This window comes from Azospirillum formosense (genome assembly GCF_040500525.1).
GTDB lineage: Bacteria > Pseudomonadota > Alphaproteobacteria > Azospirillales > Azospirillaceae > Azospirillum > Azospirillum formosense_A.
Window position 1 is genome coordinate 1,157,505 of sequence record NZ_CP159403.1, and the last position, 55,605, is coordinate 1,213,109.

General features: G+C 68.3%; 53 protein-coding genes and 1 tRNA gene (2 of these 54 running past the window's edge). 28 read left to right on the top strand and 26 right to left on the bottom strand.

Features of this window, described 5'->3' with window-relative positions; translation table 11 throughout:
* On the top strand, positions 1-194 hold the end of the coding sequence (locus ABVN73_RS18425) for a sigma-54 dependent transcriptional regulator (RefSeq protein ID WP_353859717.1). It extends 1,186 nt beyond the left edge of the window; 194 of the gene's 1,380 nt are visible here — the last part of the coding sequence; its start codon lies beyond the left edge, outside the window; its stop codon occupies positions 192-194.
* A 7-nt stretch (positions 195-201) separates the two neighbouring features.
* Here ABVN73_RS18425 and ABVN73_RS18430 read toward each other — a convergent pair whose 3' ends face one another.
* The 6 genes from ABVN73_RS18430 to ABVN73_RS18455 all read right to left on the bottom strand — a co-directional run bounded on the left by ABVN73_RS18430 (position 202) and on the right by ABVN73_RS18455 (position 7,668).
* A complete protein-coding gene (locus tag ABVN73_RS18430) occupies positions 202-894 on the bottom strand; it encodes a DUF2161 family putative PD-(D/E)XK-type phosphodiesterase (protein WP_353859718.1) in 693 nt (230 codons plus the stop codon).
* 73 nt (positions 895-967) lie between these two features.
* Complete coding sequence (locus tag ABVN73_RS18435; protein WP_353859719.1) at positions 968-1,078, bottom strand: type II toxin-antitoxin system CcdA family antitoxin; 111 nt, start codon at positions 1,076-1,078, stop codon at positions 968-970.
* 71 nt (positions 1,079-1,149) lie between these two features.
* The gene (gene scpA, locus ABVN73_RS18440; protein WP_353859720.1) at positions 1,150-3,303 is read right to left on the bottom strand and encodes a methylmalonyl-CoA mutase; all 2,154 of its coding nucleotides are present in this window, start codon (positions 3,301-3,303) and stop codon (positions 1,150-1,152) included.
* 176 nt (positions 3,304-3,479) lie between these two features.
* Complete coding sequence (locus ABVN73_RS18445) at positions 3,480-4,073, bottom strand: biotin transporter BioY (protein ID WP_353859721.1); 594 nt, start codon at positions 4,071-4,073, stop codon at positions 3,480-3,482.
* A 38-nt stretch (positions 4,074-4,111) separates the two neighbouring features.
* Complete coding sequence (locus ABVN73_RS18450; protein ID WP_353860822.1) at positions 4,112-6,112, bottom strand: acetyl/propionyl/methylcrotonyl-CoA carboxylase subunit alpha; 2,001 nt, start codon at positions 6,110-6,112, stop codon at positions 4,112-4,114.
* Positions 6,113-6,135: 23 nt separating this feature from the next.
* Positions 6,136-7,668, bottom strand: coding sequence for an acyl-CoA carboxylase subunit beta (locus ABVN73_RS18455; protein ID WP_353859722.1), 1,533 nt, complete (start codon positions 7,666-7,668; stop codon positions 6,136-6,138).
* A gap of 219 nt (positions 7,669-7,887) precedes the next feature.
* On the opposite strand from ABVN73_RS18455, the gene ABVN73_RS18460 reads away from it, so the two are divergent.
* The 3 genes from ABVN73_RS18460 (at position 7,888) to ABVN73_RS18470 (ending at position 10,996) form a co-directional block, all read left to right on the top strand.
* On the top strand, positions 7,888-9,336 hold the full coding sequence (locus ABVN73_RS18460) for a short-chain fatty acyl-CoA regulator family protein (protein WP_137116513.1): 1,449 nt from the start codon (positions 7,888-7,890) through the stop codon (positions 9,334-9,336).
* Between the two features lie 60 nt (positions 9,337-9,396).
* On the top strand, positions 9,397-10,125 hold the full coding sequence (locus ABVN73_RS18465) for an amino acid racemase (protein ID WP_353859723.1): 729 nt from the start codon (positions 9,397-9,399) through the stop codon (positions 10,123-10,125).
* Between the two features lie 508 nt (positions 10,126-10,633).
* Complete coding sequence (locus tag ABVN73_RS18470; protein WP_353859724.1) at positions 10,634-10,996, top strand: hypothetical protein; 363 nt, start codon at positions 10,634-10,636, stop codon at positions 10,994-10,996.
* Positions 10,997-11,043: 47 nt separating this feature from the next.
* On the opposite strand, the gene ABVN73_RS18475 is transcribed toward ABVN73_RS18470, so the two are convergent.
* A complete protein-coding gene (locus ABVN73_RS18475) occupies positions 11,044-11,481 on the bottom strand; it encodes a helix-turn-helix domain-containing protein (RefSeq protein WP_353859725.1) in 438 nt (145 codons plus the stop codon).
* A 54-nt stretch (positions 11,482-11,535) separates the two neighbouring features.
* On the opposite strand from ABVN73_RS18475, the gene ABVN73_RS18480 reads away from it, so the two are divergent.
* The 7 genes from ABVN73_RS18480 (at position 11,536) to ABVN73_RS18510 (ending at position 19,519) form a co-directional block, all read left to right on the top strand.
* Positions 11,536-11,862 (top strand): nuclear transport factor 2 family protein, encoded by a 327-nt coding sequence (locus tag ABVN73_RS18480; RefSeq protein WP_353859726.1) that lies wholly within the window; start codon positions 11,536-11,538, stop codon positions 11,860-11,862.
* Entirely contained in the window at positions 11,862-12,650 is a 789-nt protein-coding gene (locus ABVN73_RS18485) for an SDR family oxidoreductase (protein ID WP_353859727.1), read from the top strand. The genes ABVN73_RS18480 and ABVN73_RS18485 overlap by 1 nt, the downstream gene beginning before the upstream one ends.
* A 125-nt stretch (positions 12,651-12,775) precedes the next feature.
* Positions 12,776-13,084: a hypothetical protein gene (locus ABVN73_RS18490; protein WP_353859728.1), complete on the top strand. Its 309-nt coding sequence runs from the start codon at positions 12,776-12,778 to the stop codon at positions 13,082-13,084.
* 62 nt (positions 13,085-13,146) lie between these two features.
* A complete protein-coding gene (locus ABVN73_RS18495; protein WP_353859729.1) occupies positions 13,147-13,395 on the top strand; it encodes a DUF4167 domain-containing protein in 249 nt (82 codons plus the stop codon).
* A gap of 351 nt (positions 13,396-13,746) precedes the next feature.
* Complete coding sequence (locus tag ABVN73_RS18500; protein WP_353859730.1) at positions 13,747-15,381, top strand: ABC transporter substrate-binding protein; 1,635 nt, start codon at positions 13,747-13,749, stop codon at positions 15,379-15,381.
* A gap of 13 nt (positions 15,382-15,394) precedes the next feature.
* The gene (locus ABVN73_RS18505) at positions 15,395-19,069 is read left to right on the top strand and encodes an ATP-binding protein (protein ID WP_353859731.1); all 3,675 of its coding nucleotides are present in this window, start codon (positions 15,395-15,397) and stop codon (positions 19,067-19,069) included.
* A gap of 30 nt (positions 19,070-19,099) precedes the next feature.
* A complete protein-coding gene (locus ABVN73_RS18510) occupies positions 19,100-19,519 on the top strand; it encodes a response regulator (protein WP_353859732.1) in 420 nt (139 codons plus the stop codon).
* 79 nt (positions 19,520-19,598) lie between these two features.
* On the opposite strand, the gene ABVN73_RS18515 is transcribed toward ABVN73_RS18510, so the two are convergent.
* Positions 19,599-20,270: a GntR family transcriptional regulator gene (locus ABVN73_RS18515; RefSeq protein ID WP_353859733.1), complete on the bottom strand. Its 672-nt coding sequence runs from the start codon at positions 20,268-20,270 to the stop codon at positions 19,599-19,601.
* Positions 20,271-20,648: 378 nt separating this feature from the next.
* Between ABVN73_RS18515 and ABVN73_RS18520 the strand changes: the two genes are divergently transcribed.
* From ABVN73_RS18520 to ABVN73_RS18545, 6 genes are all read left to right on the top strand, one after another.
* On the top strand, positions 20,649-21,443 hold the full coding sequence (locus ABVN73_RS18520) for an enoyl-CoA hydratase/isomerase family protein (RefSeq protein WP_353859734.1): 795 nt from the start codon (positions 20,649-20,651) through the stop codon (positions 21,441-21,443).
* Positions 21,444-21,516: 73 nt separating this feature from the next.
* A complete protein-coding gene (locus ABVN73_RS18525) occupies positions 21,517-23,016 on the top strand; it encodes an aldehyde dehydrogenase family protein (RefSeq protein WP_353859735.1) in 1,500 nt (499 codons plus the stop codon).
* A gap of 33 nt (positions 23,017-23,049) precedes the next feature.
* Positions 23,050-24,249, top strand: a complete 1,200-nt coding sequence (locus ABVN73_RS18530; protein WP_353859736.1) for an ABC transporter substrate-binding protein — start codon at positions 23,050-23,052, stop codon at positions 24,247-24,249.
* 30 nt (positions 24,250-24,279) lie between these two features.
* Positions 24,280-25,179 carry a 3-hydroxyisobutyrate dehydrogenase gene (gene mmsB, locus ABVN73_RS18535; RefSeq protein ID WP_353859737.1) on the top strand — a complete coding sequence of 300 codons (900 nt, stop codon included), beginning with the start codon at positions 24,280-24,282 and terminating at the stop codon, positions 25,177-25,179.
* 14 nt (positions 25,180-25,193) lie between these two features.
* A complete protein-coding gene (locus ABVN73_RS18540; protein ID WP_353859738.1) occupies positions 25,194-26,174 on the top strand; it encodes a quinone oxidoreductase in 981 nt (326 codons plus the stop codon).
* 60 nt (positions 26,175-26,234) lie between these two features.
* Positions 26,235-27,758 (top strand): AMP-binding protein, encoded by a 1,524-nt coding sequence (locus ABVN73_RS18545; RefSeq protein WP_353859739.1) that lies wholly within the window; start codon positions 26,235-26,237, stop codon positions 27,756-27,758.
* A 73-nt stretch (positions 27,759-27,831) separates the two neighbouring features.
* On the opposite strand, the gene ABVN73_RS18550 is transcribed toward ABVN73_RS18545, so the two are convergent.
* The 7 genes from ABVN73_RS18550 to ABVN73_RS18580 form a co-directional block, all read right to left on the bottom strand.
* Complete coding sequence (locus ABVN73_RS18550; protein ID WP_353859740.1) at positions 27,832-28,569, bottom strand: TlyA family RNA methyltransferase; 738 nt, start codon at positions 28,567-28,569, stop codon at positions 27,832-27,834.
* 89 nt (positions 28,570-28,658) lie between these two features.
* Positions 28,659-29,567, bottom strand: coding sequence for a histidine kinase dimerization/phosphoacceptor domain -containing protein (locus ABVN73_RS18555; RefSeq protein ID WP_353859741.1), 909 nt, complete (start codon positions 29,565-29,567; stop codon positions 28,659-28,661).
* Positions 29,568-29,814: 247 nt separating this feature from the next.
* Positions 29,815-31,731: a 1-deoxy-D-xylulose-5-phosphate synthase gene (gene dxs, locus ABVN73_RS18560; RefSeq protein WP_353859742.1), complete on the bottom strand. Its 1,917-nt coding sequence runs from the start codon at positions 31,729-31,731 to the stop codon at positions 29,815-29,817.
* An 18-nt stretch (positions 31,732-31,749) separates the two neighbouring features.
* The gene (locus tag ABVN73_RS18565; protein WP_353860823.1) at positions 31,750-32,616 is read right to left on the bottom strand and encodes a polyprenyl synthetase family protein; all 867 of its coding nucleotides are present in this window, start codon (positions 32,614-32,616) and stop codon (positions 31,750-31,752) included.
* 25 nt (positions 32,617-32,641) lie between these two features.
* The gene (locus ABVN73_RS18570; protein WP_040134280.1) at positions 32,642-32,896 is read right to left on the bottom strand and encodes an exodeoxyribonuclease VII small subunit; all 255 of its coding nucleotides are present in this window, start codon (positions 32,894-32,896) and stop codon (positions 32,642-32,644) included.
* A gap of 156 nt (positions 32,897-33,052) precedes the next feature.
* Complete coding sequence (locus ABVN73_RS18575; protein ID WP_353859743.1) at positions 33,053-33,982, bottom strand: histone deacetylase family protein; 930 nt, start codon at positions 33,980-33,982, stop codon at positions 33,053-33,055.
* 167 nt (positions 33,983-34,149) lie between these two features.
* Positions 34,150-34,377: a sulfurtransferase TusA family protein gene (locus ABVN73_RS18580; RefSeq protein WP_137105360.1), complete on the bottom strand. Its 228-nt coding sequence runs from the start codon at positions 34,375-34,377 to the stop codon at positions 34,150-34,152.
* A 257-nt stretch (positions 34,378-34,634) separates the two neighbouring features.
* Here ABVN73_RS18580 and ABVN73_RS18585 point away from each other — a divergent pair, with 257 nt between their 5' ends.
* Positions 34,635-34,994 (top strand): metalloregulator ArsR/SmtB family transcription factor, encoded by a 360-nt coding sequence (locus ABVN73_RS18585; protein WP_353859744.1) that lies wholly within the window; start codon positions 34,635-34,637, stop codon positions 34,992-34,994.
* A gap of 31 nt (positions 34,995-35,025) precedes the next feature.
* Here the strand turns inward: ABVN73_RS18585 and ABVN73_RS18590 are convergent, their stop codons facing one another.
* A complete protein-coding gene (locus tag ABVN73_RS18590; RefSeq protein ID WP_353859745.1) occupies positions 35,026-35,430 on the bottom strand; it encodes a DUF423 domain-containing protein in 405 nt (134 codons plus the stop codon).
* 185 nt (positions 35,431-35,615) lie between these two features.
* Here ABVN73_RS18590 and ABVN73_RS18595 point away from each other — a divergent pair, with 185 nt between their 5' ends.
* Positions 35,616-36,170 carry a response regulator gene (locus tag ABVN73_RS18595; protein WP_353859746.1) on the top strand — a complete coding sequence of 185 codons (555 nt, stop codon included), beginning with the start codon at positions 35,616-35,618 and terminating at the stop codon, positions 36,168-36,170.
* On the opposite strand, the gene ABVN73_RS18600 is transcribed toward ABVN73_RS18595, so the two are convergent.
* The 4 genes from ABVN73_RS18600 to petA all read right to left on the bottom strand — a co-directional run bounded on the left by ABVN73_RS18600 (position 36,145) and on the right by petA (position 39,447).
* Positions 36,145-36,696, bottom strand: coding sequence for a DUF924 family protein (locus ABVN73_RS18600; protein WP_353859747.1), 552 nt, complete (start codon positions 36,694-36,696; stop codon positions 36,145-36,147). The two genes, ABVN73_RS18595 and ABVN73_RS18600, sit on opposite strands and share 26 nt — an antisense overlap.
* A gap of 119 nt (positions 36,697-36,815) precedes the next feature.
* Positions 36,816-37,580, bottom strand: a complete 765-nt coding sequence (locus tag ABVN73_RS18605; protein WP_353859748.1) for a cytochrome c1 — start codon at positions 37,578-37,580, stop codon at positions 36,816-36,818.
* Positions 37,580-38,848: a cytochrome b/b6 gene (locus ABVN73_RS18610; RefSeq protein ID WP_353859749.1), complete on the bottom strand. Its 1,269-nt coding sequence runs from the start codon at positions 38,846-38,848 to the stop codon at positions 37,580-37,582. The genes ABVN73_RS18605 and ABVN73_RS18610 overlap by 1 nt, the downstream gene beginning before the upstream one ends.
* A gap of 29 nt (positions 38,849-38,877) precedes the next feature.
* On the bottom strand, positions 38,878-39,447 hold the full coding sequence (gene petA / locus ABVN73_RS18615) for a ubiquinol-cytochrome c reductase iron-sulfur subunit (RefSeq protein WP_114860465.1): 570 nt from the start codon (positions 39,445-39,447) through the stop codon (positions 38,878-38,880).
* Positions 39,448-39,703: 256 nt separating this feature from the next.
* Here petA and ABVN73_RS18620 point away from each other — a divergent pair, with 256 nt between their 5' ends.
* Entirely contained in the window at positions 39,704-40,177 is a 474-nt protein-coding gene (locus ABVN73_RS18620; RefSeq protein ID WP_353859750.1) for a tRNA (cytidine(34)-2'-O)-methyltransferase, read from the top strand.
* Between the two features lie 20 nt (positions 40,178-40,197).
* Entirely contained in the window at positions 40,198-41,085 is an 888-nt protein-coding gene (hemF, locus tag ABVN73_RS18625) for an oxygen-dependent coproporphyrinogen oxidase (protein WP_353859751.1), read from the top strand.
* Between the two features lie 10 nt (positions 41,086-41,095).
* Here the strand turns inward: hemF and ABVN73_RS18630 are convergent, their stop codons facing one another.
* The 4 genes from ABVN73_RS18630 to ABVN73_RS18645 are packed head-to-tail and all read right to left on the bottom strand — an operon-like array spanning position 41,096 to position 44,093.
* Positions 41,096-42,334 carry a CCA tRNA nucleotidyltransferase gene (locus ABVN73_RS18630; protein ID WP_353859752.1) on the bottom strand — a complete coding sequence of 413 codons (1,239 nt, stop codon included), beginning with the start codon at positions 42,332-42,334 and terminating at the stop codon, positions 41,096-41,098.
* A gap of 25 nt (positions 42,335-42,359) precedes the next feature.
* A complete protein-coding gene (locus ABVN73_RS18635; protein WP_353859753.1) occupies positions 42,360-42,650 on the bottom strand; it encodes a DUF6111 family protein in 291 nt (96 codons plus the stop codon).
* Positions 42,651-42,660: 10 nt separating this feature from the next.
* Positions 42,661-43,380 carry a CoA pyrophosphatase gene (locus ABVN73_RS18640; RefSeq protein ID WP_353859754.1) on the bottom strand — a complete coding sequence of 240 codons (720 nt, stop codon included), beginning with the start codon at positions 43,378-43,380 and terminating at the stop codon, positions 42,661-42,663.
* Positions 43,332-44,093, bottom strand: a complete 762-nt coding sequence (locus ABVN73_RS18645; protein WP_353859755.1) for a DUF1285 domain-containing protein — start codon at positions 44,091-44,093, stop codon at positions 43,332-43,334. Before ABVN73_RS18645 ends, ABVN73_RS18640 begins: the two co-directional genes overlap by 49 nt.
* A 106-nt stretch (positions 44,094-44,199) precedes the next feature.
* On the opposite strand from ABVN73_RS18645, the gene ABVN73_RS18650 reads away from it, so the two are divergent.
* The 6 genes from ABVN73_RS18650 (at position 44,200) to ABVN73_RS18675 (ending at position 53,064) form a co-directional block, all read left to right on the top strand.
* Positions 44,200-45,165 (top strand): MoxR family ATPase, encoded by a 966-nt coding sequence (locus ABVN73_RS18650; protein ID WP_353860824.1) that lies wholly within the window; start codon positions 44,200-44,202, stop codon positions 45,163-45,165.
* 10 nt (positions 45,166-45,175) lie between these two features.
* A complete protein-coding gene (locus ABVN73_RS18655; protein WP_094305375.1) occupies positions 45,176-46,075 on the top strand; it encodes a DUF58 domain-containing protein in 900 nt (299 codons plus the stop codon).
* A 168-nt stretch (positions 46,076-46,243) separates the two neighbouring features.
* On the top strand, positions 46,244-48,979 hold the full coding sequence (locus ABVN73_RS18660) for a DUF4159 domain-containing protein (RefSeq protein WP_353859756.1): 2,736 nt from the start codon (positions 46,244-46,246) through the stop codon (positions 48,977-48,979).
* Positions 48,976-51,075 carry a hypothetical protein gene (locus ABVN73_RS18665; RefSeq protein ID WP_353859757.1) on the top strand — a complete coding sequence of 700 codons (2,100 nt, stop codon included), beginning with the start codon at positions 48,976-48,978 and terminating at the stop codon, positions 51,073-51,075. The genes ABVN73_RS18660 and ABVN73_RS18665 overlap by 4 nt, the downstream gene beginning before the upstream one ends.
* Positions 51,076-51,154: 79 nt before the next feature.
* Positions 51,155-51,229: transfer RNA gene (locus ABVN73_RS18670), tRNA-Gln, on the top strand.
* Between the two features lie 113 nt (positions 51,230-51,342).
* On the top strand, positions 51,343-53,064 hold the full coding sequence (locus ABVN73_RS18675; RefSeq protein ID WP_353859758.1) for a site-specific integrase: 1,722 nt from the start codon (positions 51,343-51,345) through the stop codon (positions 53,062-53,064).
* 50 nt (positions 53,065-53,114) lie between these two features.
* Here ABVN73_RS18675 and ABVN73_RS18680 read toward each other — a convergent pair whose 3' ends face one another.
* Complete coding sequence (locus ABVN73_RS18680; RefSeq protein ID WP_353859759.1) at positions 53,115-53,729, bottom strand: hypothetical protein; 615 nt, start codon at positions 53,727-53,729, stop codon at positions 53,115-53,117.
* Between the two features lie 190 nt (positions 53,730-53,919).
* Between ABVN73_RS18680 and ABVN73_RS18685 the strand changes: the two genes are divergently transcribed.
* The gene (locus ABVN73_RS18685; RefSeq protein WP_353859760.1) at positions 53,920-54,582 is read left to right on the top strand and encodes a recombinase family protein; all 663 of its coding nucleotides are present in this window, start codon (positions 53,920-53,922) and stop codon (positions 54,580-54,582) included.
* Between the two features lie 660 nt (positions 54,583-55,242).
* On the opposite strand, the gene ABVN73_RS18690 is transcribed toward ABVN73_RS18685, so the two are convergent.
* A protein-coding gene (locus tag ABVN73_RS18690; RefSeq protein ID WP_353859761.1) for a hypothetical protein crosses the window boundary here: on the bottom strand, positions 55,243-55,605 show its 3' portion. Its footprint extends 99 nt past the window's final position; 363 of the gene's 462 nt are visible here — the last part of the coding sequence; its start codon lies beyond the right edge, outside the window; the stop codon is at positions 55,243-55,245.

The window sequence follows — 55,605 nt, forward strand, 5'->3', positions numbered from 1 at the left end:
CGATGGCCGCGGGTGGCGGCGGCCTGTCGCTGGCGGAGCAGGTGGACCTGTTCGAGAAGAGCCTGATCGAAAGCGAGCTGGCCCGTTGCAAAGGCAGCGTGAAGGCCGCCATCGAGGCGCTGAACATCCCCCGCAAGACCTTCTACGACAAGCTGAAGCGCTATGGCCTCAGCCGCGAGGACTTCGTGGAGTGACGGGCCGTCATTCCGCGGCCAGAGCGTGGGCGAAGGTCTCCACCCCCTGCACGCCGGCCGCGCTCAGCCCGTAGGTGCCCTTGGCGATGCGCTCGAACCAGCCATAGACGTTGCGCTGGAGAATGGCCGCGGCGTCCTTCGGCGCCCCGGCGGCGCGCAGCGCCTTCAGCGACAGCGGCCCGGCGGCCAGCAGCCGGGCGCAGCGCAGCGCGTCCTGGCGGTAGGCGGTAACGATGGGCACGCGGGTGGAGCCGCCGCGGTTGGGGTCGCCGCGGCGCCGCGCGTGCTCCCCCAGCAGGCGGGCGGTGCGCGTTTTGTCCTTGCGCGGGCTGTAGGGAACGGGGTCGAGCAGAACCTCCACCTCATGCCCCGCCGCCCGGCCGGTGTCGACGATCAGCAAGCCGACGCCCAGCCGTCGGCACAGCTTGCGCACCCCGCTGTCGTGGGGAGACGCGCCGCTGGCCTTGCGCCCCGGCTGCGGCACGGCGAGGTAGACGGTGTCGGTCAGGGCGAGCCGGTCCACCCCCTGAAGCAGCAGCTCCAGAGTGAAGCGCTTCTTCAACTCGACGATCAGCGGCGGCTCGGCCCCACGCACCGCGACGAGGTCGCAGCCGTGAATCTCGGCCTTCACGTCGTAGCCCTGGGCTTCGAGGAACGCCTTGACGGGGGCGTAGAGGTCGGTTTCGGCGGTGATGGGCAAAGCAAGAAACCTTCGCTGCGAGCCTCCACCCCACCCCCTTTCTCCACAGAACGGAGAAAGACGGTAAGGCCTTTCAGAATAGCCGCTTGCCTTCGCTGAACACACCATGCTTCGCAACGAACTCATCATAAGCAATCAGCGCCGGGCGGTTTTCCTCAGCCCAGCGCCGCTGCTCATCGGTCAAATCCCGGACTCCAAGGGCCACATCGGCCCCTGGCTGGGGAGCGCGAGGGAGCGACAGCCCCTCGCTCGACATCACGCCGCGGCCTTCTGCTTGCGCAGGATGGCCAGGATGTCGGAGGCGGCCTTCGGGATGTTGGTGCCGGGGCCGTAGATGGCGGCGGCCCCCGCCTTGTAGAGGTAGTCGTAGTCCTGGGGCGGGATCACGCCGCCGCAGACGACGAGGATGTCGCCGGCGCCCTGTTTGCGCAGCTCCTCGACCAGTTGCGGGACCAGCGTCTTGTGACCGGCGGCCTGGGACGACACGCCGATGACGTGCACGTCGTTCTCCACGGCCTGACGGGCGGCCTCGTCCGGGGTCTGGAACAGCGGCCCGATGTCCACGTCGAAGCCGATGTCGGCGAAGCTGGTGGCGATCACCTTGGCGCCGCGGTCGTGGCCGTCCTGGCCCATCTTCACGACGAGGATGCGCGGGCGGCGGCCCTCCTCGGCGGCGAAGGCGGACACCTCCTCCTGGATCTTCTTGAAGCCCTCGTCGCCCTCATACGCGGCGCCGTAGACGCCGGAGACGGAGCGGATGACCGCCACATGGCGGGTGAAGGCCTTCTCCAGAGCGTCGGAGATCTCGCCGACCGTGGCGCGGGCGCGGGTCGCCTCGACCGCCAGGGCCAACAGGTTGCCGGACTTCTCGACGGCGGCCTTGGTCAGGGCCTCCAGCGCGGCGCGGCACTTGGCGTCGTCGCGGCTGGCGCGGACCTGGTTGAGGCGGGCGATCTGGGATTCGCGCACCGCCGTGTTGTCGATGTCCAGCACGTCGACCATCTCGGGGTTCTCCGGACGGTACTTGTTGACGCCGACAATCACCTCCTCGCCGCGGTCGACGCGGGCCTGCCGGCGGGCGGCGGCCTCCTCGATCAGCAGCTTGGGCATGCCGCTGTCCACCGCCTTGGTCATGCCGCCCAGATCCTCGACCTTGTTGATGAGGTCGAGCGCGGCATTGGCGAGGCTGTGGGTCAGATTCTCGATGTAGTAGGAGCCGCCCAGCGGATCGACCACGTTGGTGACGCCCGACTCCTCGGCGATGATGAGCTGGGTGTTGCGGGCGATGCGGGCGGAGAATTTGGTCGGCAGGCCCAGCGCCTCGTCGAAGGCGTTGGTGTGCAGCGACTGGGTGCCGCCCAGCACCGCGGCCATCGCCTCGATGGTGGTGCGGATGACGTTGTTGTAGGGGTCCTGCTCGGTCAGGCTGACGCCGGAGGTCTGGCAATGGGTGCGCAGCGCCAGCGAGCGGGCGTCCTTCGGGTCGAACTTCTGCTTCATCAGCGTCGACCACAGCAGGCGCGCGGCGCGCAGCTTGGCGATCTCCATGAAGAAGTTCATGCCGATGGAGAAGAAGAAGGACAGGCGTGGCGCGAACTTGTCGACCGGCAGCCCCTTGGACATGGCGGCGCGGACGTATTCGAGACCGTCAGCGATGGTGAAGGCCAGCTCCTGCACCGCGGTCGCCCCGGCTTCCTGCATATGGTAGCCGGAAATCGAGATCGAGTTGAACTTCGGCATGTTCAGCGCCGTGTACTCGATGATGTCCGCGATGATCCGCATCGAGGGTTCGGGCGGATAGATGTAGGTGTTGCGGACCATGAACTCCTTGAGGATGTCGTTCTGGATGGTCCCGCTCAGCTTGTCCTGGCTGACCCCCTGCTCCTCCGCGGCGACGATGTAGCTGGCGAGGATCGGCAGCACCGCGCCGTTCATGGTCATCGACACCGACATCTTGTCGAGCGGGATGCCGTCGAAGAGGATCTTCATGTCCTCGACGCTGTCGATGGCGACGCCGGCCTTGCCCACGTCGCCGACCACGCGCGGGTGGTCGCTGTCGTAGCCGCGGTGGGTGGCGAGGTCGAAGGCGACCGACAGGCCCATCTGACCGGCCTTCAGGTTCGCCTTGTAGAAGGCGTTGGATTCCTCGGCGGTCGAGAAGCCGGCGTACTGGCGGATGGTCCAGGGCTTCACCGCGTACATCGTGGCGCGCGGGCCGCGGGTGAAGGGCGGGAAGCCGGGCAGGCTGTCCAGCTCCAGGCCTTCCAGATCGTCGGCGGTGTAGAGGGCCTTGACGTCCAGCCCCTCCGGAGTCTTCCAGACGAGGTCATCGAGCGTCCCGTTGGCGCCCAGGTCCTTGGCGGCCAGGCTCTGCCAGTCGGCCTGGGTCTTCTTCGGGAACTCGCTCATGGGACGTCTCCTCGACACGGCTTCTTGGTTCGAATGATTTGCAACGATCAATGAATTGGATAGGGCGCTTGCCCCCACCCCGACCCTCCCCCGCTTTCGCAAGGGAGGGAGATCACTCCCCTCCCCCGCGAAAGCGGGGGAGGGTTAGGGAGGGGGCAAGCGCGAGCCCCCTGCCCTCAGCCCTGCGACCGGCGGGCGACCACCTTCCAGGCGGCCTGCATGATCGCGGCCCCCAGCGCGGTCTTCAGGACCGTGGCGGCCAGGAACGGCGTCAGGCCCAGCGCGACGGCCTTCTCGCCGCCGAACAGGACAGCCATCCAGGCGACGCCCGGAACGAACAGCAGGGCGTGACCGATCGCCAAGGCGCCGACGGCCTTGAGCGGGCTGCGGTCCCAGCCGCGCTCGGCCAGCCAGCCGGTGACGCCGGCGGCCAGGACGAAGCCCAGCAGGTAGCCGGCGGTCGGGCCGGCCATGTAGGCCGGGCCGGCGGCCGGGCCGGCGAAGACCGGCAGACCGGCGAGGCCTTCCAGCAGGTACAGCAGGACCGTCGCCGTGGCGAGGCGGCTGCCGTAGGCCATGCCGAGCAGGATGACGACCATGCTCTGCATCGTCATCGGCACCGGCCAGAACGGGACCTGGACCTTGGCCGAAGCGGCCAGCAGCAGGCTGCCCAGAACCGCCGCGGTGGCGGCGGTGATCAGGCCGCCCCGCGGGGCGACCGTCTCGAGAAGCGAAGCGGCACGCTGCGAAAGCGTGTTTGCGAAAGCCATCGTCCTTACCTTTCCCTATATGTCGGAGCCCGCTTGGCTCACGCGAACTCCAGGATCTTCTGATCGACCGCCAGGCTGGAGCCGGGCGTCGCGTGCACCTTGGACACCGTGCCATCCTGCGCCGCGCGCAGGATGTTTTCCATCTTCATCGCCTCGACCACGGCCAGCACCTCGCCGGCCTTGACCTCCTGCCCCTCGGTCACGGCGACCGAGACGAGCAGGCCGGGCATCGGCGACAGCAGGAACTTCGACATGTCCGGCGGCGCCTTCACCGGCATCAGCGCGTCGAGCCGCGCCGCGTTCGGCGTCAGCACCTTGACCAGCGCTTGGGCGCCGGAGTGGGACAGGCGGTAGCCGACGCCGACGCGGTCCACCTGCACGCAGACATGCGCGCCGTTCACCGTGCCGCGGAACAGCGGCTGGCCGAGCGTCCAGTCGCTCCACACCACATGGTGCCTGCCCTCGAAATCGACGGTGTAGCCGATGCGCTGCGGGCTGCCGTCCGTCGGGCGGACATGGACCGGATGCTGCGCGCCGTCCATCACGACGACCCAGTCGTCGCGCACCCGGACCTTGTTGCCCGGCATCTTGCCGGAGATATGGATGTCGCGGTCGTTCAGGCAGCGGTGGATCACCGCGGCCACGGCGATCAGGATCGCCGGGTCTTCGGGCGGCAGGTCGGAGGCGTGGAAACCGTTTGGGTATTCCTCGGCGATGAAATTGGTGGTCAGCCGGCCTTCGACGAAGCGCGGGTTGGCCATCAGCGAGGCGAGGAACGGGATGTTGTGGCTGACGCCGCGGATGTAATACTGGTCCAGCGCCTCGCGCATGCGGGCGATGGCGGCGTCGCGCGTCGACCCCCAGCTGCACAGCTTGGCGATCATGGGGTCGTAGAACATGGAGATCTCGCCGCCCTCGTAGACGCCGGTGTCCACGCGGACATGCGGGTCCTCCGACGGCGGACGGTAGTGGGTCAGCCGGCCGGTGGAGGGCAGGAAGTTGCGGAACGGGTCCTCGGCGTAGACGCGGGACTCGATCGCCCAGCCGTGCAGGTGGATGTCTTCCTGGCGAAGCGTCAGCTTCTCGCCCGCCGCGACGCGGATCATCAGCTCGACGAGGTCGAGGCCGGTGACCAGCTCGGTAACCGGATGCTCCACCTGGAGACGGGTGTTCATCTCCAGGAAGTAGAAGTTGCGCTCGGCGTCCACGATGAATTCGACCGTGCCGGCGGACTTGTAGTCCACGGCGCGGGCCAGCGCCACGGCCTGCTCGCCCATCGCCTTGCGGGTCGCGGCGTCGAGGAAGGGCGACGGCGCCTCCTCGATGACCTTCTGGTGGCGGCGCTGGATCGAGCATTCGCGCTCACCCAGATACAGGGCGGTGCCCTGCCCGTCCGCCAGCACCTGGATCTCGATGTGGCGCGGCTGCTGGATGTACTTCTCGACGAAGACGCGGTCGTCGGCGAAGGAGGAGCGCGCCTCGTTCTGGGCCGAGCGGAAGCCTTCGCGGGCCTCCTCGTCGTTCCAGGCCACGCGCATGCCCTTGCCGCCGCCGCCGGCCGACGCCTTGATCATCACCGGGTAGCCAATGTCGCGGGCGATGGTCACCGCCTCGCTGTCGTCGGCGATGACTCCCAGATAGCCGGGCACCGTGCTGACGCCCGCGGCCTTGGCCAGCTTCTTGGACTCGATCTTGTCGCCCATCGCCTGGATGGCGTGGGCGTCCGGGCCGATGAAGGCGATCCCGGCCGCGGCCAGCGCCTCCTGGAACTCGCGCTTCTCCGACAGGAAGCCGTAGCCGGGATGGACGGCCTGGGCGCCGGTCTTCTTGCAGGCGTCGACGATGCGGTCGATCAGCAGGTAGCTCTGCGCCGAGGGGGCGGCGCCGATGTGGACGGCCTCGTCGGCCATCTCGACGTGCAGGGCGTTCTTGTCGGCGTCCGAATAGACGGCGACCGTCTTGATGCCCAGGCGGCGCGCCGTGCGGATGACGCGGCAGGCGATCTCGCCGCGGTTCGCGATCAGGATCTTTGAGAACAGGGTCGTCATGGGGCGGCGCGCCTTCAGAGCGGGATGTTGTCGTGCTTGCGCCAGGGGTTCTGGAGCTGCTTCTTCTTCAGCATGGACAGCGCCTTGATGACGCGCCGGCGGGTGCCGTGCGGCATGATGACGTCGTCGATGTAGCCGCGCGACGCCGCCACGAACGGGTTGGCGAACTTCTGCCGGTATTCCTCGGTGCGCGCCTCGATCTTGGCGGTGTCGCCGATGTCGCCGCGGAAGATGATCTCCACCGCGCCCTTCGGCCCCATCACCGCGATCTCCGCCGACGGCCAGGCGTAGTTGATGTCGCCGCGCAGATGCTTGGACGCCATCACGTCGTAGGCGCCGCCGTAGGCCTTGCGCGTGATGACGGTGATCTTCGGCACGGTGGCCTCGGCGTAGGCGAACAGCAGCTTGGCGCCGTGCTTGATGATGCCGCCGTATTCCTGGCTGGTGCCGGGCATGAAGCCGGGGACGTCCACCAGGGTGAGGATCGGAATCTCGAAGGCGTCGCAGAAGCGCACGAAGCGCGCGGCCTTCTTGGAGCTGTCGATGTCCAGGCAGCCGGCCAGAACCATCGGCTGGTTGGCGACGATGCCGACCGTGCTGCCGTTCATGCGGCCGAAGCCGATGATGATGTTCTTTGCGTAATCGGGCTGAAGCTCGAAGAAGTCGCCCTCGTCGACCGTCTTGAGGATCAGCTCCTTCATGTCGTAGGGCTTGTTCGGGTTCTCCGGCACCAGCGTGTCGAGCGACAGGTCGTCGCGGTCGATCGGGTCGGTGCAGGGACGCTCCGGCGCCCGCTCGCGGTTGGAGGCCGGCAGGAAGTCGATGAAGCGGCGGAGCTGGAGCAGCGCCTCGACGTCGTTCTCGAAGGCCATGTCGGCGACGCCGGACTTGCTGGAATGGGTGATCGCCCCGCCCAGCTCCTCCGCCGTCACCACCTCGTGGGTGACCGTCTTCACCACGTCCGGGCCGGTGACGAACATGTAGGAGCTGTCCTTCACCATGAAGATGAAGTCGGTCATGGCCGGCGAGTAGACCGCGCCGCCGGCGCACGGCCCCATGATCAGGGATATCTGCGGAATGACGCCCGAGGCGTTGACGTTGCGCTGGAACACCTCGGCGTAGCCGCCGAGCGAGGCCACGCCCTCCTGGATGCGGGCGCCGCCGGAATCGTTCAGGCCGATGACCGGCGCGCCGACCTTCATCGCCTGATCCATGATCTTGCAGATCTTCTCGGCGTGGGCTTCCGACAGCGAGCCGCCGAAGACGGTGAAGTCCTGGCTGAAGACGAAGACGAGGCGCCCGTTCACCGTGCCGTGACCGGTGACCACGCCGTCGCCGGGAACCTTCTGGCCTTCCATGCCGAAGTCGTTGCAGCGGTGCTGCACGAACATGTCGAACTCCTCGAACGAGCCTTCGTCGAGGAAGAGTTCGATGCGCTCCCGCGCGGTCAGCTTGCCCTTGGCGTGCTGCGCGGCGACGCGCTTTTCGCCGCCGCCCAGCCGCGCACCGGAGCGCATGGCGTCCAACTTGGCCAGAATTTCTTGCATCAGGCGTTTCCCACTTTGGCGAGCGGCGGAGGGCTTTGCGAACCTTGTGGCAGCGGTCCCCTCACCGGAACGCCTGGATTATTCACAAGATTTGCAACAGGGCAATTGGCCGGACGGGAAAAATGTGCGAAGTTGCGAACATCTTTGCAAACGCAGCGCGCGGTTTGCCAAGTTTGCGAATATGCACTTCGACATAATCTTCGGGTGATAGGCGGGTCCATGCAGAAGCTCTTCCTCGGCTACAAGCTCCGCCGCCTGCGCGAGCAGCGCGGGCTGACCCAGGCGGCGCTGGCCAAGACGCTGGACCTGTCGCCGAGCTACCTGAACCAGATCGAGAACAACCAGCGCCCGCTGACCCTGCCGGTGCTGCTGAAGATCTCCGCCGTGTTCGAGGTGGACCTGTCCAACTTCGTGGAGGACGAGGACAGCCGTCTGGTCGCCGACCTGCGCGAGGCCCTGGCCGACCCGCTGTTCGCCGGGGCGCCGCTGACCAACGCCGAGCTGCGCAGCGCCGTCGGTTCCAGCCCGGAGCTGGCCCGCCGCGTGCTGAGCCTGCACCAGGCCTACCAGAAGCTTCACGAGCGGGTGCAGTCGCTGGCCGACAGCCTGTCGAACCAGGAGCCGAGCGACGCCTTCGCCGGGCCGCAGTTCCCCTACGAGGAGGTCCGCGACTATTTCCACTACTGCAACAACTACATCGGCCCGCTGGACGAGGCGGCGGAAAAGCTGTGGGACACGGAGAAGATCCACTCCGGCGCCCTGCTGAACGAACTGGCCGCCTATTTGAAGCGACGGCACGACGTGCGGGTCAAGATCGTCGCCGACGACGGCGAGACCGCCATGCGCAGCTACGACGGCAGCACCGGGACGCTGCGCCTGTCAGCCCTGCTGAACGGCCCCAGCCGCGCCTTCCACATGGCGCACCAGATCGCCCTGCTCGGCTTCGGCGACGTCATCGAGGACCTGGTCGCCCAGGCCAAGTTCTCCAGCGAGGACGCGCAGTCGATCTGCCGGGTCGGGCTCGCCAACTATTTCGCGGGGGCTCTGGTCCTGCCCTACCGCGCCTTTGCCGCCCAGGCCCGCGCGCTGCGCCACGACGTGGAGCAGTTGCAGAGCCGCTTCGGCGCCAGCTTCGAGCAGGTCTGCCACCGGTTGTCCACCCTGCAGCGGCCGGGGGCGCGGGGCTTGCCCTTCTACTTCGTGCGGGTGGACATGGCCGGCAACATCACCAAACGCCATTCGGCGACACGCTTCCACTTCGCGCGCTTCGGCGGCGCCTGCCCGCTGTGGAACGTGCACGAAGCCTTCGCACAGCCCGGCAAGATCCTGGTGCAGTTCGCCACCATGCCCGACCGCACCACCTACATCGGCATCGCCCGCACGGTGACCAAGCGCGGCGGCGCCTATCTCAAGCCGTCGCGCCAGTTCGCCGTCGGGCTCGGTTGCGAGGCGACCCACGCCAACGAGATCGTCTACGCCGCCGGCATCGACACCTCCAACGAGGCCGCCGCCGTGCCCATCGGCGTGAACTGCCGCATCTGCGAGCGCACCGACTGCCAGCAGCGCGCCTTCCCGCCCATCGGCAGCCAGCTGTCGGTGGACGAGCACCACCGCAGCTTCGTCCCCTACCTGTTCACCCAGGAGGGGCGGACCGTGGAGAAGGCCTGAACGGTTGGCGATCCGCCACGGCCGCTCTATCATCCGCAGCCCAACCGACAGGATCACGACATGACGACGCCCACCGCCCGGCCCCTGCCCCAGAAGACCATCGGCGTCCTCGGCGGCATGAGCAACCAGGCCACCGCCGAATATTACCGCCTGCTGAACGAGGGGCTGAACGCCCGCTTCGGCGGCTGGGACAACGGCGAGATCGTCATCGTCAGCGTCAATTTCGGCAACATCGAGCATTTCGTCCGCCGGAACGAGTGGGACGCCGCGCACCGCTACCTGTCCGGCAAGGTCGACGCGCTGGAACGCGCCGGGGCCGACGTGATCCTGTGCGTGTCGAACACCATGCACCGCGTGGTCGAGCCGATCATGGCGGAGCGCGCCACCCCCTTCATCCACATCGCCGACCCGACCGGTGCCGCGATGCGGGCCGCCGGCCTGTCGCGGGTCGCCCTGCTGGGCACCATGCCGGTGATGCGCTCCGAGGACCTGCACCGCCGTTACGCGGAGCGTTTCGGGGTCGAGATCATGGTGCCGTCGGACCCCGACAAGGAAGCCGTGGACCGCATCATCTTCGACGAACTGGTGCGGCGCGACCTGCGTCCGGAGTCCAAGGCCCGCTACCTGGAGATCATCGACCGGCTGGCCGCCGACGGGGCGCAGGGGGTGATCCTCGGCTGCACGGAGATCTTCCTGCTCGTCGACCAGGCCGACCGCCCGGAATTCCCCATGTTCAACACGACGGCGCTCCACACCGACGCCGCGGTGGCCTTCGCGCTGGGCGCCTGAAGCGGAAGGCATTCCGCTCTGGACCGCGACGGCGGTCCCGGCCGCGCGTGCGGCCGAAGCCCGGCCGGCACATGAGGCCAAGGCTTCGCCGGGCGCCGTCATTCCCCGGCAACCCTCCGTTGGGCAATATGTGCCCATGGGCAAAGTCGGATCACGCAAAAATCGAGCAGATCCGCATTATCGCTTCCCTGTGGGCAACCCTCTGGACGCTCATCGCGGTTTTCCCGGCACGGCCAAGGCGTGGCACAACCTTTGCTGTTCACCCGATGACCGACAATGCCCACGAACCGCAAGGGCACGAACCGCGATGGAGGGAAACGTGCAAATCCTTGGAAGTCATCCGCCCGCCGGTCCAGTCGCCGTCCCGGATCGAAGCCCGGATCGGAGCCGGATGCCGGGTGCCGGCCGATCCCCCGGTGCGCCCAGCTTCTCGGACCTGCTGTCGGCAAAAGCCTCCGATCCACCGGCGCCTTCGGCCGCGCCGACCGGAAGCGGCGAGATCGACCGCATGCAGCAGGAGCTTGCCGCGTACAGGAACGAGCGGGACAAGGTCGTCCGGAACCGGACAACCGACCCGCCGGCGTTTCAGCTGGCGCTGCCCGTCAACGACCGCGGCTACATGCCCTATGTGACGGCCGACCAGCAGAAGCTGATGGACCGCATCACCGACTCCTACCTCGGCCGGCCGGAGCATGAGATGGAGACGATGTGGGAGGAGCTGAGGGCCAACGGCCTGGCACCGGAGCAGCTCGCGCGCACCGCGGCGTATTTCGTCAATCTCGACGGAGAGGTCGTCAGCCGCGCCGTGGCGACGGAAGGCCAGCGCCCCGCCCAGCACGGCGCCACCGCTTGGACGGCGTCGAGCGTCTGACGGCGGAGGCTTCGGCCGGGTGAGGCGTCGTCCGCGGCCGGCGCCGGCTATGGGGCGTCGGCCTCCGGCTTTTGCGCGTCGCCCTCCTGGCCCTCCTGGATGAGCTGCGACCGAAGGCCGGCGGGCGCGCCCTCCGCCCAGATCAGCAGGGCGTCAAGAGCCGGGCACAGCGACTGGCCCCATTCCGTCAGGTGATACTCCACCTTCGGTGGAACCTGATGATGAACGATGCGCCCGACCACACCGTCGCTTTCGAGCTGGCGAAGCTGCTGGATCAGCATCTTCTGGGAAATGCCGGGGATGGCCCGCTCAAGATCGGAAAAGCGCCGCACCTGACCGCCGAACAGCTGGAACAGGATCACGAGCTTCCACCGGCCTTCCAGGACCCGGAGCACGTTCTGCACGCTCTGGGCCGCCGACCGCGCCGTGTAGGACGCACGCTTACCTTCCGGTAAGTACCTTACTTTTTCGTCGGTTCTTGTCATCTGGACAGCTTAATAGCACGCTCTTTCCGTCGCAACACATTCCCGGAGAGAGCCATGACCCATGATCTTCCTCCAGCGGTCGCCGCCTATGTCGAGGCCAACGCCCGCCTCGACGGCGAAGGCATGCTCGCGGCCTTCGCACCGCACGCGGTCGTTCTCGACGATGGCGGACGGCACGAAGGACACGAGCAGCTCAAGGCCTGGATTCGCACGGCGATCCTCGACAGCCGGGCGATCTTCAGGCCCGAGGCTTGGCGCGACGAGGATGGCCGCATCGCGGTGGACGGCCTGACCTCCGGCGATTTCAACGGAAGTCCGATCCGCTTCACCTTCCGCTTCCAGCTTGAGGACGGGGCGATCGTCGCCCTGGCGATCGCGTGATGCCCGCCCGCATCGATCCCCTCGAGTTCCAGGGGCGCCGCGTCGTCGTCACCGGCGGAACCAAGGGCGCCGGCCGGGCGACCGTCCGGAGATTCCTGGCCGGCGGTGCCCGGGTCGTGACGGCCGCGCGCAAAGGTGCCGGCGATCCGGCGGGCGCCCGGCTGGTGGAAGCGGACCTGACCACGTCGGAGGGCGTCCAGCGGCTCGCCGAGGCGGCCATGGAGAGCCTTGGCGGGGTGGATGTGCTCGTGCATGTCCTGGGCGGCTCCGCGTCCCCCGGCGGCGGCTTCGCCGCCCTGACGGACGATCATTGGCGCGCCGAGCTTGACCTGAATCTGTTCGCCGCGGTGCGGCTCGATCGGGCCCTGCTGCCGCAGATGATCAGCCGCGGCAACGGCGCGGTCATCCACGTCTCATCCATCCAGCGCCGGCTGCCGCTGCACGATTCCACGACCGCCTATGCGGCCGCCAAGGCGGCGCTGACGACCTACAGCAAGGCGCTGTCGAAGGAAATCGGACCCAAGGGGGTCCGGGTCAACGTCGTCTCGCCGGGGTGGATCTACACGGAGGCCGCCGACGCGCTGGTGACCCGCATCGCGGCGAGCACCGGCGGAACGCCCGAGATGGCACGACAGAGCGTCCTGGACGCGCTTGGGGGCATCCCGCTGGGGCGCCCGGCCCAGCCCGAGGAGGTCGCGGAACTCATCGCCTTCCTGGCCTCGGACCGCGCGTCCGCGATCCACGGCGCCGAGCATGTCATCGACGGCGGGACGATCCCGACGGTCTGACCCGCCCCGCACCGGTGGCCCGGTGCGCGACGCTCGGCAATCGTCCGCCCGCCGTATTCGCTGGAGCGGACGGGCGGAAAGCTGCTAGGTTGACCGGGGCTTCAACGGGCGAGGGGGTGTCTTGGATGCCGCTGACGGAAAGGACCGCCCAGGGCGATCAGTATGTCCTTCCCGGCGCGGAACGCCGGACCGAGCCCGGCCTCCCCTACGCCGCCGAGCCTGACGGCCAACTCGCCCTCCACTTCTATGAACCGCCCCGTGCCGATGAGCGGGACCCCGGCAAGCCGCCGCCTTTGCCGCGCCCACTCCCCCGCCCCACCGCGATCAGCGAGGGTCCGCTCGCCGGCCGCGTTGCGTTCTTCCCGCAGGTCATGAATGATGTGACCGAAGCTTTCCGAGCGTTTTCCAACGTGACGAGAGAAAACCAGGATTGAGCGTTCGGGGATGATCCTTCGCTCCTGTTCGCGGTCCGCAGACCATCCGAGGATCGACGTTCATGCCTTTTGACAATCCGGCGGGTGATCGGACCCGTCGGCAACCGCGGATCGGGAAGACGTCCCGGCGGCAGACCACCGCCGGATCGCCGGCGCTTGCCCAACCGAAGGTGAACGGCTCCGCCCAGCAGAAGCACGCCCAGTGGCTTGCCCGCGCCGACGACGCCGAGCGGTCCGGCGATTCCGTCGAAGCCGAAACCTGTCGCCAACATGCGGAGCATTGGTTCCGCGTGGCCCACGACCGCCTGTAAGACCGATCGGACCGATGGAACCGAGCTGGTCCCCGTCTCCCGGGACCAGCTCGAGGATCGGATCGATTTCCGCACCGTTGCAAACTCTGCGACGGAACCGCCTGAGCCACCTTGCCTCGGCAAACTCCCGCGGCGGCGCCCGTCCGGTCGCCTGGGAAAGCACTTCACCGCCCCTCACAACGCGCACGGGTTGTTACGAAAGATTTCGACGAGGAAGCATTGTTTCCCCGGTGAAACTCAAAGATTGTCTTATGTAAGATATCATCAATTGCAAGTAAGCCTTCTTTGACCCTACTCTCCGCGGACCGACTGTGGGTTCGGGCAGGTGATTGGTCGAAGGAGTGCGGCGCCGTGAAGGCAGGCTTGTTGAAGAGCGGGGCGGCCCGGCTGGGCGGGGCGCTCCTGGTCGCGGCGACGGTTCTGGCGGGCGGCGCATCGCCGCGGGGGGCCGAGGCGGCATCGACGCTGGTCTTCTGTTCGGAAGGCAACCCGGACAATCTGGCCCCGGCGCTGGCCCGCACCAACACCAGCTTCGACGCGATCCTGCACGCCTACGACACGCTGGTGCGGTTCGATCCGGAATCGAAGAGCATCGTGCCGGCGCTGGCGGAATCCTGGACCATCTCGCCGGACGGGACCGTCTACACCTTCAAGCTGCGGCCCGGTGTGCGCTTCCACGACACGCCCGACTACACGCCGACGCGCGCGCTGACCTCCGCCGACGTGCTGTTCAGCTTCTTCCGGCAATGGCGCAAGGACCACCCGTACCATTCGGTCGGAAACGGGGCCTACAACTACTTCAACGACCTCTCCATGGGGTCGATCCTGACGTCGATCGAGGCGGTGGACGACCTGACGGTGCGCTTCACCCTCAACCGGCCGCAGGCGCCCTTCCTGGCCAACCTGTCGATGGTCTTCGCCGCCATCACCTCGGCGGAATACGCCGACACCATGGCCAAGCGCGGCACGCCGGAGCTGTTCGACCTGGAGCCGGTGGGGACCGGCGCCTTCCAGCTGCTCTCCTACCAGAAGGACAATCTGCTCCAGTACAAGGCGTTCGAGGGGCACTGGGCCGGTCGCCCGCCGCTGGACAATCTGGTCTTCGCCATCACGCCCAACGCCACGGTCCGGCTGAACCGGCTGCAGGCCGGCGAATGCCACGTCATGCCCTACCCCAACCTGACCGACCTGCCGAAGATCCGGAACAGCCCGTCGCTGACCCTGATGCGGCAGGAGGGCTACAACGTCGCCTTCCTCACCTTCAACGTGGAGCGGAAGCCGCTGGACGACGTGCGGGTGCGCCGGGCGCTCAGCATGGCCATCGACAAGGACACGCTGGTGGACGCGCTCTACGGCGACACCGGCCGCACGGCGAAGAATCCGTTGCCGCCGACGAGCTGGGGCTACAACGACGCCATCGCGGACATCCCCTACGACCCCAAGGGCGCGAGCCAGCTCCTGGCCGAGGCCGGCTACGCCAATGGGTTCGAGATCGAGCTGTGGCACATGCCGGTGGCCCGGCCCTACATGCCCGCCGGCAAGCGGGCGGCGGAAATGATGGCCAACGACCTCGCCCAAGTCGGCGTCAAGGCGACCCTGGTGACCGACGACTGGTCGATCTACATGAAGCGGTTGATGAACGGCGACCACCAGCTGGGCATGATCGGCTGGACCGGCGACAACAGCGACCCAGACAATTTCCTCTACACGCTGCTGAGCTGCGAGGGAGCCCGCAAGGGCGGCGGCAACATGGGCAAATGGTGCGATCGCTCCTTCGACGACGTCATCGTCGAGGCCAAGCAAACCACCGACGTCGCCAAGCGCACCGCCCTGTACCATCGGGCGCAGGAGATCTTCAAGGATCAGGCGCCGTGGCTGCCGCTGGCCCACTCCATGGTGTTCATGGTGCTGCGCGAGGAGGTGACGGGCTATCGGATGAATCCCTTCGGCCTGCACCTGTTCCACCGCGTCGACCTGGCCCGGTGAGCGGCGCACGGTGATGGTCCGCACCAACATCGCCCAGCGGATCGCCGCGGTCGGCGGCATGCCGGTGCTGGTGGCCGCGGCCATCGCCATCGTCGCGTGGTTCCTGCTGCAGCAGTCCGACCGCGCCAACGGTTCGGTGGTGACCGCCGGCACGATCTACCGCGAACTGCTGGGGGCGGAGGCGGCGCGCTCCGACTATCTGAACACCGCGGCCAGCCGGCGGGCGGCGCAGGCCGTCCGTTTCGACGCCCACACCGGCGAGGCGCGCCGCCAGTTGGACGCTCTGGCCCGAAGCACCGAGGACGGTGCGCTGGAAAGCGCCGTCAGCGACACGCGGCGGATTCTGGACCGCTACACCACGCAGATGCGGGAACTGAAGGCGGTCACGGAGCAGAACGACGCCTTGATCGGCGCCATGGCCCAGCAGGCGGCCCGGCTGATCGACATCACCGACGCCGCCCGCGAGCGCCAGAACCTCGCCAACCTCGGCTATGCCGAAACGGTGGCGGATTCCGACCGCCGCCTGGGCCTGCACCGCGACGTGCTGGACAACGCCCGCAGCATCTACGCCGCGCTGGCCGGTCTGTGGCGGCACGAGGCGGCCCGGCTGTCCCGGGAGCACGGGCAGGCCCAAGGCGTCGGCGCCCCCGGCAACTCCGGCGCGCACGACACCGGCGTGCTGATGCTGCGCCTGGGCAACAGCGCGGAGGCTCTGGAGGACGCCCTGGAACGGGCCGCCGCCGCCGAGGGACGCGGTGGCCGGGGGCAGAAGCGCATCGTCGCGGCGGTTTCGCAGGTGTCCGGCGCGTTGATGGACGGCGGCGACATCCGGGACAGCGCGCAGGAGCTGGAAAAGCGCATCGACCAGATCCTCAACATCTACGGCACCGCCTACGCCGCCACGCTGAACGAGGTCACCGAACTCACCGCCCACGCCGTGTCGGCCAACGAGACCGAACAGCAGGCGCAAGGCGTGACCATCGCCGTGCTGAAGCTGGCGCACGCCACCGCCGACTCGGTGAGCCATCGGGACATCGGGGCGACCATCGCGCTGATCGCCGACGGCACGGCGGTGGAGGAGCAGATCGCGCGGATCGCGCTGCCGCCGCTGGTGCGCGGCGGCATGATGTCCGCCGTGGCGGGCTGGCGGGACAGCCTGGACAAGGTGCGCGAGGGGCTGAGCGTCCAGGACCTGATGATCGCCCGGATGGACGCGGACGCGAAGGAGATGGCCTCGGGAGCCAGCGCGCTGAACGACACGTTCCGCAGCAACGCCGAAACCATCGGAGCCTTCCTGCGCTCCGCCCTCGTGCTCGGGGCCACCGCCGGCCTGCTGCTGGCCATCGCCGGGGCCTTCTACGCCGCCCGCTCGATCACCCGCCCGCTCGATCGCCTGCAAAGGCAAATGGTCCATCTGGCCGGAAACCCGCTGACCGGCGCCATCGTGGACGCCGGTCGCCGGGACGAGGTCGGGGCGATGGCCCGCTCGGTGCAGCATTTCGTCACCGAGATCGCCCAGCGGGAAACCGCCCTGCGCGAGGCCAAGAACCAGGCGGAGGAGGCGACGCGGGCGAAATCCTCCTTCCTGGCGGTGATGAGCCACGAGATCCGCACGCCGATGAACGGTGTGACGGCGATGGCCGAGATGCTGGATCAGACCGACCTGACCGAGGAGCAGCACGGCATGCTGGGGGTCATCCGGTCGTCGGCCCAGGCGCTTCTCATCATCATCAACGACATCCTCGACTTCTCGAAGATCGAGGCGGGGAAGATGGAGATCGAATCCGTCCCCTTCTCCCCCCTGGAGGTGGTCGAGGAGTCGGCGGAGCTGGTGGCCGGGCGCATCGAGGAAAAGGGACTCCAGCTGTCCGTCGATGTCGGGCCCGGCGTTCCCGACCGGCTGACCGGCGACCCGACGCGCGTCAGGCAGATCCTCATCAACCTGATGGGCAACGCCGTCAAATTCACCGAGACGGGCAGCGTCGCCGTGACGGTCAGCGCCGAGCCGTGTTCCGCCACGGATGGCGCCCCGGATGGAGACGTGACGCTGCGCTTCGCCGTGACCGACAGCGGGATCGGCCTGACCGAGGAGCAGCGGGCCAAGCTGTTCCAGCCCTTCCAGCAGGCCGACAGCTCGACCTCGCGCCGCTTCGGCGGCACCGGGCTGGGGCTGACGATCTGCCACAAGCTGTGCACCATGATGGGGGGCGGCATCGGGGTGGACTCCGTGTTCGGCGAGGGCTCCACCTTCTGGTTCGAGCTGCCCTTCGCGGTGGCCGCCCCCTCTGCCGACTGCCCGCAGCCCTGGACGCCGGCGGCCCCGGCGGTGGCGGTGGACGACGCCCGCGTGGTGGCCGTCGGCTTCGACGGCGCCGGCCGCCAGGCGGTGGAGGGCATCCTTACCGCCGCCGGCATCACCCCGCTGGGCTGGTACGACCTGAGCGACGGCCTCGAGGCGGTGACCGGCATCCAGGCCGGTCCGGCGGCTTCCGCCTCGGGCGGCGAGGCCGGGCGTCTGGTGGTGCTGGTCAACGGCGGGGTTCAGTCCGAAACCGCCATCGCCTGCTGCCGCGCCATCGTGCAGTCCCCCGCCTTCGCCGACGGTCCGGTCCCTGCGGTCATCCTGGCCGTACCGCGGGCGCTGGCGTCCACCATGTCGGAAGCCGACCGCATCGGGCTGCTGTGCGCCGTCAATCTGCCCCTGCGGCGGCGGCGGGTCTGGCTGGCCATCGCGGCGGCGCTTGGGCGCGCCAGCCTGGAACGGCGGTCGGAGCCACGGGAGCATGACGCCACCGGCTGGGAACCGCCGCCCATCGAGACCGCCATCGCGGCCGGGACGCTGATCCTGGTGGCGGAGGACAACCCGATCAACCAGACGGTGATCCGCCGCATGCTGAACAAGCGCGGCTACGCCATCGAAATGGCCGACAACGGCGCCCGCGCGCTGGAGATGCTGCGGCCGGGCCGCTACGGCCTGCTGCTGACCGACTTCCACATGCCGGAGATGGACGGCTTCGGCCTGACCCACGCCGTCCGCGCCCGCGAACGGGAGGTGGCGGAGGCGCTGGGCGCCGGTGCCGTGACCCGGCTGCCCATCGTCGCCCTGACCGCCGACGCCCTGCCGGGCACGCAGCAGCGCTGTCTGGAGGCGGGCATGGACGGCTATCTGACCAAGCCCATCGAGTCCCGGCTGCTGGCCGAAACGCTGGACCGCTTCCTGCCGCAGGCCCGCTCGCTGCGCCTGCCGGCGCGCCGGACGCCCGCCAAGCCGGAGCCGGCGGCGGTTGACGCGCCGCCGGCTCCAAGCTGGGCGGACGCCGACATCGACCCGCAGATTTTCGACCTCGCCCAGCTCGGGCAGAATTTCGGCCGCGACGACCCGGACGCCATGGTCTTCCTCGGCGATTTCCTAAGCATGGCGCCGGGGCTGATCCAGGCCGCCGTGACGGCGCTGGAGGCCGGCGCCACCGGGGAGGCCCGCAACGCGGTCCACACGCTGAAGGGGGCGGCCCTGTCGATCGGAGCGGCCCGGCTGGGCCGGCTGGCCGCCGATACCCAGGATCTGCTGGATGCCGGGGACGCGGAAACCGCCGCGCTTCTCGCCAGCATGCTGGACGCCACCCTGGACGAACTGATCACCGCGACCGCCGCGATGCGGGCGTCGCACAGTCCCGCACCGGCGTCTTGAAACCGACGTCTTGAACAAGGGCAGCCCACCATGGCGGTAGATTACTCGAAGCTGAGCATCCTCATCGTCGAGGACGACAACTTCACCCGCGGCCTGATCCGCAAGGTGTTGAAGGAGATCGGCGTCCGCTCGATCCTGGAATCCTCGAACGGCAAGGATGGGCTGATGGAGGTGGTGCGCACGCGGCCAGACATCGTCTTCTGCGACATCCACATGGCGCCGATGAACGGCAAGCAGTTCCTGCAGGGCGTGCGGGGGATCAAGGTGAAGGACGTGGACAAGACGCCCGTGATCTTTCTGACCGGCGACTCCGATCTCAGCACCGTGCGCTTCGCCAAGGAGCACAACGTCAACGGCTATCTGGTGAAACCCATCAGCCTCGCCAAGCTGCGCGACAGCATCGACGCGGTGGTGTCCAGCAACGTCGGAATGACGCAATGGCTGACCTGAAACCGGCCTGAACGGCGGCCGGAACGCCACTCACCGTCGCGCCGTTTTGCGCAGCACGCATGGTCGGAAGACGCCGCCCCTACTCGTGGTCACCGGCTGGCGGCATGGAGACCACCATATCGACCCAAATGCTTCCGCCCGTGGTCATGTGGTCGTGCATGTGCCGTCGCGCAGCCTCGCCGTCCCCTTCCAGGATCGCTTTCACGAAGAGGTCGTGCTCCGTGTAGGACTTCAAAGGGCGCGCGGTGTGCTGGAACGGATACTGGCGGTAGATGCGCAAGCGGCCGCGGATGAGTTTCGCCTGATGCTCCAGATGCTCGTTCCGGCTTCCGGCGTAGATCAGCTCATGCAGTTCGCGATTGAGATTGTCGTAGGCTTCGATGTCGCTGGCCTCGGCGGCGGCACGGCTCGCCTCGTGCACTTCCAGAAGACGCTTGCGCCCGGCGATCCCCATGCGGCGGGCGGCGAGGCTGGCGGCCAGGGATTCCAGTTCGACCAGAACCTCCATCATGCCGACGAGTTGCTTGGCGGACATGCGCAACACGGAGGCGCCCGCCCCCGGCTTTATCGTGACCAGGCCGCTCGAGCCGAGTTGGGACAGCACCTCGCGCACCGGCGTCCGTGACACGCCGAACCGTTCGGCCAAAGCTCGTTCGTCCAGGCGCTCGCCGGGCGCGATGATCCCGCCCAGAATTTCCTGTTCGAGCACCTGCCGCATTTCCATTACGCGGCTTGGCTTTTCCGCCTGCATGGCCTGATCCGTTGGCAAATCGGGATTGGGCAACATTATCGCGCCCGCCGGTCGGCGTCAATGCGATGGTATGCCAAAACATGATTTTGGTCGACCGGACAGCGCCGAGATCGGGGAATCGAGCCGGCACGGATTGCAGCGCGCTGTAGACAGTCGAGGTTTTTGGCGCCCCGCGCCGCGCGACGCAGCAAGCGGAAACCGCCATGATACCGCCACCACCCATTGCGGGAGCAGCGAACCATAGGCGCTCCAAACTTTCCGTATTGCATTCCATTGCGGCATTCTGGTATGCATAACGTCGCTCATGGTTCTTCAGGAAAACAAAGACGGTGTCCATAAGGCCGCGCCGTCGCCAATGACGGCGCCTGGGAGGAAACAATGAACGGGACGCCACGGGGTCGACCGGACGGGCCGGCGACAGCCCCCCAACTGACCGTGACCGGCGCGGTGGGCACCATCCGGCTCAACCGCCCGCTTCAGCACAATCGCATCGACGCGGCGGACATCGCCATTCTGCAGGAAAAAATCGCGGACGCCGAAGCGAACCCGTCGGTTCGAGCGCTGGTGCTGACCGCGACGGGGCCGAGCTTCTCGTCCGGATACGACCTGAGCGCCGCCCAGTCGTCCCAGCGCGGCGGGGCCGACGGCAACGACGGGGAGAACGCCTTCGCGCGGTTGTGCGATCGCGTGGAAGCGGTCCGCGTCCCGACGATCTGCGCCCTCAACGGCAGCGTCTATGGCGGCTCCACCGATCTGGCGCTCGCCTGCGACTTCCGCATCGGGGTGACGGGCATGCGCATGCGCATGCCGGCCGGGCAGCTTGGCATACACTTCTACCCCAGCGGACTCCGCCGCTACGTGTCGCGGCTTGGCCTCAACGCGGCCAAGCGCTTGTTTCTCACGGCGGAAACGATCAGTGGCGACGACCTGCTGAGCATCGGCTTCCTGGACCGCATGGTCGATCCCGACGACCTCCAGGCCGCCGTGGACGAACTGGCCGGACGCATCACGGCGTGCGCGCCCCAGGCCATCGCCGGCATGAAACGCGCGCTCAACGACCTCGCCCGCGGCGAACTGGACGACCAAGCGGCGGAGGCGGCCTTCACCGCGAGCCTGCGGTCGGACGAGTTCGCCAGCGCCCTGAAGGTTTGGTCGCAGCGCCGGGCGTCCTGACCGCCCACGCCCATTCCCCCGCCCCCGGCGCGCGCCGGATCGGCACCCGGTTCCATTCGAAAAGAGACCGTCCATGACCGAGCAGAACCTGGTTCTGAACACGAACCCCCATGCCCTCGCGCGTGAGCTGTCGGGTTCGCTGCTGATCGGCGGCGAACTGCGGCCGGCGGCCACAGGGAAGACCTTCGATGTCGTGAATCCGGCGACGGGCGATGTGGTCGCCACGGCGGCGGAGGGTGGCGAGCGGGACGTCGACGACGCCGTCCGCGCGGCGGCCGCGGCGCAAGGCGCCTGGGCTCGACTGCCGGCGCGCGAGCGGGGCCGGCTGCTGGTCGAATGCGGGCGCCGCCTCGTCGCCCATGCCGAGGAGATCGGGCGCCTGCTCGCCCTGGAGACGGGCAAAGCCATCCGCACCGAAAGCCGGGTCGAGGCCTCGCTGGTGGCGGACACGCTGAGCTTCTACGGCGGGCTCGCGTCGGAACTGAAGGGCGAAACCGTGCCCTTCCACCCGACGATGCTGACCTTTACCCAGCGCGAACCGATCGGCGTCGTCGGCGCGATCATTCCGTGGAACGTGCCGCTGTACCTGATGGCGCTCAAGATCGCGCCCGCGCTGGTCGCCGGCAACGCGGTCATCGTCAAATCCGCCGAGGAGGCGCCCCTCGCGGCCCTGCGCGTCATCCAGGTCATGAACCAGCTGCTGCCGGCGGGCGTTCTCAACATCCTGTCGGGTGACGGTCCCGGATGCGGCGCGCCCCTGGTCAGCCATCCGGGGGTCGGCAAGGTGACCTTCACCGGCTCGGTGGAGACGGGGAAGATCATTTCGCATCTGGCGGCCGACAAGCTGATTCCCGTCACCCTCGAACTGGGCGGCAAAAGCCCGATGATCGTGATGGGCGACGCCGACCTCGACAAGGCCATCGACGGCGCCGTGGCGGGCATGCGCTTCACGCGGCAAGGCCAGAGCTGCACCGCCTCCTCGCGCATCTTCGTCCACGAGAGCCTTCACGACGCCTTCATCGACAAACTGAAGGCGAAGGTCGACGCCATGACCATGGGCGACCCGCTGGACGAGGCGACGGACATCGGCACCATCATCTCGCCGCAGCAATTCGACCGGGTGCAGTCCTACATCGCGCTCGGCGAGGCGGCGGCGGGCGCGGTGGCGCACCGTTGCTCGGCCCTGCCGACCGACGAGCGGCTGGCGCGCGGCCTGTTCGTGCAGCCCGTCCTCTTCACCGGCCTTTCCAACGATCACCGGCTGGCCCGCGAGGAAATCTTCGGACCGGTCACCTGCGTGATCGCCTTCCGCGACTACGAGGACGCGTTGGCGATGGCCAACGACAGCGATTTCGGCCTCGCCGCGACCATCTGGACGCGCGACCTTCGCACCGCTCTCGACGCGACCCGGCGGCTCCAGGCCGGCTTCGTGCAGGTCAACCAGAACCTCGTGGTTCAGCCGGGCTTGTCCTACGGCGGCTTCAAGCAGTCCGGCCTCGGAAAGGAGGCATCCCTCGAAGCGATGCTCGATCACTTCACGCACAAGAAGACGGTCATCATCAACATGAACTGAGCAAGAATTTACCAAAAAAGGGAGGAAACACGAATGCGCACGTCCTTTATCGCCGCCCTTCTGGCCACGACGACTCTGGCGGCCGGAGCGGCCCAGGCCGCCGACGTCATCCGGATCGGCGTTCTGAACGACCAGTCTGGCCTGTACAGCGAATTCGGCGGCGCCGGTTCGGTCGAGGCGGCGCGGCTGGCCGTGGAGGATTTCGGCGGCCAAGTTCTGGGCAAGAAGATCGAGATCCTGTCGGCGGACCACCAGAACAAGCCCGACATCGGGCTGGCGAAGGCCCGCGAATGGTTCGACACCCAGGGCGTCCACGCCATCGCCGACCTGACCAACTCGGCCATCGCCCTCGGGGTCCAGAACCTCGCCCGCGAACGCGGGAAGATCACCCTGGCCACCGGTCCGGGGACGACGCGCCTCACCAACGAAGACTGCTCTCCCAACGGCTTCCACTGGATGTGGGACACCTATTCCCAGGCGGTCGGAACCGCCCGCGCCGTCGTCCAGGACGGCGGCAAGGACTGGTTCATGCTGACCGCCGACTATGCCTTCGGTCATCAGATGGCCGCCGACATCGACAAGACGGTCAAGGAGAACGGCGGCAAGGTGCTGGGGCAGGTCAGGCACCCGCTCGGCAACAGCGATTTCTCGTCCTTCCTTCTCCAGGCGCAGGCGTCCAAGGCCGCGATCATCGGACTCGCCAACGGCGGGACGGACACCACCAACGCGGTCAAGCAGGCGGCGGAGTTCGGCATCACCAGCAGCGGCCAGAAGCTCGTCGGTCTGGCCGTCCTGATCAGCGACGTGCACGCGCTCGGCCTTGAAAACGCCAAGGGGCTGATCGCGACCACGGCCTACTACTGGGATCGCGACGAGGGCAGCCGCAAGCTGGGCGAGCGCTTCGAGGCGCGCATGAAGCGCAAGCCCAACATGGTCCAGGCCGGCGTGTACTCGGCGGTGACGCATTACCTGAAGGCGATGCAGGTGGCCGGCACCGACGACGGCACCGTGGTCGCCGCCAAGATGCGGGACCTTCCCGTCGACGATCTCATCACCAAGGGCGGCAAGGTCCGCGAGGACGGCCGGGTCATTCGTGACATGTACCTGATCGAGGTCAAGACTCCGGCCGAGTCCAAGGGACCCTGGGACTACTACAAGGTCCAGCGCACCATCCCCGGCGATCAGGCGGCAATTCCCCTGAGCGAAAGCAAATGCTCCCTGGTCAAGAAGTGACCCACTGAGAGACTCTTCCGGAGAAAAATCATGGCGCGGATTGCCTTCATCGGACTCGGCAACATGGGCCGTCCCATGTGCGAAAACCTGACCAAGGCCGGGCATGACGTCGTGGGGTACGACGTGGTGGCCGCGGCGCGCGACGCCTACGCCGCCGCCGGTGGCCGCGTGGCCGACACGCTGGCCGAAGCGCTGGACGAGGCCGACACCGTCATCAGCATGATCCCGACGGGAAAGCATGTTCGCGCCGCCTACGAGGGCGAGGGCGGCGTGCTGGCGCTTGCCCGTCCGGGCACGATGCTGATCGACTGCTCCACCATCGACGTGGAGAGCGCGCGGGCGGTCAGCAAGGCGGCGGCCGAGGCCGGTCTGGTCATGGTCGACGCCCCGGTGTCCGGCGCCGTCCCGGCGGCCCAGGCGGGAACCCTGACCTTCATGGTCGGCGGCACCGCCGAGGGCTTCGAGCGCGCCCGCCCGGTGCTGGCCGCCATGGGTCCCAAAATCTTCCACGTCGGCGCGTCCGGAAACGGCGTGGCCCTGAAGATCTGCAACAACATGATGGCGGGCATGAGCATGGTCGCCATCAGCGAGGTGCTCGCCCTGGCCGAGAAGCTCGGGCTCGACCACCAGACGGTCTACGACGTCATGACCGTGTCCTCGGGCAACTGCTGGGCCTTGCAGAGCTACTGCCCGGTTCCGGGGCCGGTGCCGGCATCGCCGGCCAACCGCGGCTACCAGCCGGGCTTCGCGGCGGCGATGATGCTGAAGGACATGCGCCTGTCCCAGGACGCGGCCGCCACCAGCGGCGCCGCAACGCCGCTCGCCGGCAGCGCCGCCGCTCTCTACCAGATGCTTGTGGAGCACGGTCACGGGAACAAGGATTTCAGCGCCGTCTTCGCCCTGATCACCGGACGGCTGACATCGGCGTGAAAGGGAAACCGAGCATGGTTCATGCGATCCGCGTCCACCAGCCCGGTGGTCCCGAAGCCCTGGTCTGGGAGGAGGTGGCCGTGCCGCCGCCCGGCCCGGGGGAGGCCCTGGTCCGCCACACGGCGATCGGCGTCAACCTCATCGACACCTATCACCGCTCGGCCCTCTCCGGGCAGTACGCGATCCCGCGCCCGGCCGTGCTGGGCGTGGAGGGCGCCGGCGTCGTCGAAGCGGTCGGCCCCGGCGTCACCGATGTGGCGCCCGGCGACCGCGTCGCCTACTGGATGCTGCTCGGCGCCTACGCCGAACGGCGCATCGTTCCCGCGCACCGTTTGGTGAAACTGCCGGACACGGTGTCGGACGAGGTGGCTGCCGCCGCGATGGTCAAGGGAACGACGGCGCAGTATCTGCTGCATCGCGTCCATCCGGTGAAGGCGGGGGAAACCCTTCTGGTGCACGCCGCGGCGGGCGGCGTCGGCCAGATGCTGTGCCAGTGGGCGCACGCTCTGGGCGCGACGGTGATCGGCACCGTCGGCTCGCCGGAAAAGGCGGCCGTCGCCAATGGCGCCGGCTGCGATCACGTCATCCTCTACCGCGAGGAAGACTTCGCCGCGCGCGTCCGCGACATCACCGACGGTCGCGGTGTCGACGTGGTCTACGATTCCGTCGGGCAGGACACCTTCATGGCGTCGCTGGACTGTCTGAAGCCCTTCGGCCTCATGGTCAGCTTCGGGCAGGCGAGCGGCCCGGTGGCGCCCTTGGACATCAGCGTGTTGGCGCAAAAGGGCTCGATCTTCCTCGCCAAGCCGACGCTGGCCACGGTCACTCGCAGCCGCGACGACATCGAGACTTTGGCCGGCGGGCTGTTCGAGGCCCTGGCCTCGGGCCGGGTTCAGGCCGGCATCGCCCATCGGGCGCCGCTCACCGACGCCGCATCGGTGCACCGCGACCTGGAAGCCCGCCGCACGACGGGATCGATCGTGCTCATTCCCTGAAGCGAATCGTCCTCCGCCTCGGAATCACATGGCCCGCATCGCGGCGACAGGAACACCGGAATGACGGACAACCTTTACAGCCTGCTTTTGAAGCCCGGAGCGCCGTCCGATACGCGGGCGGCCCTGCGAACCGACACGGGGCGGACATGGACGTACGCGGACCTGCGGCGGGACGCCGGACGCATGGCGCGCGTCCTCCACGAGGCCGGCGTCGCTCCGGGGAACCGGGTCGCCGTGCAGGTGGCGAAGTCGCCCGAGGCGGTGTGCCTCTATCTCGCCGTCCTGCAGCTCGGGGCGATCCACCTGCCGCTCAACACGGCCTACACGCTGGCCGAACTGCGTTACTTCCTCGACGACGCGGACCCCACGGTGTTCGTCGGGCAGACTCCGGTCGTGGGCGATCTGGCGCCACCGGCCGGATGCGAAACCTTCACGCTCGACCCGGACGGCGAAGGAACGCTGACGGCGGCGTGCCGCGGACGGCCGCCCTGGGAGCGCGTCGCCGAGGTCGGCCGGGACGAGGTGGCGGCGATCCTCTACACCTCGGGAACGACGGGGCGCCCCAAGGGCGCCATGATCTCCCACGGCAATCTGGCCTTTGGCACCCGCACGCTGAACGCGCTTTGGGACATCTCCGAAGCCGATGTCCTGTTGCACGCCCTGCCCATTTTCCACGCGCACGGCCTGTTCATCGCCTTGAACTCGATGCTGTATGCGGGCGCGTCCTCTGTTTTCCTTACCAAATTCACGGCCGACGCCGTGATCGAGCATCTGCCGCGCAGCACCGTGTTCATGGGGGTCCCGACGCTCTACACGCGCCTCCTTGCCGACCCGCGGCTCACCCGGGAGCGGTGCGGGTCCATGCGCCTGTTCACCTGCGGCTCGGCGCCTCTGTCGCAGGACATCTTCGAGGCGTTCGAGGAGCGCACGGGCCATCGGATTCTTGAACGCTACGGCATGACGGAAACCACGATCATCGCCTCCAACCCCCTCGACGGCGAGCGCCTGCCCGGCACGGTCGGCTACCCGTTGCCGGGGCTGGAGGTTCGGGTCGTGGACGCCGCCGGACAGCCACAGCCCGCGGGCGCGGTCGGCGGTCTCGAACTGCGCGGCCCGAACGTGTTCAAGGGTTACTGGCGGATGCCGGAGAAAACGGCGGCGGAGTTCCGGCCGGACGGCTTCTTCATGACGGGGGATCTGGCGCGCGCCGCCCCGGATGGCCGCCTTACGCTGGTCAGCCGCACGAAGGAGATTATCATTTCCGGCGGCTACAACGTCTACCCGCGCGAGGTCGAGATCGTGCTCAACCGCATCGAGGGGGTGGGCGAGAGCGCGGTCTTCGGCGTTCCACACCCCGATTTCGGCGAGGGAGTGGTGGCCGCCGTCGAACGCCAACCGGGCTGCGTGTCGCTCGATCCGGCCTCCATCCTTGCACGGGCGGCGCGCGAACTTGCCGGATACAAGCTGCCCAAGGCCGTGATCGTCCAGGATTCCCTGCCCCGGAACGCCATGGGAAAGATCACGAAGAACGAACTCGGTTCGCTGCACAAGGACATCTTCAAGAAGCGGGACGCAACCGATTGAGCACCGTCGATGGCACGTCGGCGCCGGCGTGCCGCCGCTTCAGGACGGCGGAAGGGCCGTTCACCACGTCCGCTCAGTCCTTCACCGCCCCGATCAGGAACTCCTTGTTGCCCTCGGGGCCGGTGATCGGACTCTCGGTGATGTCCAGCACGCGCCACCCCGGCAGGGCGTCGAGCCAGCCGCGGATGCGGTCGCAGACCTCCCGGTGCAATTCCGGCTCGCGCACCACCCCGCCCTTCCCGACCCGGCCCTTGCCCACCTCGAACTGCGGCTTGATGAGGGCAACGAGGCGGGCGCCGGAGGCGGCCAGGGAAAGGGCGGCGGGAAGCACGACCTCCAGCCCGATGAAGCTGGCGTCGCACACCACGATGTCCACGGGATCGGGAATCTCGACGGTGGTCAGGTGGCGGGCGTTGGTCTTCTCCAGGACGACCACGCGCGGGTCGTTGCGCAGCTTCCAGGCCAGCTGCCCGTGCCCGACATCCACCGCGTAGACCTTGGCGGCGCCGCGGGTCAGCAGCACGTCCGTGAAGCCGCCGGTCGAGGCGCCGACGTCCACGGCGGTCAGGCCGGTGGGATCGATGCCGAAGACGTCCAGTCCCTTGACCAGCTTCAGCCCGCCGCGCGACACCCAGGGATGGTCCTGGCCCTTCACCGACAGCGGAGCGTCCTCGGCGATCGCGTCTCCGGCCTTGTCGATGCGCTTGGTGTCGGAATAGACCAGCCCGGCCAGGATCAGCGCCTGCGCCTTGGCCCGGCTTTCGGCCAGCCCGCGCTCCACCAGCGCCACATCCGCACGCACCCGCGCCATCTCAGACCTCCCCCGTCGACAAGGGTGGATGCATGGCGCAGGACGCGGCGTTCGGCAAGAGGCGATGAGCCGTCAATGGCGACGGAAGGTCAGAAAGGCAGGTCGAGGACGAAGCGCGTGCCGGGACCGTTCGGCTCGGCGCGCAGCTTTCCCTTCAACTGGCCGGCGAAGGCCCGCGCCACCTTCATGCCCAGCGAGTCGGCCCGAGCAACCTCGAAGCCCGGCGGCAGGCCGCGCCCATGGTCGGCGACGGTCAGGCGGCGTCCCCCTTCCTCGCGCGGCACGAGGCCGACCTCGATCTCCCCCGGGCTGCCCGCGGCGTAGGCGTATTTGGTGGCGTTGCCGACCAGCTCGTTGACGATGAGGGCGAGCGGGATCACGGTGTCCACCGGCAGCATCGCCTTCTCCACCGTTACGGCGATGCGGCGCTCCGGCCCGCCCACGGCGAAGTGGCTCTCCATCTCCCGGCAGGCGTCGTTCAGATAGGCTCCGAAATCGACGAGGCTGCCGCGTGCGGCGGCGTGGACGCGCTGGTGCGCCTGGGTCACCGTGCCGATGCGGCTGCACGCCTCCTGGAAGGCGCGGCGCATGTCCGGGTCCTTGGCCGACAGTGTCTGGAGCGTCAGCAGGCTGGACACGAGCTGGAGCGTGTTCTTGACCCGGTGGCTGACCTCCCGCGCATGGTGGTGGGCGGTCTCGGTCGATTCGGATTCGGCGGGACGCAGCGTGGCCAGCAGCGAGGGTCCACCGTCGAGCACGGCCAGATCCAGGGTCCAGGACACCTCGTCCGGACCGCTGATCCGCAGGCGGGCGCCCTCGCCGCTGCGCTGCGCCTCGGCGATGCGCTCGGCGGTGGCCTCCGGGAAGCGGTCCGCCAGCGGATGCCCTGTTTCCAAACCCAGGGCGCGCATGGTGGCGTTGGCGTAAAGACAACGGAAGGACGCGCCGTCGATCACCGCGGTGGGCGTCGATGACGACTCAACGATGGACCGGAACATCCCCGGACCATCCTGGGCCGAAGCGCCGTTTTCGTCGGATGCGCGCCCAGCACCCGCTGCAAACACCTGAGGCATGTTCGACAACACCCAGTCCCGCCGGATACGTTAATTATCTATTGTTTTCGAATTGTAAGACAGCGGTCCCATCCGCACCAGAGAAAGCGCCGCGCCCAACCTTAGGCTAATGGCATTAGCCCCTTCGTCCAGGTCGGACCCGGGGCCGGACGGCGACGCTTTTCCTACGGAATCAGGCCCGCACCGCCGCCGCCTCGATCCCCAGCGCCTGCAAGGCGGTGGCGACGATGTGGCGGGCGGCGAGACCGGCCTCCTCATACTGCTTGGCCGGGCTGTCATGGTCGAGGAAGCGGTCGGGCAGGACCATCGGGCGGATCTTCAGCCCGCCGTCCAGCAGCCCGGCCATCGCCAGATGCTGCAGCACGAAGCTGCCGAATCCGCCGACCGAGCCCTCCTCGATGGTGATCAGCACCTCATGCTCCAGCGCCAGACGGCGCACCAGCTCCTCGTCCAGAGGCTTGGCGAAGCGTGCGTCGGCCACCGTCGTCGACAGGCCGCGGGCGCCCAGCTCCGCCGCCGCCTTGCGCGCCTCGGCCAGACGCGTGCCGTAGCTGAGGATCGCCACCTTGGTGCCTTCCTGAAGGATGCGCCCCTTGCCGATGGGCAGGACCTCGCCGCGCTCCGGCAGTTCCAGCCCGACCCCCTCGCCGCGCGGGTAGCGCAGCGCCGAGGCGCGGTCGTCGATGGTGGCGCTGGTCGCCACCATGTGCATCAGCTCCAGCTCGTCCGCCGCCGCCATCAGCACGATGTCGGGCAGGCAGCCGAGATAGGCGACGTCGAAGGCCCCGGCGTGGGTCGCTCCGTCCGCCCCGACCAGACCGGCGCGGTCGAGCGCGAAGCGCACCGGCAGGCGCTGCAGCACCACGTCGTGCACCACCTGGTCGTAGGCGCGCTGAAGGAAGGTCGAATAGATCGCGCAGAAGGGCTTGAAGCCCTCCGTCGCCAGCCCGGCGGCAAAGGTCACGGCGTGCTGCTCGGCGATGCCGACGTCGAAGCAGCGGTCGGGAAAGCGCTGGCCGAACAGGTCGAGCCCGGTGCCCGACGGCATGGCCGCGGTGATTGCGAGGACGCCGGGGTCGCGCTCGGCCTCGGCGATCAGGGCGTTGGCGAAGACCCGGGTGTAGGTCGGGGCGTTGGACTTGGGCTTGGACTGGGCGCCGGTGACGACGTCGAACTTGGCCACCGCGTGCAGCTTGTCGGCCGAAGCCTCGGCGGGGCCGTAGCCCTTGCCCTTCTTGGTGACGACGTGGATCAGGACCGGCTTGTCGTCCTCGGCGTCGCGGACGTTCTGCAGGACCGGCAGAAGATGGTCCAGATTGTGCCCGTCGATCGGGCCGATGTAGTAGAAGCCCATCTCCTCGAACAGCGTGCCGCCCGTGACCATGCCGCGGGCGTATTCCTCCGCCCGGCGCGCCGCCGTGCGCAGCGGGCGCGGCAGCTGCTCCGCGATGTCCTTGGCCAGATGGCGCAGGCTGAGATAGGGCTTCGACGAGATCAGCCGCGACAGGTAGGCGCTCATCGCGCCCACGGGCGGGGCGATGGACATGTCGTTGTCGTTCAGGATGACGATCAGCTTGCTGTTCGCCGACCCGGCGTTGTTCATCGCCTCATAGGCCATGCCGGCGCTCATCGCGCCGTCGCCGATCACGGCGACCACATGGTTGTCCCGGCCCAGCTGGTCGCGCGCGACCGCCATGCCCAGCCCGGCCGAGATGGAGGTCGAGCTGTGGCCGGCGCCGAACGGATCGTACTCGCTCTCCGACCGGTTGGTGAAGCCCGACAGGCCGCCGCCGGTGCGCAGGGTGCGGATGCGGTCGCGGCGCCCGGTCAGGATCTTGTGCGGGTAGCACTGGTGCCCGACGTCCCAGATCAGCCGGTCGGCCGGGGTCTGGAACACGTAATGCAGGGCAACGGTCAGCTCGACCACCCCCAGCCCGGCGCCCAGATGACCGCCGGTCACCGACACCGCGCTGATGGTCTCCGTCCGCAGTTCGTCGGCCACCTGCCGGAGCTGTTCGGGCTTGAGCGCGCGCAGGTCGGCGGGCGTGCGGACGAGGTCGAGAAGCGGCGTCTTGTCGTTGAGGGTCACGTTTGAAACGTCCTCCGTTCAGGTCCGCCGCGCGACGACGAAGTCGGCGACCGCTTTGAGGATATCGGCGCGCCCGTCGAAGATCTCCAGGTGCGCCTTGGCCTGGACGGCCAGCATGGCGGCCTGCGAGCGGGCGCGGTCCCGTCCCAGGATGGACACGAAGGTCGACTTTCCGGCCTCCGCGTCGCGCCCGACCGACTTGCCGGTTTCCGCCTCCGTGCCTTCCACGTCCAGCAGGTCGTCGACGATCTGGAAGGCCAGCCCGAGGTCGTGGGCGTAGGCGCGCAGCGCGAGGCGCTGCGGCGGCGGGGCCTTGCCCAGGATGCCGCCGGCCTCGCAGGAGAAGGCGATCATGTCGCCGGTCTTCATGCGCTGGAGCCGCGTGGTGGTGCCGAGGTCGAAGGTCTCGTGCTCGGCGATCAGGTCGAGCATCTGGCCGCCGACCATGCCGTGCGGCCCGGCCGCCTTGGCCAGCGCCGCGACGAGCTGGCAGCGCACGTTCGGGTCCTCGTGGGTCGCCGGGTCGGCCAGCACCTCGAAGGCGTAGGTCAGCAGCCCGTCGCCGGCCAGGATCGCGGTCGCCTCGTCGAACTTGCGGTGCACGGTCGGCTGGCCGCGGCGCAGGTCGCCGTCGTCCATCGCCGGCAGGTCGTCGTGGACCAGCGAGTAGCTGTGGACGAACTCCACGGCCACGGCGACGCGCAGCGCGCAGTCCGGGTTGACGCCGAACAGCGCCGCGGAGTGGCGTACCAGGAAGGGCCGCAGCCGCTTGCCGCCGTTCAGGCAGCCGTAGCGCATCGCCTCCAGCACACGCGATTCGGGGAGATCGGTGGTCGGCAGGAGGTGCAGGATCGCACGCTCCACATCGGCGGCCATGTCGGCCATGGCTGTCTTGAGGTCGGTCTGCACGTCAGTCGATCCGGGCGGGTTCGGTGCCGAGGGTGCCGTCGGCGGCAACGGTGATGCGGTCGATCTTGGCCTGGGCCTCGCGCAGCTTCGCCTCGCAATGCCGCTTCAGCGCGGTGCCGCGCTCGTAGGAGGAGATCGCGTCGTCGAGCTTGCCGCGCCCGTCTTCGAGCTGGCGCACGATGCGCTCCAGCTCGGCCAGCGCGTCCTCGAAGCTGAGGGCGGCGATGTCGGGGGGAATGTGAGCAGCGTCAGCCATGATCCATCCGGCCAATGATCCATACGATGGGGTGCCCGCGATGGGACCGAAAACCGAAATTATGGCTCAGCCCCCAAATGCGCAAGGCCCGCGGCGGGCGTATCACGCTCTCACCACGGGCCTAGCCGGAAGAATCGGCCGGACGAATTGGAATGCTCAGCAATACATCAATTCGCGCACATGCGCCGCGGTGGCCGTGGCCAGGGCGCGCAGGTTGTAGCCGCCCTCCAGAACCGACACGATGCGCGCCCCGCAATGGGTGCGGGCCAGATCGCCCAGCTTGCGCGTCGCCCAGGCGAAGTCGTCGTCGGTCAGGTGGAGCCCGGCCAGCGGATCGCGCGAATGGGCGTCGAACCCGGCGGAGATGATCAGCAGGTCCGGTTTGAAATGGTCGATGGCCGGCAGGATGATGTGGGTCATCGCGTGCCGGAACTCCGGCGATCCGGACATGGCGGCGAGGGGCGCGTTGACGCAGTTGCCGTACTCGCCCTTCTCCCCGGCGTCGCCCGTGCCCGGATAGAGCGGCGACTGGTGGGTCGAGCAGTAGAGCAGGTCCGGGTCGCGCTGGAAGATGTCCTGCGTGCCGTTGCCGTGGTGGACGTCGAAATCCATCACCGCCACCCGCTGCAGCCCGTGCGCCGCCCGCGCGTGGTAGGCGCCGACCGCGGCGTTGTTGAACAGGCAGAAGCCCATGGCCTTTTCGTGCTCGGCGTGGTGCCCCGGAGGGCGCACGGCGCAGAAGGCGTTGCGCGAATGGCCCGTCGCCACCGCGTCGACCGCCGCGACCACCGCGCCGGCGGCGCGCAGCGCGGCCTCGCCCGAGCCGGGGGAAATCACCGTATCCGCGTCGATCCCCGCATGCTCAAGCTCCGGCACCAGGGCCAGGATGCGCTCGACATGCTCCCGCGGGTGCGCGCGGGACAGCTGCTCGAGTGTGGCGAGCGGCGCCTCCTGCCGTTCGAGCATGTAGAATTCTTCGGTCTCAAGCGCCGCCAGCACCGCGCGAAGCCGGTCGGCGCATTCCGGATGGCCCAGCCCTGTGTCGTGGTCCAGGCAGGCGGCGTGGGTGAACAGGGTGGTGAACATGCTTTTCTGTCTTTTTCGTTCGTGTTCGAGGCATTTCCCTGCACCCATTCTTCCCGGATCGCTAATGAAAGTACAGGATGATTGCGGGGCTTATCGTCACATCCCCCAACCGCCGCCCCCACCCCTTTTGCGCGGCGGGCGTGCAGGCGCGCCCGGTTTGCGCGGCGTCAGGCGCAGCGCTCGATTACGAAGCGGTAGACGCCCCCCTCCTCCACGCTGGAGGCCAGCCGGTTGCCGGTGGCTTCGCAGAAGGCGGCGAAATCCTTGGGTGCGCTGGGGTCGGTCGCCTCGACGGTCAGCGTCGATCCCGGCGGCACCGTCTTCAGCGCCTTGCGCGCGCGCAGCACCGGCAACGGGCATTGCAGCCCCTTGGCGTCGAGCGTCTGGTCGGCCATCGTTCCTTGCACTCCTTCGGTCACCGCCGCAACGGTTCGAGGCGGCGAGTCTAGAACGGCGGTGCGCGCGCCTTCAACCCGTTGAACGGTGCTTTCCCGGAACGGGGAACATTCTTTCGACTACGGGACATCCACGGGTAGACAGCGCGGTACACTCTTCCATATGATTGAACACGAACGATAAACGGCGGTGCTGCGGCGCAAGGGTTGGGCGCAACGGTTCGCTGTTGCTTGGCGCCGACAGAAACGGTCGTTTCATGAACATTGCCGATCTGCAGAGCAACGCACGGCGGGCCAGCACGCTGCTCAAAGCCATGAGCAACGAGCGCCGCCTGCTCATCCTGTGCCACCTGACCGAGGGCGAGAAGTCGGTCGGCGAGTTGGAGGAGCTGGTCGACCTCAGCCAGTCGGCCCTGTCCCAGCATCTGGCCCGCCTGCGCCGCGACAAGCTGGTGCGGACGCGGCGCGCCGCGCAGAACATCTATTACTCGCTAAACGGACACGAGGCTCAGACCATCATGGCGACTCTCCATGAGCTGTTCTGCACGCCCGTCACCCGCAAGAAGGACGAGGGGTCGCCCACCTCCGCCGAGGAAACGAGCAGCGCCCCGGCCTGAGCGCCGCCCTCTCCGCTTCAGGTCCTTCTTTTCAAGCTTGCCCGAGGAAGCGCCGCCCGAACAGCAGGACGGCCAGGGCCAGCACCAGCCAGCCCAGGATGAAGGCGCTGCCGCCGGTCGGGGCGGTCATGGCGAAGGGCAGCGGGCCGCTGGTGGCGGTCGCGTAGAGCGTTCCGCTGAAGAGCACAATTCCGGCCACGAACAACCAGCCCGACAGGCGCAGCGCCAAACGCGCCGGACCGTCGGCGGTGCGCAGCAGCGCGACCAGGCCGACCAGGGCCAGCGCGTGCCACATCTGGTACTGCCCGGCCAGGCGGAACAGCTCCTGCCCGCGCGAGTCGCCGGCCAGCCCGTGGCTGGCGTAGGCGCCGGCCCCCACCGCAACCGCACCGTTGAGGGCCGCGAAGGCCACCCAGAGCCGATCAACCAATCCCATCAGTCCTTCTCCACCCTGGCGTTCCCGCGCCCGCCCGTTCGCGGGTCGCGGGAAAAGTTCGATCTCGTAACCAACTGGCCCGTCGCTTGCTTGGTGTGGGCCTGCCGGCCATCTTATCCCCTCGGGAAACCGAGAGTCTGCGGCGGTCCGGCGCAAATTGAATTGCAAAATGCCAAAGGCTCGTCGTGAACCACACCATTCTGCATCGGCAGCCGGACGAGTCCCCCGACCCCGAACCGGCGCCGCGCGCCGTGACGGGCTCCCCGTCCTTGCGGCTGTCGCCCGCGGAGGACCGGTTGATCGCCTGGGCCATGGCGCACGGCGGCCGCCTTCTGGTGGTGGACGACAGCCCGACCAACCGGTTGCTGACCGCGGCGCTGATGCGCAAGGCCGGCTTCACCGTGGACACGGCGGACGGCGGGGCGGAGGCCGTCGCCACCGTCGCCGCGGTGGAAACGCCCTACGACGCCGTGCTGATGGACGTCGCCATGCCCGAGGTGGATGGCATCGCCGCGACCCGGGCGATCCGGGCGATGACCGGCCCCCGCGCCGGAGTGCCGATCATCGCGGTCACCGCCCACGGCTTCGCCGAGGACCGCGAACGCTGCGTGTCCGCCGGCATGAACGACTACGTGCCCAAGCCGGTCCGCCGTCCCGAGCTGCTGGCCGCACTGAAGCGCTGGCTGGAGCCGCGGGTTTCGGATGGCGGGGCTGTTAGAAGGACGAGCCTGGCTCCTTGAGAAACTCCGCCTCCTCGGGCGTCGTCACGCGGCCGAGGGCGGCGTTGCGGTGTGGAAAGCGGCCGAAGCGCGCGATGACCGCGCGGTGGCGTTCGGCGTAATCCACGACCTCCGGATCGCCGACCCGCTCCCGGAACAGGGTGCAGGACAACTCCTGGCAGTCCATATCCTCCTGATGCTCGAAGGGCAGATAGAGGAAGATCCGCTCGTCCTCGCTGCATTCCAGGTCATAGCCCTGCTCCACCACATGGCGGGCCACCGCCAGCGCCTTGCCGTCGGTCGCGAAGGCCCGCGGCGAACCGCGGAAGACGTTGCGCGGCACCTGGTCCAGCAGGACGCAGAGCGCCAGGCAGCCGTCCACATCCTCCAGCCAGTGATCGTAGCGGCCTGCCGCCGCCGCCTCGTGATGGGGAAGCAGCGTGTCGCGCACCGCCCGGTCGAAACTGTCGGACCGGCGGAACCAGTAGGGCTTCGTCGCCTCGTCGAACCAGAAATCCACGATCTCGTCGATCAGCCTGTCGGTCATCTGCACCACCTTCGCCTGGGAATGGGGTCGTCGGTAAAGGAACCTCGGCCACAAAAGAACAGGGCGCCCGAAGGCGCCCTGTCCAGTCCTCGATCATCCACACCGGGCCGTGACACGGCTCAGTGCAGGGTGCTCCACAGCTTGCGCTTGGTGGCGTACATCAGGCCGGCCAGCACGATCAGGAACAGGATCACCTTCACGCCCATCTGCTTGCGCGCATCCATGTGCGGCTCGGCGATGAAGGTCAGGAAGGTGCTGACGTCGTGGGCCTGCTGCTGCACCGTCGCCGGGGTGCCGTCGGCGTAGGTCACGCCGTCCGGCATCAGGATGTTGGGCATGCCCACCTGATGGCCCGGGAAGTACTTGTTGTAGTTCATGCCCGGCATCAGCGTCACGCCTTCCGGCGGGTTCTCCTCGAAGCCGGTCAGGAAGGCGTAGAGGTAGTCCTCGCCACCGACGCGGGCCTTCGCGATCAGCGACAGGTCCGGCGGCAGGGCGCCGTTGTTGGCGGCGCGGGCGGCGTTGTCGTTGGGGAACGGCGCCGGGAAGCGGTCGGCCGGGATGCCCGGACGCATGAACATCTCGCCCGCGTCGTTCGGACCGGCCTGGACCTCATAGCCGGCGGCGATCGCCTTCAGCTCGTCCTCGTTGAAGCCGATGCCGGCGAGCGTGCGGATCGGGACCAGCTTGGCCGAGTGGCAGGTCGAGCAGACTTCCTTGTAGATCTGGAAGCCGCGCTGCGCCGAGGCCTTGTCGATGGTGCCGAACACGCCGCTGTGCGACCACTCCTGCTTGGGAATGTGCACCGCTTCCGACGCCTGCGCGGCGCCGGCCAGACCCAGGGCGACGGCCGCGGAGAGGATGGCAGACTTCAGAGAGCGCATTATGCCTTCTCCATGGGCTTGGCGTGGGCGCCGGCGGCAACGTGGCCACCGCCCTTCAGAACCGGTTCGCAGATGCTGGCGGGAAGCGGCAGCGGACGCTCCAGCTTGCCCAGCAGCGGCAGCAGGATCAGGAAGTGGAAGAAGTAGTAGGCCGTGCCGATGCGGGCGACCAGCAGCCACACGCCTTCTGCGGGCATCGCGCCGGCGTAGCCCAGGACCAGGGCGTCGATGGCCAGGATCCAGAAGAACTGGCGGTAGATCGGGCGGAACTTGCAGCTGCGCACCTTGGAAGTGTCGAGCCACGGCAGGGCCGCCAGCACCGCGATGGCGCCGAACATGGCGAGCACGCCGCCCAGCTTGTCCGGGATCGCGCGCAGGATCGCGTAGAACGGCAGGAAGTACCATTCCGGAACGATGTGCGCCGGGGTGACCAGCGGGTTGGCCGGGATGTAGTTGTCCGGGTGGCCGAGGTAGTTCGGGGCGAAGAAGACGAAGGCCGCGTAGAAGATCAGGAACACGACGACCGCGAAGCCGTCCTTGATCGTGACGTACGGGTTGAACGGCACGGTGTCCTGCGGGCCCTTGGCGTCGATGCCCAGCGGGTTGTTCGAGCCGGAGACGTGCAGGGCGGCGGTGTGGAGGATCACCAGGCCCAGCAGCACGAACGGCAGCAGGAAGTGCAGCGCGAAGAAGCGGTTCAGCGTCGGGTTGTCGACCGAGAAGCCGCCCCACAGCCAGGTCACGATCGGGTCGCCGACCAGCGGGAAGGCCGAGAACAGGTTCGTGATGACGGTGGCGCCCCAGAAGCTCATCTGGCCCCACGGCAGCACGTAGCCCATGAAGGCGGTAGCCATCATGGCCAGCAGGATCAGCACGCCGAGGATCCACAGGATCTCGCGCGGCGCCTTGTAGGAGCCGTAGTAGAGACCGCGGAACATGTGGATGTAGACGGCGATGAAGAACATCGACGCGCCGTTGGCGTGGACGTAGCGCAGCAGCCAGCCGTAGTTGACGTCGCGCATGATGCGCTCCACCGACTCGAAGGCGATGTGCGTGTTGGCCGCATACTGCATCGCCAGCACGAGGCCGGTGGCGATCATGATGACCAGCATGATGCCGGCGATGGCACCGAACGCCCACAGATAGTTGACGTTCCGGGGCATCGGATACTGGTTGTACTCATGGTCCAGCATCGTGAAGATCGGCAGGCGGCTGTCGATCCACTTCACGACGGGATTTTTGAACTGGGGGGCGTGAGCCTGAGCCATCTTGGGGTCTCCAGAACCTTAAGGGCCGCTTAGCCGAGCCGGACCGCGGTGTCGCTCGTGAAAGCGTACTGCGGAACGACGAGGTTGGCCGGGGCGGGACCCTTGCGGATGCGCCCTGCGGTGTCGTAGTGCGAGCCGTGGCACGGGCAGAACCAGCCGTCGTAGTCGCCGCGCGGATCGGTCGGCTTCTGGCCCAGCGGCACGCAGCCCAAGTGCGTGCAGATGCCGACGACGATCAGCCATTCCGGCTTCTTGACGCGGGTGTCGTCGGCGGCCGGGTCGCGCAGGTCGCCGAGGTTGACGGTGCGGGCCTCCTCGATCTCCTTCGCCGTGCGGTGGCGGACGAAGACCGGCTTGCCGCGCCAGGTGACGGTGATCGCCTGGCCTTCCTGGACCGGGGCCAGATCCACGTCGATCGAAGCCAGCGCGAGGGTGTCGGCGGCCGGGTTCATGCTGTCGATGAACGGCCAGACGGCCGAGGCGACACCAATGGCACCCACGGCACCGGTGGCGAGGTAGAGAAAATCACGGCGGGAAGCCCCCTCGCCGCCGGAGGCCGCGTGGCCACCCGTCCCGGGCGGATGCGTGGTCTGAGCCATAAGCGTTAATCTCCTCAAGGCATACGCGGCGCGCCGAAGCGCCCTATGACACGTGGACCAGTGTTTATCACGACTTGACGGGCATGTCCGCTCACTGGGTGGGTGGGTGCGCGCCGCGTCGACCGGGGTTGTATGTCCCGGCTATCCGGGGTGCGGTATACAGTCGCGGCAACGCCTTGAAAAGGTTTTGTCATCGGGACAACTTGTCGCGCTTTGCGGTGCACCATTAGACTTCGCTGAACCAAAAGGGAATTTCATGCGCCTCGTTCTCTTCGAACCGGACATTCCCCAGAACGCCGGGACTCTGATGCGTCTGGCGGCGGGACTCGGGGTGCCCCTCGACCTGATCGAGCCCTGCGGCTTCGTTCTGGACGACCGCAAGCTGCGGCGGGCCGGGATGGACTACATCGACCAGCTTTCCCTGGTCCGGCACAGCTCCTGGGCGGCCTACCGGGCGCTGCCGCAGGCCGGGCGGCTGGTGCTGCTGACCACCCGCGGCGCGGTTCCCTACACCGGCTTCGCCTTCGCGCCGGACGACCGGATCATGGTCGGGCGCGAGAGCGCCGGGGTGCCCGACGACGTGCACGAGGCCGCCGACGCCCGTCTGGTCATCCCCATGAAGCCGCCCGCCCGGTCGCTGAATGTTGCGCTGAGTGCCGCGATGGTGTTGGGTGAAGCCCTGCGGCAGACGGCCGCATTGCCGAGCCCCCCGCCCCGCCCCTTGCCCTGACCGACGCCGGACGCCCGCCCATGACCACCTCCCCCACCGACGCCATGGACATCAGAGCCGCCCGTCAGGCCCGGGCCAGCGCCTGGTTCGCAGAGCTGCGCGACCGCATCTGCGCCGAGTTCGAGCGGATCGAGGACGAGCTGACCGGCACCCATGCCGACCTGCCGCCGGGCCGCTTCGAGCGCAAGAGCTGGCAACGCCCCGACCATGGCGGCGGCGAGGGCGGCGGCGGCGTCATGTCGGTGATGCGCGGCCGCGTGTTCGAGAAGGTGGGGGTCAACGTCTCCACGGTGCACGGCACCTTCAGCCCGGAGTTCCGCGCCAACATTCCCGGCGCCGCGGAGGACGGGCGGTTCTGGGCGTCTGGCATCAGCCTCGTCGCGCACATGCGCTCGCCGCTGGTTCCGGCCACCCACATGAACACGCGCCACATCGTGACCAGCCTCGGCTGGTTCGGCGGCGGCGCCGACCTGACCCCGATGGTGCCCGACGAGCAGGACACCGCCGACTTCCACGCCGCCTTCCGCGACGCCTGCGACCGCCATGACCCGACCTGCTACGCGCGCTACAAGGAATGGTGCGACCGCTACTTCTTCCTGCCGCACCGGGGCGAGGCGCGCGGCGTCGGCGGCATCTTCTACGACAACCTGGATTCCGGGAACTGGGAGGCCGACTTCGCCTTCACCCGCGACGTGGGGCTGGCCTTCCTGGAGGTCTTTCCCACCCTGGTCCGCCGCCACATGAACCGGCCCTGGACCCCGGAGCAGCGCGAGCACCAGCTGGTCCGCCGCGGCCGCTACGTCGAGTTCAACCTGCTCTACGACCGCGGGACGACCTTCGGTCTGAAGACCGGCGGCAACACCGAGGCCATATTGATGAGCATGCCGCCCGAGGTGAAGTGGCCTTAACGGCGGCGCTTCACCCCAGACGCCGCCTCGCCTCCGCCAGACACGAGTCCCGCCCCGGCCGGAAGTCCTCGGCGATCCACCACGCCTCGACCTGCTTCAGCAGCGCGCCCACCGCCGGGCCGCGCGGCATCCCCATGGCCAGAAGGTCGCGCCCGGCGATGGGAAGGACCAGGGACGACAATTCCTCGGCGGTCGCCAGCGCCGTTCTCACCACGTCGAGCGCCACCGGGCCGGGGGCGTCCACCGCCGCCAGCAGCACGAGGTCGCGGTAGAGCCCGGCGTCGCCCAGCCGGTAGAGCGCCTGCCGCCGCTTCACCGGCCCGTCGGAGGGAGCCACGGCCATCGGCGGCTCGGTCAGCGCGGCGAGGCGGTCGCGGTCGGCGTTGGACAGGCGCAGGGTCTGGGCCACGGCCAGCGCCCCCGCCCGATCGGTGTCCAGCACGGCGGCGAAGCGGCGCACCGCGTCCGGCGGCTCGTCCAGGTCATGCTCCAGCCGGACCAGCCCGTCCAGCCGGGCGGTGCGGACCGCGTCCGGCAGCAGATGGGCCATCACGCCGAGCCGGATCATCAGATCCCAGGCCGACGCCGGGTCGGGCGCCGCCAGCAGGCGGGACAGCTCGCCACGCACCCGTTCCCCCGACAGGGTGGGCAGGCGGGGGGCCATCTCCGCGCAGGCGGCCAAAGCCGCCTCGTCCGGAGCGCCGCGCCCGTAATGGGCGTGGAAGCGGAAGAAGCGCAGCAGGCGCAGCACGTCCTCCTCGATGCGCTGGCGCGGGTCGCCGACGAAGCGCACCCGCCCGGCGGCCATGTCGGCCAGCCCGCCGAAGGGGTCGTAGACGCAGCCGTCCAGCGTGCAGCTCAGCGCGTTCATGGTCAGGTCGCGCCGGGCCGCGTCCTCCCGCCAGTCGTCGGTGAACTCGACGCGGGCGTGGCGCCCGAAGGTCTCCACGTCGCGGCGCAGCGTGGTGATCTCATAATGGGCCTTCCCGGCCACGGCGGTGATCGTGCCGTGCTCGATTCCGGTGGGGATGGCGCCGATGCCCGCCGCCTTCAACAGCGCCATCACCCGCTCCGGCGGGGCGTGGGTGGCGATGTCGATGTCCTTGACCTTGCGGCCCAGCCACGCGTCGCGCACGCAGCCGCCGACGAAACGCGCGTCCGCCCCTCCGGCGGCCAGGGCGTCGAACACGGCGCGCGTCTCGGGCGCGGTCATCCAGGGCTGGGGAGCGATGCGGGCGTTGACGGTCATGGCGGCAGGCTAGCCCGCGGAACGCTCAATTGCCAGACGGCCCGCCACCGACCACCCGCCCGTTTTCGAGATGGGCCGGGGTGTAGGGCGTGTGCGGCGCGACCCCGCTGGTCAGCGCGACCGAGCCCAGGGTCACCGCCATCGCCGCCACCCCGGCGAAGACCAGCCAGGGCCAGGGCGCCGTCGCCCACCACGGCGCCGGTCTGTGCGCCTCCTCGGCCTCGCGGCGCCGCCGCTCGACGACGAGCACGTACAGGGCGTAGCCGACCGTGGGCAGGACCAGGGGCAGGATGACTGTCAGGAAGATCCGCAGCACCGCGCCCGCCTTACGATGATCCGCCGGCGGGCACGTCGCCCAGGCGGTCGCTCCCCCGGCCGTCACACCCCAGCCCCTCGGCGCGCAGGACATCGCAGAGATTCGCCAGCATCCCCGCCGTCGCCCCCCAGATGAAGCGCTGCTGGTAGGGGAAGGCGTAGAAATAGCGCTGGGCACCCTGGAATTCGCGGCTGTGGCGCTGCGGGTTGGTCGGGTCGAGGATGGCGGCCAGCGGCACCTCGAACACCTCCGCCACCTCGGTCGGGTCGGGGGTCACCTGGAAAGGCGGGCGCACCAGCCCGACCACCGGAGTCACCCGGAAGCCGGTGCGCGTCACGTAGGTGTCGAGCCGCCCCAGCACCTCGATGCGGTCGCGCCCCAGCCCGATCTCCTCCTCGGTCTCGCGCAGGGCGGTGTCCTCCGGATCGCGGTCGTCGCTCTCCATCCGCCCGCCGGGGAAGCTGATTTGCCCGGCGTGGGCGGTCAGGTTGGCGGTGCGTTGGGTGAAGATGACCGTCAGCTCCTCCGGACGGTCGACCAGCGGCACCAGGACGGCGGCCTCCCGCAGCTTTCCCTGGGAGGGTTCGAAACCGGGATTCAGATCGTGGTCGCCGCGCACCTTGGCCGGGCGCAGGCCGGCGGCGGCGCTTCCCGGGAAACGCTTGCGTACGTCGTCGAGACTCACCCGCCAGGCAGCCTGCCCAGCACGAAGAAGACCTTCTTGCTCCATACCCCCACCTCAGCCTCACCATCATGGCCGCGCGTGTCGGCCCGGTCCACCATTTCGTAGTAGACCGACCGGAGAATTCGCGCTTCGAGCCCGTTTCTTATGAGGATATAGGGCGTCGGTTCGCCATTTTCAGGATTGTGGACGACCCTGATCGGATGATCCGGCCCGCATTCGACCCATTCGTCTAAATTTGTACGGAAAGACAGGGTCTGTTCGTCTCCGTTTCCGCTTGCGGCCATTTCCACGGCGACGAACGGCGTGTCCTCGACCACGATCCGCCCGCGCTCGACCGGCGTGACCAGCCAGAAGTCGCCCGCCTCGTCCCGCCGCAGGACGGTGGCGAACAGCTTGACCAGCTCGATCCGCCGGATCGGGTCGCCCTCGTGGAACCAAGTGCCGTCGCGGGCGATGCGGATGTCGAACCGCTGCTCCCTTGCGGTCAGGGGAAGCGAGGGGTGCGGGCTTTCGACGTTTCCCCCAGCTGTCGCCCTACCCGGGCGCGTTTCATTTGGGCGCTTGTCATTCGCCCCGTCATTGCCGACCTTCATCGCTAGCCTTCTCGTCTTTTTCGGGCCTGAGGGGCACAGAGGGAACTGGCCGCGCAACGCAATTTCGCCATACTCGTCACATAGGTCCGGATTGGCGGATTTGCCACGATGGCCGTTTCGACCTTCAGTGGTCATTGTTTGGGCGGTCATTGTTTGGGCGGTCATGGTTGCCCATCGGGTGCATGGTCTTAACGGGAGCAGAGACGTGAGCGCAATCGACGCCGCTAATCCTAGCCAGGGCTTTCCCACCGGCGAGAACCCGCACCAGCTCATGGCGGAGATCGAGGCGCTGGGCGGCCGGCTGACCCACGTCCGCGACCGCATCGGCCGGATCATCTTCGGCCAGCAGGAGGTCATCGACCTCACGCTGATCACGCTCCTGGCCGGCGGCCACGTGCTGCTGATCGGCGTGCCCGGCCTCGCCAAGACGCGGCTGGTCGAGACGCTGGGCACCGTGCTGGGCCTCGCCGAGAAGCGCATCCAGTGCACGCCCGATCTGATGCCCGCCGATATCCTGGGGTCGGAGGTGCTGGAGGAAAACGAGCAGGGGCGCCGCTCCTTCCGCTTCCTTCCGGGGCCGGTGTTCAGCCAGCTCCTGATGGCCGACGAGATCAACCGCGCCAGCCCGCGCACCCAGTCCGCCCTGCTCCAGGCGATGCAGGAACGGCGCGTGTCGGTCGCCGGCCAGTACCACGCCCTGCCCCAGCCCTTCCACGTTCTGGCCACCCAGAACCCGCTGGAGCAGGAAGGCACCTACCCGCTGCCGGAAGCCCAGCTCGACCGCTTCCTGATGCAGATCGACGTCGATTACCCCGACCGCGACGCCGAGCGGCGGATGATGATCGCCACCACCGGCGCGGCCGACGAACAGGCGGTGACGGTGCTCTCCCCCGCCGACCTCCAGGCAGCCCAGCGTCTGGTCCGCCGCGTGCCGGTCAGCGAGGGGGTGGTCGACGGCATCCTCGACCTCGTGCGGCGGGGCCGTCCGGAAGCGACCGACCTGCCCGAGGTGCAGCGCCATGTCGCCTGGGGTCCCGGCCCGCGCGCCAGCCAGGCGCTGATGCTTGCCGCCCGCGCCCGCGCGGTGCTGGACGGGCGGCTGGCGCCGTCGCTGGACGACGTGGTGGCCCTGGCCAAACCCGTGCTGCGCCACCGCATGGCGCTGAACTTCGCGGCGCGGGCGGACGGGATCACGCTGGACGACATCATCAACCGCCTCTGCGCCCCGCTGTCGTAAGGACCCGCCGATGGCCAGTCCCACCCTCGGCGCCACCACCCTGCGGGCGCAGCAGCGCGCGGAGGGCTTGGCCGCCACCCTGCCGCCGCTTCTGGTCGCGGCGGAGCGCGTCGCCTCCACGGTGGCGCAGGGCGTCCATGGACGGCGCCGCGTCGGGCTGGGCGAGACCTTCTGGCAGTTCCGCCGCTACCAGCCGGGGGACTCCCCGCAGATGATCGACTGGCGGCAGTCCGGCAAGACCCAGCCCGTCTATGTGCGCGAGAACGAGTGGGAGGCCGCCCAGACCGTCTGGCTGTGGCGCGACCGCTCGCCCTCCATGGACTACCGCTCGGTCAACGGCCTGCCGACGAAGCGGGAGCGCGCCGACCTGCTGACCCTCGCCACCGCGGTGCTTCTGGTGCGCGGGGGCGAGCGGGTCGGCCTGCTCAACTCCGGCCAGCGCCCGGACCACGGCAAGTTCGCCCTGAACCGCATGGCCGGCCAGATGACCGACCCGCGCAACGCCCATTCCCCCGACGCGCTGCCGCAGCCCGAGCCCCTGCCACGCCACGCCCAGGTGGTCCTGGTCGGCGACCTGCTGTCGCCGCTGCCGGAGATCCACGCCACCGTGTCGGCGCTCACCGGACGCGGCGTGCGCGGCCACCTGCTGCAGATCCTCGACCCGGCGGAGGAGACCCTGCCCTACGAGGGCCGCGTCGAGTTCGAAGGCTTCGAAGGCGAGGAGGAGCTGCTGGTGCCGCGGGTCGAGGCGGTGCGCGAGACCTACCTGGAGCGGCTGCGCGCCCACCAGGACGGTCTCGACGCCCTGGCCCGCACCGCCGGCTGGACCTACGCCGTTCACCGCACCGACCGGCCGCCCCAGACCGCCCTGCTCGGTCTGTGGGGCGCCCTGGCGCGCGAGGCGGTTTAGGTGGGGCGGACGCCCTCAACCCCCTCCCTAACCCTCCCCCGCTGCGCGGGAGAGGGAATCGTGGGCATCGCCGCACCCGTTCCCTCCACCTCGAAGAGGGGGAGGGTTAGGGAGGGGGCCGGCCCACTGAATCGCCATACCTATCATCCTCCAACAGCGTAGACGCCGATGCTGGGTTTCGGACCGATCGCCTTTGCCGTTCCGTGGGTGCTGGCCGCCCTGGCCGTCCTTCCGGTGCTGTGGTGGCTGCTGCGCGTCACGCCGCCGGCCCCGCGGGTCGTGCGCTTTCCCGCCATCCGGCTGCTGCGCGACCTGACGGCGCGGGAGGAAACCCCCGCCCGCACCCCGCTGTGGCTGCTGATCCTGCGCCTGATCGTCGCCGCGCTGCTGATCCTGGCGCTGGCCGGGCCGCTGCTGAACCCGCGCGCCGCCCTTCCGGGCAGCGGTCCGCTTCTGCTTCTGGTCGACAACGGCTGGGCGTCGGGCCGCGACTGGACGAGCCGCCGCGCCGCCCTGGAGGAGCTGGTGTCGCAGGCGGAGCGGCAGAACCGCCCGGTCGTCCTGTTGCCGACCGCCCGGCCCGCCGGGGGCGAGGCGGTGAAGGCCAGCCCGCCCCTGCCCGCCTCGGAAGCCCGCCGCCTGATCCAGGCGCTGGAGCCGCACCCCTGGCCGACCGACCGCGCCGGCGCGCTGGAGGCGGTGCGCGGGCTCGCCGCGCGCGGCTCCGCCCACACCGTCTGGCTGTCGGACGGCGTCGGCGACCGCGCCGCCCGCGGCCTCGCCGAGACGCTGCAGCGCATGGGTTCCCTGGAGATCCTCGACGATTCCGCGGAGAAGCCGCCCCACCTGCTGCTTCCCCCCTCTTCGGAGGGCGCCGGTCTGACGGCCCGCGTGGTGCGCGCCGACGCGTCCCGCCCGGAAAGCGTCACCGTGCGCCTGTCCGGCGCCGACGGCCGCCTGCTGACCCGCCAGCCCGTCGCCTTCGAGGCGGGGCAGCTCACCCGCGAGGTCCGCTTCGAGGTGCCGGCGGAGCTGCGCAACGACGCCGCCAGCCTGCGCGTGGAGAACGACACCACCGCCGGGGCCACCGTCCTGCTCGACGAGCGCTGGCGGCGCCGGCCGGTCGGGCTGGCCTCGGGCCGCGCCAACGGCGAGAACCAGCCGCTGCTGTCCGACCTGCACTATCTGGAACGGGCGCTGGCCCCCTACAACGAGGTGCGCCGCGGCGAGCCGGACGAGCTCCTCAAGCGCGACTTGGCCGTGCTGGTGCTGTCGGACATCGGCGCCCTGACCGGGCAGGAGGCCCAGACCATCGAGGACTGGGTGCGCAAGGGCGGCGTGCTGCTGCGCTTCGCCGGGCCGCGGCTGGCCCAGAACCCCGACCGTCTGGTCCCGGTGCGGCTGCGGCTGGGCGACCGGGCCCTGGGCGGCGCCCTGTCCTGGTCGGAGCCGGCGAAGCTCCAGCCCTTCGACGGCCGCAGTCCCTTCGCCGGCCTGCACATCCCCGACGACGTCGCCGTGTCGCGCCAAGTGCTGGCCGAGCCGGCGCTGGACCTCGCCGACCGCACCTGGGCGCGGCTCCAGGACGGCACGCCCCTGGTCACCTCGGAAAAGCGCGGAGACGGCTACATCGTGCTCGTCCACACCACCGCCAGCCCGGAATGGTCCAACCTGCCGATGTCCGGCCTGTTCGTCGATATGCTGCGCCGTCTGGTGACGCTGAGCGGCGGCGTCGCCGGGGGCGCCCACGGCGGCACGCTGGAGCCGCTGGAGGTGCTGGACGGCTTCGGCCGGCTGGTGCCGCCGCCGGCCGCCGCCTTCCCCATCGCCGGGGACGCCGGCGCCGACGTGATCGGCCCGCGCCACCCGCCGGGCTTCTACGGCACCGAGGAGGCCCGCCGCGCCCTGAACCTGACCGCCACGCTGACGCGGATCGAGCCGCTGGGCGCCATGCCCGGCGGGGTCGCCCGCGGCCCCTACGGCACGCGGGGCGAGGTGGCGCTGAAGCCGGCGCTTCTCGGCATCGCGCTGACGCTCGCCATGATCGACCTGCTGATCGCCCTGATGCTGCGCGGTCTGCTCGGCGGCTTGCGGTTCGGCGGCAAGCGCCGCCGCGCCGGAGCCGCCGCCGCGGTCCTGCTGACGCTGGGCGCGGCGCTTCCCATGGCCGCGGTGCCCTGGTCCCCCGCCCGCGCCGACGACGCGCAGTCGACCAAGGTGACGGCGGAAACCTACCTCGCCTATGTGCGCACCGGGGACGGCACGGTGGACGACACCTCGCGCGCCGGGCTCGAAAGCCTCGTGGATGTGCTGACCCGCCGCACCGCGGTCGAGGCCGCCGGGGCGGTGGGCGTCGATCCGGAAAGCGACGAGCTGGCCTTCTACCCGCTGCTCTACTGGCCGGTGTCCGGCGGGCAGCGCGCGCTGAGCGACCACGCCCGCGCCCGGCTGAACGAGTACATGCGCAACGGCGGCACCATCCTGTTCGACACGCGCGACCAGTCGGCGGGTGCCGTCGGCGGCAATCAGGCGCTCCAGGGCATGGTGCAGGGGCTGGACATCCCGCCGCTGGCCTTGGTCCCGCCCGACCATGTTCTGACCAAGTCCTTCTACCTGCTGAACGATTTCCCCGGCCGCTACAACGGCGGCAATTTGTGGATCGAGGCGCGCGAGGGCCGCGCCAACGACGGCGTGTCCCCTGTGCTGATCGGCGGCAACGACTGGGCCGCCGCCTGGGCGGCGAACCGCAACGGCCAGCCGCTCTACGCCGTCGTCCCCGGCGGCGAGCGGCAGCGCGAGATGGCCTACCGGTTCGGCGTCAACCTCGTCATGTACGCGCTGACCGGCAACTACAAGGCCGATCAGGTCCATGTGCCCGCGATCCTTGAGAGGCTCGGCCAGTGACCCTGCTTGACGGAACCTCCATCGCTCTGGCGCCGCTGCTGCCCTGGGTCTTCCTGGTGCCGCTGTTGGTGGTGGCTCTGGCGATCCTGGCGCTGGCCGTCTTCCGCCGGGCGCGCGGCGTCTGGCTGCGCGCCCTGGCGGTGGCGGTGCTGGCGCTCGCGCTGATCAACCCGTCGCTGGTGCAGGAGAAGCGGGAGCCGATCAAGGACGTGGCGGTGGTGGTGCTCGACGCTTCGCCCAGCCAGAACATCGGCGACCGCCGCGCCCGCGCCGAGGCCGAGCTGGAGCGCCTGACCGAGCGGCTGAAGGCCTTCGACGACCTGGAACTGCGGGTGGTCCGCGCCGGCGACGCCGAATCCGGCGCCACCGCCATCAACGAGACGCACCTGTTCGACGCGCTGAACCGCGCCATGGCCGACGTGCCGCGCCGCCGCATGGCCGGAGCGGTGCTGATCACCGACGGGCAGGTCCACGACGTTCCGGAGAACCTCGCCCGGCTGGCCGAGATCGGCCCGGTGCACACGCTGCTGACCGGCAACCGCGACGAGGGCGACCGCCGTCTGGCCATTGTCCAGGCGCCGGCCTACGGCCTCGTCGGCAAGCCGGTGGAGCTGACCATCCGCGTGGACGACATGCCGCGCCGCCAATCGGCCGACGCGGCGGTGACGCTGCGCCAGGACGGCGGGCCGCCGCGCACCATCCGCGTGCCCGTGGGCCAGGACTTCCACATGGAACTGCCGGTCAACCACGGCGGCCAGAACGTGCTGGAGATGGAGGTCGAGGCGGCGCGGCAGGAGCTGACGCTCGCCAACAACCGCACCGCCGTGGTGGTGAACGGGGTGCGCGACCGCCTGCGCGTCCTGCTTGTGTCCGGCGAGCCGCACGCCGGCGAGCGGACGTGGCGCAACCTGCTGAAGGCCGACCCGTCGGTCGATCTCGTCCACTTCACCATCCTGCGCCCGCCGGAGAAGCAGGACGGCACGCCGATCCGCGAGCTGTCGCTGATCGCCTTCCCGATCCGCGAGCTGTTCGAGATCAAGCTGGACGAGTTCGACCTGATCATCTTCGACCGCTACCGCCGACGCGGCGTGCTGCCGCAGATGTATCTGGAGAACATCGCCGAGTACGTGCAGAAGGGCGGGGCCCTGCTGGAGGCGTCCGGCCAGGGCTACGCCACGCCGCTGTCGCTGTTCCGCACGCCGCTGGGCCAGGTGATGCCGGCGGAGCCGACCGGTCAGGCCATCGACCGCCCCTTCAAGCCGACCGTGACGGAGGTCGGCCGCCGCCATCCGGTGACCGCCGGCCTGCCCGGCGACCGCCCGGACGGCGAGCCGAGCTGGGGCCGCTGGTTCCATCAGGTGGAAGTGGTGCCGGGCAACGGCGCGGTGGTGATGAACGGCGCCGACGACCGCCCGCTGCTGATCCTCGACCGCGTCGGCAAGGGCCGGGTGGCGCAGCTGGCGTCCGACCAGATGTGGCTGTGGAGCCGCGGCTTCGAGGGCGGCGGCCCGCAGGCCGAGCTTCTGCGCCGCCTCGCCCACTGGCTGATGAAGGAGCCGGAGCTGGAGGAGAACGACCTGCGCGCCCATGTGGACGGCAACCGCATCACGGTGGAGCGCCGCTCTCTGGAGCCCGACACGCGCAGCATCACCCTCACCACCCCCTCCGACGAAACCCGGACGCTGGAGATGACCGAGGACCGCACGGGCCGCGCCAGCGCCACAGTGGTCGCCGGCGAGCCGGGCATCTACCGCATCACCGACGGCGAGCGCACGGCCTTGGCGGTGGTGGGCGCCGTCAACCCGCCGGAACTGGCCGACGTGCGCTCCACGGGCGACCGCTTGTCGAGCGTCGCCGATGAGACCGGCGGCGGGGTGCATTGGATTTCCGACACGGAAGGCGGCGTGCGCCCTGGCATCGACGTGCGCCGCACCCGCCCCGACCGGACGCAAACCGGCAACGACTGGGTCGGCCTGCGCGCCAACGGCGATTTCACGGTGACGGGGGTGTCCGAGGTGCCGTTGCTGCCGGTGGGCGCGGTGCTGGCGCTGGCGTTGGGCGCGCTGCTGATGGCATGGCGTCGCGAGGGCCGATAAGGGTCAACGAAGCTGTTGCAATCGGGTCGGGTTTCCGCTTATGGTCCCGACCCTTCCGGCGCTGATCGCGCCGTTCGGTTGGGGCGTCGCCAAGCGGTAAGGCAGCGGTTTTTGGTACCGCCATTCCCAGGTTCGAATCCTGGCGCCCCAGCCAACATCCTCCTAAGTATTTCAATAGCTTAGCGTTTTCGGTTCGTCGCGGTCGGCGAAACCCGTGTGGTCCACAAAAGGGGCCACACGAAGGGCCGCATTCGCTCCCGAGGCGCTATGTCTTCATATCTCAAGCGCAAGGGCGACCGGATGGTGTTCCGGCGCCGTATCCCCCAATGCCTTATCGCTCGTTTTGGCCGGTCTGAACTGGCAATCTCGCTCGGCGATCTTGGCCCGCGAGCTGCCCGCGCGAAGGCGCGGGCGCTGGCCGCACAATCCGACGAGCTGTTCAGTATGGTTTCCCGGAATCTCCACCTCTCCCCCGCCGAAGTGACCGAGCTTGCCCGCCGATGGTTCGCCAGCGCGACAGCGGAGAATGAGGAACGCCTTCAGGCCATACCGCCCGGCGACAGCGCCCGTGCTGCACACGAAAGGCAACTGGCCGAGGATGATCGCGAATCGACGCGCGTCATGCTGGCCGACAACCAATGGCCCGCGGCCAGCGCTATTGCTGATCGCCTGCTGGCAGACGCCGGCATTGAGCATTGGGAAGGTGAAGAAGCGGCCTACCGCGACCTGTGCCGCATGATCCTGCGCGCCAGCGCCCAGGCCGCCGAAATCCATCTCGCGCGGCTGAAGGGCGACTACTCGGCTACGCCTTCCGATCCGGTGTTCATCGAGAAGGCGGAACCCGTCATCGTGCGGGTTGAAGTGCCTAACCCGCCGCCTGCCGAAGCGCCAGCACCGACCAAATCCGCGCCGAAGGCGCCTCTGTTCTCGACCGCTGTCACCTCCTACACCGCCGAGAAGAACCGGGCCGGGGAATGGCGAGGCAGCACAGAACACCAGTACCGGCGCTTCTATGAGCTGTTCTCAGGCTTCTTGGGCGACCAGCCGGTGAACGCCTACACGCGCGCCGACATTGGCCGGTGGGTGGAGGCGTTGCAGCAGATCCCTTCGACCTACGGCCAATCCACGGCTCTCCGCGGCAAGACCCTCAAGGAACTGGTCGCCTATACTGCCGCCAATCCGTCCGTCGAGCCGGTGACGGCCCGGACGGTGCAGAAGCACACCATTGCCCTATCAGGCTTCTTCGGCTGGTGCAGGGACCGGGGCCATATAGACGACAACCCGGTGACGCGCTCCTTCCGCTACAAAAAGGACCGCCGCGCACGGGAGCAGCGGGCGGCGTGGGAAGCGCCAGAGCTGAACAAGCTGTTCTCCTCCCCGATCTGGACCGGCTGCAAATCGGAGTCTCGCCGCTCTGCACCGGGGACGCTCATGCTGAGCGACGCGCTGTTCTGGATACCGTTGATCGCCGTGTTCTCCGGGATGCGCCTGGAGGAGATCGCCGCGTTGCGCGTCGAGGACGTTCAGACTGATTCGGGCATCGCCTTCTTCGACATCACGCCAGCCGGGGGAAAGCTGCTGAAGACCGCAGCCGCCGTGCGCCGCGTCCCTGTCCACAAAGAACTGGTCGACGTCGGGTTCCTGCGCTACGTCGAGCAGCAGCGGCGGGCCAAGGTGGAGCGGCTGTTCCCCGAACTCCAACCTGGAGGCCCGGACAAGCGCTTTGGCTTCTATCCGACGAAGAAGCTGAGCCGGTACTTTGATGCGGTGGGCATCCTCGATTTGGACGTTCACGGATTTCGTCATGCCGCGATCACCGGGTTGCAGCGCGCCGAGGTAGCAGAGCCGATCATCCGCGATCTGGTCGGCCATGAGGGGAGCGGTTCGGAGACGCACCGCTATTCCAAAGGCTACCCCCTCCCCCAGCTCGCCGACGCGCTCAATCGTCTGGCCTACCCCGGCCTACAGCTCGACCACCTCAAGCTATGACTCGTAGCGCATAAAAGAAAGGGGAGGCCTCCCTCCCCTTTCTTTCTAAATCAATCCCCGCTAGAAGCTTGCTCAAATCTTTTAACAACTTCGACCTTACCGAGATATCGTCGGTCAACTAAATACTCGTCTTCTTCGTAGTCATTAGCGTGGACAGCCGGGGAAAAAATTATCGCTTTACTCGGGACTTCAGCACGCAACAGAACGGAGCCTCCATCAAATTTTTGCCAGACCCCTTGCGCAAAGGACTGCGCAACGTCCAGAGATGAAGACCACGACATTCCGTACGTTCTTCGGCAACGATTTACGAACGAATCGCCTCTGAATAGAGTCATCGCCGCGCCCGTATAGGGTGGCAGCAACACCCGGAGCGCGTCCATTAGAATTCTATCATCCCCAATGTCCGACCTTAGTGAATCTCCATTCACGATCCAACACCCAATGAACCACTCTTTTGAAGCGCAAGGCACTTTTCTTAGGCGGGCGATTTTTGACATCGCTTCACGCCAAGAGCAGGTTTGATCTACCGCTTGAACACCTTCAGCAATCGCAGGAATATCTCCATCGCGAACACCACGAACCAATGCGAGGACGGCATTTTTTCGTTCTTGCTCTCGGCGTTCGATAATGGCGCGAAGGTCGCAGATCGTAGTTGGGGCGCTCATGCTAAACCCTGTCTGGTAGTATCGAATGGTTGCACACTTCGCCTCACCCTGCATACCGACCAAGGCCATGCACTCCAGGAATCCCTTCGATTCCTGGAGTGCATGACTCCCGCCCCGGAAGGCACTTTGTGTCACCTCTATACGGACGTATAGTCATGACACAGACGACGCGCACCACGGGGAACGGGCCATGACGAAGGCGATTGCATACCTCCGAGTTTCGACCCAGGCGCAGGGGAAGTCCGGCCTTGGCATCGAAGCGCAGCGGGACGCCATCGCCCGGTTCGCACAGACCGAGGGCATTGAGATCATCGCCGCCTTCGAGGAGCACGAAACCGGCAAGGGTTCCGACGCGCTCGACCGCCGCCCTCAGCTCGCCGCCGCACTGACAGCCGCACGCAAGGCCAAGTGCCCGGTCATCGTCAGCAAGCTCGACCGGCTGTCCCGCGACGTGCATTTCATCTCCGGCCTCATGGCTCAGCGGGTCCCGTTCATCGTCGCCGAGTTGGGCGCCGATGCCGATCCGTTCATGCTCCACTTGTATGCCGCCCTCGCAGAGAAGGAGCGCAGCCTGATTGCCGAGCGTACCCGTGTGGCGCTGGCCGCCAAGAAGGCCCAACGCGTGCAGCTCGGCAACCGGACGAACCTCGCCGAAGCTCAAGCGAAGGGCGCCGCGACCAACGCCGAGAAGGCCGGCGCGTTCGCCGCGAAGGTGCTGCCGATCATCAAGAGCATCCCCGGTTCGCTGAACGCTAAAGCGAAGGAACTGAACGCCCGTGGCATCGCTACAGCGACGGGCAACGGAGCCTGGACGGCGAAGGCGGTTCAGCGCGTCATGCAGCGGGCCGCTTGAACGGCCTTGGGTCCAGGCAGTCGAGTATGCCGAAAACGACGAAGGGCGCCGCAATGGGCGCCCCTTGTTACTCACCAGTCCCTCCGGCGCTGCGACAGTGGCAACGCCGATACGTCCAAGTCTCCACCCGCTATCGCCTTCCAGGCGTTATCTCTCCAGTTCTCCCATGCCGCCCTCTGTTCCTCCGTCATTTCCGACCACGAATGGACGCTGCCCGCGTCAACGTTGTCAATGGTGAGGACTTCCGCGCTACACGTTGACTGAACACCTTCACTCAGCCGCAGCGCGAAGGCTTTCAACCGCTCCGTAAGAGGAAGATCATCAAGGCTCGTGTCGGTCAGCCGGATCACAAGGCAAGTCATACTCGCATTCCTTTATGTGGCAGTTGATTGATGTTCTTGCTATCGCTCCTGCCATCCATTGAACAAGAGCTATTTACCGCACATCACGATGTTCTAAAATAAGTGAGCGCTTACTCGATACTTGTAAGCGCTCACTTATTTTCTCTTCAGGTTTTCACTGAGATAAAAAAACCAGACAGTGTTGAGCGAGGATCCCTTCGCCTCTTTGTTAGAGGACGGAAATCGGTCAACGCGCGCACGACTACCATTGCCGCCGGAAACTTGACGTTCTTGGCTGGTGCTCGCAGGGCTTCCAGCCCTATTTACGCCAGCGCTCTTCCAAATTTTTCAATCTTTTCTCCAATTCGGCGAGGGTCGAAGGAACCACCCCATTCAAGCGGTAGTGGTTCGGCAAGGTCTTGCCATTGGGCGCATGCATGTGCGTGATCGTGACCAGACCGGAAGCTCTAACCTCGGGCAGATACTTCTTGAGCGTCGTGACCGACATATCGGCCACCTGAGCAAGTTCCGTGAACGAACCGGAACCTTCCAAAGTCGCCGGGTCCACTATGCAGTGAGCAATCCCGAATGCGACCCGCTTCGCGCCCTCCGACATGTTGGACAAAGCCACACGAGCCGCGAATTGAGCGACACCTTCGCTTCCCACATCGCCGACCCAGTC

Excerpts from the sequence above, each read along its gene's own strand:
- ABVN73_RS18580 (WP_137105360.1), bottom strand. The coding sequence starts at position 34,377 with ATGGCCGACCAGACGCTCGACGCCAAGGGGCTGCAATGCCCGTTGCCG.
- ABVN73_RS18570 (WP_040134280.1), bottom strand. The coding sequence starts at position 32,896 with ATGGCTGACGCTGCTCACATTCCCCCCGACATCGCCGCCCTCAGCTTC.
- ABVN73_RS18455 (WP_353859722.1), bottom strand. The coding sequence starts at position 7,668 with ATGCAAGAAATTCTGGCCAAGTTGGACGCCATGCGCTCCGGTGCGCGG.
- ABVN73_RS18490 (WP_353859728.1), top strand. The coding sequence starts at position 12,776 with ATGCCGCTGACGGAAAGGACCGCCCAGGGCGATCAGTATGTCCTTCCC.
- ABVN73_RS18640 (WP_353859754.1), bottom strand. The coding sequence starts at position 43,380 with ATGGAGCAAGAAGGTCTTCTTCGTGCTGGGCAGGCTGCCTGGCGGGTG.
- ABVN73_RS18550 (WP_353859740.1), bottom strand. The coding sequence starts at position 28,569 with ATGGCGCGGGTGCGTGCGGATGTGGCGCTGGTGGAGCGCGGGCTGGCC.
- mmsB (WP_353859737.1), top strand. The coding sequence starts at position 24,280 with ATGGCGCGGATTGCCTTCATCGGACTCGGCAACATGGGCCGTCCCATG.
- ABVN73_RS18480 (WP_353859726.1), top strand. The coding sequence starts at position 11,536 with ATGACCCATGATCTTCCTCCAGCGGTCGCCGCCTATGTCGAGGCCAAC.
- petA (WP_114860465.1), bottom strand. The coding sequence starts at position 39,447 with ATGGCTCAGACCACGCATCCGCCCGGGACGGGTGGCCACGCGGCCTCC.
- ABVN73_RS18565 (WP_353860823.1), bottom strand. The coding sequence starts at position 32,616 with ATGGCCGACATGGCCGCCGATGTGGAGCGTGCGATCCTGCACCTCCTG.
- ABVN73_RS18605 (WP_353859748.1), bottom strand. The coding sequence starts at position 37,580 with ATGCGCTCTCTGAAGTCTGCCATCCTCTCCGCGGCCGTCGCCCTGGGT.
- ABVN73_RS18680 (WP_353859759.1), bottom strand. The coding sequence starts at position 53,729 with ATGAGCGCCCCAACTACGATCTGCGACCTTCGCGCCATTATCGAACGC.
- ABVN73_RS18630 (WP_353859752.1), bottom strand. The coding sequence starts at position 42,334 with ATGACCGTCAACGCCCGCATCGCTCCCCAGCCCTGGATGACCGCGCCC.
- ABVN73_RS18495 (WP_353859729.1), top strand. The coding sequence starts at position 13,147 with ATGCCTTTTGACAATCCGGCGGGTGATCGGACCCGTCGGCAACCGCGG.
- ABVN73_RS18525 (WP_353859735.1), top strand. The coding sequence starts at position 21,517 with ATGACCGAGCAGAACCTGGTTCTGAACACGAACCCCCATGCCCTCGCG.
- ABVN73_RS18510 (WP_353859732.1), top strand. The coding sequence starts at position 19,100 with ATGGCGGTAGATTACTCGAAGCTGAGCATCCTCATCGTCGAGGACGAC.
- ABVN73_RS18505 (WP_353859731.1), top strand. The coding sequence starts at position 15,395 with ATGGTCCGCACCAACATCGCCCAGCGGATCGCCGCGGTCGGCGGCATG.
- ABVN73_RS18610 (WP_353859749.1), bottom strand. The coding sequence starts at position 38,848 with ATGGCTCAGGCTCACGCCCCCCAGTTCAAAAATCCCGTCGTGAAGTGG.
- ABVN73_RS18650 (WP_353860824.1), top strand. The coding sequence starts at position 44,200 with ATGGCGGAGATCGAGGCGCTGGGCGGCCGGCTGACCCACGTCCGCGAC.
- ABVN73_RS18575 (WP_353859743.1), bottom strand. The coding sequence starts at position 33,982 with ATGTTCACCACCCTGTTCACCCACGCCGCCTGCCTGGACCACGACACA.
- ABVN73_RS18585 (WP_353859744.1), top strand. The coding sequence starts at position 34,635 with ATGAACATTGCCGATCTGCAGAGCAACGCACGGCGGGCCAGCACGCTG.
- ABVN73_RS18445 (WP_353859721.1), bottom strand. The coding sequence starts at position 4,073 with ATGGCTTTCGCAAACACGCTTTCGCAGCGTGCCGCTTCGCTTCTCGAG.
- ABVN73_RS18460 (WP_137116513.1), top strand. The coding sequence starts at position 7,888 with ATGCAGAAGCTCTTCCTCGGCTACAAGCTCCGCCGCCTGCGCGAGCAG.
- ABVN73_RS18530 (WP_353859736.1), top strand. The coding sequence starts at position 23,050 with ATGCGCACGTCCTTTATCGCCGCCCTTCTGGCCACGACGACTCTGGCG.
- ABVN73_RS18620 (WP_353859750.1), top strand. The coding sequence starts at position 39,704 with ATGCGCCTCGTTCTCTTCGAACCGGACATTCCCCAGAACGCCGGGACT.
- ABVN73_RS18545 (WP_353859739.1), top strand. The coding sequence starts at position 26,235 with ATGACGGACAACCTTTACAGCCTGCTTTTGAAGCCCGGAGCGCCGTCC.
- ABVN73_RS18515 (WP_353859733.1), bottom strand. The coding sequence starts at position 20,270 with ATGCAGGCGGAAAAGCCAAGCCGCGTAATGGAAATGCGGCAGGTGCTC.
- ABVN73_RS18675 (WP_353859758.1), top strand. The coding sequence starts at position 51,343 with ATGTCTTCATATCTCAAGCGCAAGGGCGACCGGATGGTGTTCCGGCGC.
- ABVN73_RS18470 (WP_353859724.1), top strand. The coding sequence starts at position 10,634 with ATGCAGCAGGAGCTTGCCGCGTACAGGAACGAGCGGGACAAGGTCGTC.
- scpA (WP_353859720.1), bottom strand. The coding sequence starts at position 3,303 with ATGAGCGAGTTCCCGAAGAAGACCCAGGCCGACTGGCAGAGCCTGGCC.
- ABVN73_RS18685 (WP_353859760.1), top strand. The coding sequence starts at position 53,920 with ATGACGAAGGCGATTGCATACCTCCGAGTTTCGACCCAGGCGCAGGGG.
- ABVN73_RS18555 (WP_353859741.1), bottom strand. The coding sequence starts at position 29,567 with ATGTTCCGGTCCATCGTTGAGTCGTCATCGACGCCCACCGCGGTGATC.
- ABVN73_RS18465 (WP_353859723.1), top strand. The coding sequence starts at position 9,397 with ATGACGACGCCCACCGCCCGGCCCCTGCCCCAGAAGACCATCGGCGTC.
- ABVN73_RS18475 (WP_353859725.1), bottom strand. The coding sequence starts at position 11,481 with ATGACAAGAACCGACGAAAAAGTAAGGTACTTACCGGAAGGTAAGCGT.
- ABVN73_RS18645 (WP_353859755.1), bottom strand. The coding sequence starts at position 44,093 with ATGACCGCCCAAACAATGACCGCCCAAACAATGACCACTGAAGGTCGA.
- ABVN73_RS18520 (WP_353859734.1), top strand. The coding sequence starts at position 20,649 with ATGAACGGGACGCCACGGGGTCGACCGGACGGGCCGGCGACAGCCCCC.
- ABVN73_RS18540 (WP_353859738.1), top strand. The coding sequence starts at position 25,194 with ATGGTTCATGCGATCCGCGTCCACCAGCCCGGTGGTCCCGAAGCCCTG.
- hemF (WP_353859751.1), top strand. The coding sequence starts at position 40,198 with ATGACCACCTCCCCCACCGACGCCATGGACATCAGAGCCGCCCGTCAG.
- ABVN73_RS18590 (WP_353859745.1), bottom strand. The coding sequence starts at position 35,430 with ATGGGATTGGTTGATCGGCTCTGGGTGGCCTTCGCGGCCCTCAACGGT.
- ABVN73_RS18600 (WP_353859747.1), bottom strand. The coding sequence starts at position 36,696 with ATGACCGACAGGCTGATCGACGAGATCGTGGATTTCTGGTTCGACGAG.
- ABVN73_RS18485 (WP_353859727.1), top strand. The coding sequence starts at position 11,862 with ATGCCCGCCCGCATCGATCCCCTCGAGTTCCAGGGGCGCCGCGTCGTC.
- ABVN73_RS18660 (WP_353859756.1), top strand. The coding sequence starts at position 46,244 with ATGCTGGGTTTCGGACCGATCGCCTTTGCCGTTCCGTGGGTGCTGGCC.
- ABVN73_RS18655 (WP_094305375.1), top strand. The coding sequence starts at position 45,176 with ATGGCCAGTCCCACCCTCGGCGCCACCACCCTGCGGGCGCAGCAGCGC.